Here is a 57671-nt window from a genome sequence, read left to right on the forward strand (position 1 = left end):
CCGCAGTCATCAGGCCCTCACCGAACTGCTCGAGCAGCTCCTTGGGGATTTTTGGTAGGTCACGCAGGGGTTTCTTCTTGGTTGGCATACATGCACCTCTTGCTCATGTTATGCCCGAACACAAAATTTCTGACATACCCGCACAAGGTGAAAAATCGTCCCGCTTGATAGTTGCTATCACTGATTCGAACTGTTCTGTGAGGCGGCCTGGGATTGATTTATGGGCTGCCTGCACGGCAGCGTTAAAATCGATACATCAACCAAACAAGCCGCCCGCCCGAACCCGGTAACCCACCGTGAAACAGGCTGGCCGCATCCTTGCCTCACAGCTCCGGCACCGTCGCCCCCTGCCCAAACACCCCTGCCACCGCCTCAACCACCACCTTCACCCGCGCCGTATGCGCCAGATCCTGATGCAACACCAGCCACGCTTCATAAGGCGTGGCACGCCGGCGCTGCGGCCATAGCCGCGTCAACTGAGGATCGCGCGCCGCCAGATAGTCAGGTAGTTCACCCAAGGCCAACCCTGCCCGCACGAACGTGGCCAACATCAAGCTGGAGTCCAGCTCGGCCACCACCCGCCCCTGCTTGATGGGCACGCCCACCAGCGTCCCGTCCTGGCGCTCGGTCACCCCGGCCTGGTACAGGGCAATGTCGTGTCCGGCGAACTGGTCCTGTGGCTCTGGCGTGCCATAGCGTTCGAGATAGCCACGAGTGGCATATAGCCCCACGTCCCAACTGGCCATCCGCCGCACGATCAGATCCGGCTGCTCAGGACGCACGGTGCGCACGGCGATGTCGGCCTCCCTGCGCGCCAGGTCCAGCAGTCGGGTGGTGGTGGTCAGGATCACGCGAATGTCGGGATGGCTCGCGCGCAAGCGCTCGATCGCCGGGACCAGGAAATCGACGGCCAGCGCATCGGTGGTGGTGACCCTCACCTCGCCCTCGGCGCGTGCATCGGCGCCCTCGCCTCGGCGCTCGAACGACACGGCCATGCGCTCCATGTCCTGCGCCTTGAGCAACACATCGCGGCCGGTCGCGGTCAGCGTCAGGCCGCTGTTGCTGCGCAGGAACAAGCGACTGCCGAGTGTGCGCTCCAGCCCGGCCAGACGCCGGCTCACGGTGGTCTGGTCGATACCTAGCTGGTGCGCCGCGCCGGTCAGGGTGCCAGCACGGTGGACGGCAAGAAAAATACGTATGTCATCCCAGTTCATGATCACCTTCTACGCACCTGCAAAAATGCAGCCTATGGCTGCATGGGCGTGCATTTTCACATGAACCCAGCCTGCCTAGCATGTGCCGCTTCCCTTCAACTCACTACGACAGCCGACCTGTCATCCGGGAGCCTCATGCCTCGTTCCTCATTCATCCTCGTCGTCGCGATGCTCAGCGCCTTCGGCCTGATCGCCTCGGACGTCTATTTGCCCGCCATGCCCAGCATGACCCACGCCTTCGGCATCGCCGACTGGCAGATGCCGCAGACCGTGTCGTTCTATCTGCTGGCGCTGGCGGTATCGCAATTGGTGTACGGCCCACTCTCGGACCGCTATGGCCGCAAACCGGTATTGATGGGCGCCGGCTTGCTGTACCTGGTCGGCTCGCTGGGCTGTGCGGCGGCGGGCAGCTACCCGGCATTTCTGGCATGGCGCATGATCGAGGCGATGGGCGCCGCTGCCGGGCTGGTCATCGGTCGCGCGCTGATCGCCGATACCTGTGACAAGCGAACCTCGGCCAAGGTCTATGCGATCGTCTACCCGCTGGTGTCACTCTCCCCCGCGCTGGCGCCGGTGATTGGCGGACACCTGGCCGCCCAGTTCGGCTGGCGCGCAGATTTTCTTTTCGTCGCGGGATTCGGGGCTGTTGCACTGCTCTTGGCCTTGATACGACTCCCTGAAACGCTGCCGGCAGCGGCGCGTGTACGGACCAACCCCTTCAACGGTTTCAGCCAAGTACTACGTGACCGTGGCTTTCGCCGCTACACCCTGGTGGTCTGCGCGATCTACTGCGCGTGGTTCGTCTACCTCACGCAGTCACCCTTCCTGCTGACACGCGCTGGGCTGAGCGAAGAACAGATCGGCTGGATGTACCTGCCGCTGACAGCGGGCATCATCGGCGCGAATTGGCTGACGAAACGCGGGTTGGAATACTGGCCCTATGACCGGCTGGTGGCCGCCGGGGTGATCTGCTTCGTGGTGGGCGGTGTGGTCTTTCTGGGGGTTGCAGCGATGGACTGGCGAAGTGCGGCCGGGGTGGTGCTGCCGATGTGCCTGGTGAGCCTGGCCAATGGCTCATCATTGTCACTGTCCGTGTCGGGAGCCATCGCCGCAGAGCACGGCCATGCCGCCACCGCCTCCGGGCTGGTGGGTTTCTGTCAGATTGGCAGTGCCGCGCTGATGGCCATGGCGATCAGCGCAGTGTTCGGGACCAGCCTGGCTGTGCTAGCGGGGGCCATTGCGGTGTTCAGCCTGATCGCGCTTGGCGCGTGCCTAGGTAGCTGCTTGCATCATGGGCGCGACTGAGTGGTTCGCCACTCCTTACTCAACACCGCATACTGATAAGTATTCTCGTACACCGGCACCCCGTTATCGTCCTTCATGAACGACACGAACTCCATGAACAGTCCCTCCCGGCGCATGCCGAGCTTTTCGCAGAGTCGCTGGGACGGCAGGTTGGTGTCCTCAACGTAGGCATATAACCGTCGCAGGCCCCGTTCGTTGAACAAATAGTCCACCAGCGCTACCGCCGCCTCGTGCGCATAGCCCTGCCCGGCGAAGCGGGGATTGAAATTCCAGCCGATGGAAAACGTGTCCGGCTGGTCCTTTTCCGGGTGAGCGAAGACATCGCCGACCAACGCGCCGTCGTGCTTGAGACACACGGCAAAGTATTCGTTGTCGATACCGCGCTGCTTCGCTTCTTGCGCGGCAGCGGCCGTGTCGGACAGCGCCAGTGAGAAAAAGCAACTGGCGGTCGGTCGATGCAGGTAGTCGAACAGCGCGGCGGCATCACCCTCGCAGAAGCTACGCACGATCAGTCGGTCGGTTTCATACAAGGTTGCGGGGGTATTCACAGAAAACTCCTCAACGGCGGCTCAACGCCAGCCGGGCAGCGAACAGGATGAACAGCACGCCGGTGGTGCGATCCATCCATGAGACCACCGAGCCCTTGCGCAGCACACCGGACAACGAGCGGGTGGCGCCGATCAATGCCGCGGCCCAGAGCAGGCCGAGCACCACGTGAATGGCTACCAGGCCAAAGGTCCAGGTGATCAGTGGTGCCCCCTGGGGGATGAACTGGGGCAAGAACGACACATAGAAGATGCCGATCTTCGGATTGAGCAGATTGCCGAGCATGCCCCTGAGGAACCAGTTCCGCGTGGGACGTGCGTCTTGCTCGGCCGGGGCCAACGACTGCCGGGGTCGCAGCAGCATGTTCAGGCCCAACCATGCCAGATAGGCCGCGCCGCAGTACTTGAGTATGTCGTAGGCCAGTTCCGACACGGCGATCAAGGCGCCGAGACCGAAGGCCACCGCCGCGCCCCAGATGAAGCAGCCGGCGTTGATACCCAGCGCGGCGCGCAGCCCCTGCGCGCGGCCTTCGACGGCCGATGTTCTGAGGATCAGGGCCGTGTCCAGGCCTGGGGTGATGGTCAACACTGTGGCGGCGAGGGTAAAGGCAAGCAGGTTATCGGCGAGGGTCATGGCGAGTCGGCCTTGTGGACAGTTGGCCTAGCGTAGCCTTTGGGAAGGGTTTTCCGTAGTCCGGGCGCGGGTAAATTTCAGTATTTTCTTCATCGCCTGTGGGCCATCTTTTGTCTGACGGGAAGTCGCGCTCGTCGGCGATCACAGGCCGCTGCCAGGCAGCGTCTGAAATGGCTGGCTCAAGCCGCCGCCGGCGCGTCGGCTACCTCATTGCTCTGGCTACGCAGCAACAGCAACAAGCTCCAGACCTTCACCACCTCGGCGACGAGGCTGAGGAAGAACACCAGCCATCCCGCCGTCTCGATCAGCGGATCGGGCCAGAACAGCGCAACCGGGATCGAGGGCACCAGAATCACCCGAAACGGCGCCTGCGCCAGCCCGAGATAAGCCGCCATGCGCGCGCCTTTCAGAAAGAGACAGCCGCTGATGAACACCGTCAGATAGACCGCCAAGCTGGCGAAGCCAATGGCGTAGGCGAGTTCCGCATGTTCTGACGCCAAGGCCAGAATGCTGTGCAGGTCGGTCCAGAACGGGATGTCACCGCGACGCAGGCTGTCGACCACATAGACCAGGACGATGAGCATATCCATCGCCCCCCAGCCCAGCTGAGTGAACCGCTGAAATCGCTTGTCGGTCAGGCTCAAAGGTGCATCTCCTTTCGTGTCCATGAAGGCTATCCGCGAAAGCGCGAACCGCCGTGCCGCTGCATTTAACGGCGACTCAACGGTCAACGCATGAGGATGCGGGAGAGATAACCTGTGGGATGTATCTGTGTGTGTTGTCGGTCTGCCCATGGTCACAAAAAGAAAGAGGATCCATCGTCCAAGTCCTATCAAGCGGCCGACGGTTGGCTGCGCGCCACCACGACCCGGTTGCGCCCGGCGCTCTTGGCTTGGTACAGCGCCATGTCCGCTTCATGCAGCCAGCCATCGGCACTGAGCTGGTGCGCGCCGTAGGCGGCGATGCCGATGCTCAGGCTCAGCCGCTGCTCCGGCAGGTCAGGATGCCGATAGCACTCCACTGCCTGGCGCAATCGTTCGAGGATTTCCTCGGCCTGGGCCAGGCCAGCGCCGGGCAACATCACGCAGAACTCGTCTCCGCCATAACGGGCCACCAGGTCGGTCTTGCGCAGGTGCGTGGGTAGCAGCGCGCTCAGGGTACGCAGGATGTCGTCGCCCATCAGGTGGCCATGGACGTCGTTGATCTGCTTGAAGTGATCGATGTCGATCAACGCCAGCACACTGGCCTGGTCGGCGCGGCGGCAGCGCTGGAACTCGCGCGTCAGCAGGTCTTTCCAGGCGCCGTGGTTGATCAGTCCGGTCAGGCTGTCGGTCTGGCTCAGGCGCGCCAGGGCGCGCTTGTGCTGGCCCAGTTGAACCGTGACCTGGTAACAGATCAGGCCGATGGCCATGGGGTAGATCAGCAGGATCGGCAGGCAGGCCAGCATCTGCGCCTGAGTGGTGGGCGGAAACAGCGGCGGCGCGTACAGCCACAGACCCAGCGCGATACCCAGCACCTGGGCAATGACGGTCTTGACCAGCATGTGCCAGCCACCGGCGGCGATCTTGTCCATGGCAATCATCGACAGGATGATCACGCTAGGCAGCGGGTTGAGCCCCATCGCCCCGGCCCAGCAGCCGCCGGCGAAGCCGTCGAACACCAGGTTGCGCTGCTCGGCGACGAAAGGCTGCCGGGAGCGTCGAGCGATCTGGTAGGCCAGATGTGGCCAAACGAAGCCATGCAGCCCGAGCAGCGTCCAGACCCACCACGCCGGTTGCAGGGGCCACAGGCCAATGAGCACGCAGAAGAAACCCAAACCGGTGCCGATCGCACGTGGCGGGTACATGCGCTTGGCAAAAGAAAGGCCCTTGCCCGTTCGCTGGTTCATCGGGAATCACCGAAAAAAACTGTCCTGGGTTGCACCGGACTGGCAACCAGGCTGGCGACAGGCCCTGGGGTTCGGCGTTTTGGCATTGTGCCACTACTGAAAAGGGGAGTTCAAACGGGTGGGGTCGAATCCTACGCATTTCATCAGCCTTCGGAAAACTGAACCGTTTAACGTTCCCATCCCTCTGCGCGAACCTTACCTCGCCCCCGGCGTCCGATCCTTCATCCGCTCCATGAAGAGATCCCTGCGTGAAAAACTACCTCGTGCGCAAATACCGCCTGGTGTTCAAGACCTTCAACTACATTGGCTGGTCGCTGCTGTGGCTGCTGCTCTGGGACATCCTGGTGACCCTGGACTTCATGCTGTTCCTCGACAGCAAGTTCAGCCTGCCGCTGATCCCGCTGACCCTGCTCGGCTCGGCACTGGTGGTGCTGGTGAGTTTTCGCAACAGCAGCGCCTACAACCGCTGGTGGGAAGCGCGAACGCTGTGGGGGGCGATGGTCAACAGTTCGCGCAGCTTCGCGCGGCAGGTGCTGACGCTGGTGGACGACACCGACGACGGGCTCAATCCGGTGAAAGCCACGCTGCTGCGCCGTCACGTGGCCTATGTGAACTGCCTGGCCGCGCACCTCAAGGGCGAGCCGTGCCCGGCCGAACTGATGGCGTTCATCCCGCAGCACGAATTCGAGCGACGCAATGGCTCGAACAATTTCGCCAACGACATCCTCGCAGGCTCCGCCGCCTTGCTCTCTCGTGAGTACAAGGCTGGGCGGCTGGACAGCATTCGCCTGGCACGGCTGGAGTCGACCCTGGTGGACCTGTCCAATGCCCAAGGTGGCATGGAGCGGATCGCCAATACCCCGCTGCCCTACCCCTACGTGTACTTCCCACGGCTGTTCATCACGCTGTTCTGCGTGATCGTGCCGATCGGTCTGGTGGAATCGCTGGAATGGTTCACGCCGCTGGCATCGACCGTGGTCGGCTTCATGCTGCTGGCGATCGAACGCATCGGCACCGACCTGCAGAGCCCGTTCCGCCGCAGCGAGCACCAGATCACCATGGACACCATCTGCGAGACCATCGAGCGCAACCTGGAGTCGATGCAGCGCGAAGCGCAGTGCGGCGAGTGGGCGCCGTGACGAGCGGCGCCAGTTCGCGGCTGAAGACCCGCAGGATCAGGCGCGTACGTAGCGCTGGCGCAGTACGTCGCTCAAGGCATCCACCAGCAACACCAGCACCAGCATGCCGATGATCACGGTGCTGGCCTGCGCCTCCTGGAACAGGCTGAGGGTGGTGTAGAGCATCTGCCCCAGCCCACCCGCGCCGACGAAACCGAGCACGCTGGCCATGCGGATGTTGTTTTCCCAGCGGTACAGGCTGTAGGCGAGCCACTGCGGCCACAGGTTGGGCAAGGTGCCGAAGCAGAATGCCGCCACCTGCCCACCGCCCTGCAGGCGGACGGCCTGCGCAGGCTCGGGCGGTGCGTTTTCCAGCGCCTCGGCGAACAACCGGCCCAGCACCCCGGCCGTGTGCAACGCCAGGGCCAGGGTGCCGGCGTTAGGACCAAGCCCGGCCGCCAGCACCGTCAAGGCCGCCCAGACCAGTTCCGGAATTGCCCGCAGCGCATTGAGCAGCAGCCGCGCTGCGCCTTGCAGCGGCCAGCCGAAACGCCCCGCCGCCGGCAACGCGAGCAGCAACCCCAAGAGCATCGCCAGCAACGTACCCAGGCCGGACATGGCCAGGGTTTCCAGTGCGCCATGGCCCACCGCGCGCAAGTGCTCGGTCGAGAGGTCAGGGCTGAGGAAGCGCGCCGCATAGTCAGCCATCTGCGCCGAGCCGCCGTTGCCCAGCACCGAGGCCAGGTCCAGTTGCAGGTAGGCGAACGACGCCACCACGGCGGCCAGCAGTGCCAGCAGCACCAGCCAATTGATCACCCGCTTCACGCCAGCCTCCCGCGCAACAGGCGGCTCAGGCCATCAGCCAGGGTCACCAACAGCAGGAACGCCAGCAGCATGCTCGCCACCTCGGCGCCGGCGAACATGCGCATCGACAGGTCGATCTGCTGACCGAGCCCACCAGCGCCGACGAAGCCCATCACCACCGACGCGCGCACCGCACACTCCCAACGGTAGACGCTGTAGGACACCACCTCGGCCGCCGCCAGCGGCAGGATGCCGTAGGCGAAGGCCGCCAATCGCCCGCTGCCACCCTGCATCAGGGCATGCGCCGGACGCTGGTCGACCGACTCGAAGATCTCGGCATAGACCTTGCCGAGCATGCCGCTGTAGGTGATGGCGATGGCCAGCACCCCCGCCGTCGGCCCCAACCCGACCGCCCTGACGAACAGCAGCGCCCAGACGATTTCCGGCACGCTGCGCAGGAACACCAACAGCCCGCGCACCGGTAAGCGCACCAGTTGCGACCATGGCCCCGGCCGGCCACCGCGCGATGCGGCACGCAACGACAGCGCGCGACTGGCGAGCAGGCTGGCGGGCACGGCCAACAGCAACGCCAGGGCCATCCCGGCCGTGGCCACGGCCAGCGTCTGCACCGTCGCCTCCAGCAGCAAGGCGAGGAAATCGCGATCATGGGCCGGTGGCCAGAACGCGCCGAGAAAGCTGGCCATCTGCTGCCGGTTCTCGGCCTGCAGCAGCACCCCGGGGTTCAGCTCGCTCAGTTGCACGCCCGGCCACAGCACGGCCAGGCACACCACGGCCAGCAGCAGACGCGGCCAGGCCGCCGGATCGCGGGCATCGGCCTTCAGCATCGTGGCATCTGCACCGTCAGGGTCGGCGCTACGGTCACTGGCGCCGTCAGGTGCTCGTTGGCATAGAGCTCGTCGAGCATGCTCTGCGCGACCGCCGCTGCCGCACAATCGAACGCCACCTGGCCGTCACGAATGCCGATGATGCGCGGGAAATGCGCCAGCGCCAGGTCCACCGCGTGCAGGCTGGCGACCAGGGTCACGCCCCGCTCGCGTGCATGGCGGTTGAGCAGGCCCAAACTATGGTCGGCCAGTACCGGGTCCATCGCCGAGACCGGCTCGTCGGCCAGCAGCACCTCAGCCTGTTGGTACAAGGCGCGGGCGATGCCGACGCGCTGCAACTGACCACCGGACAATTGCCCGCACTGGACGAACACCTTGTCGGCCAGACCCAGCTCGGCCAGCACTTGGCGTGCGCCGGGTACATCGGTGGGGTGCAGCAGGTTGAGCAACCCGCGCAGGGTGCCCCACTGCCCCAAACGTCCGGCCAGCACGGCGGTGACCACCCGTTGGCGCGGCGGCAAGGGCGGCGCCTGGTGCACCAGCGCAACCCGCGTGCGCAAACGCTGGCGAGCGCGGGCCGACAGTGCCCAGGGCTGTTCGCCGAGCAGGTGCAGGCACCCGCTGCTCGGCTGCACGGCGGTGGCCAACAGGTGCAGCAAGCTGGACTTGCCCGCGCCGGACGGGCCGATCACCGCCACCCGCTCGCCGGCGTCGATACGCAGTTTGACGTCGTCCAAGGCGCGAACCTGGCCATGGCGCAGCCCCGCGCCCTGCAGTTCGATACTCACTTGAGCAAGCCGGCCTCACGGGCAGCCTGCTCGGTGCCGACGTAGTTCTCCGGCTGGGTTTCGATGAAGCGGCTGGCCGCCTGCAGATCGAGGATCGCTTTCTGCTCGGGCTTGGCGGGATCCAGGGCGAGGAAGGCTTGCTTGATCTTCTCCTTGAGCGCCGGGTCCATGTTGCCGCGCACCGTCCAGTTGTAGTCGTAGTAGGTCGGGGTGGTCGCGAACACGCGCACCTTGGTGGTATCGACCTTGCCGGCATCGACCAGCTTCTGCCAGACGCTGGCGTTGAGCACGCCGGCATCGACCTTGCCGGCCTGCACCCAGGCGACGGTGGCGTCGTGGGCACCGGAATAGGCGACCCGGCTGAAGTAGCTTTCCGGCTTGATATTGTCCTGCTTGAGCATGAAGTAGCGCGGCATCAAGCTGCCGGACGTCGAAGAGATCGAGCCGAAGGCGAAGGTCTTGCCCTTCAGATCGGCCAGGCTCTTGACCTCGGGGTTGGCGGTGATGAACTTGCTGGTGAACTGGGCATCCTGCTCGCGCTGTACCAGCGGCGTAGCGGTGGGATCTTTCAGGTGCACCTGAACGAAGGTGAAGCCGCCCAGCCAGGCCAGGTCGAGGCGGTTGCTGGCCAGCGACTCGACCACCGCCGGATAATCGGCCACCGGCACGAACTGCACCTTCATGCCCAGTTGCTGCTCAAGGTACTCGCCCAGCGGCTTGAACTTGCGCAGCAACTCGGTCGGCGCTTCATCGGGAATGGCGCTGACGCGCAAGGTTTCAGCAGCCTGAACCACCACAGCACAGCAAGACAGGACGAAGCCGGCGGCCAGCGCCAGGGGACGTTTCAGCACGGGAGGGGTCTCCTTTGGAGACAGCTGCGAGCGGTGAGCTGCAAGCTGCAAATGAACGCGGATCGCGGTTGGGTGTAGCTGGGCATTCTAGCCGCAAGCACGCACGACTGCTTCATCTTGCCGCTCGAAGCTTGAAGCTCGAAGCTGCTCTATTGCTACACTCGCGCATTCATTCGATTGCGAGGTGCCCATGAGCGAGCCGATTCGCCTGACCCAGTACAGCCACGGCGCAGGTTGTGGCTGCAAGATCTCTCCCAAGGTGCTCGACGTCATTCTGGCCGACAGCGGCAGCCAGGCGCTGGACCCCAAGCTGTGGGTCGGCAACGCTTCGCGTGACGACGCCGCCGTGTATGCGCTGGACGAAGAGCGGGGCGTGGTCTCGACCACCGACTTCTTCATGCCCATCGTCGACGACCCCTACGATTTCGGCCGCATCGCGGCCACCAACGCCATCAGCGACATCTACGCCATGGGCGGCGATCCGCTGATGGCGATCGCCATTCTCGGCTGGCCGATCAACGTGCTGCCGCCTGAGGTCGCCCGCGAAGTGATCCGGGGTGGTCGCGCGGTGTGCGCCGAGGCCGGTATTCCGCTGGCCGGCGGGCACTCGATCGACGCGCCCGAGCCGATCTTCGGCCTGGCGGTGACCGGTGTGGTCGGCAAGCGCCAGCTCAAGCGCAACGACACCGCCACCGCAGGCTGCACGCTGTACCTCACCAAGCCGCTGGGCATCGGCATCCTCACCACCGCCGAGAAAAAGGCCAAGCTGCGTGTCCAGGACCAGGGCCTGGCGCGCGACTGGATGTGCACGTTGAACACCCCCGGCAGCCGCTTCGGCAAGCTCGACGGGGTCAAAGCCATGACCGACGTCACCGGCTTCGGCCTGCTTGGCCACCTAGTCGAAGTGGCCGAAGGCAGCGGCCTCACGGCGCGCCTGCAATTCGACGCCGTGCCGCGCCTGCCGGGTGTCGAGCACTACCTGGCCGAGGGCTGCATCCCCGGCGGCACGCTGCGCAACCACGAGAGCTACGGTCACAAGATCGCCGCCTTGACCGATGAACAGAAACACCTGCTGTGCGACCCGCAGACCAGCGGCGGCCTGCTGGTAGCCGTCAGCCCCGAGGGCCAGGCGCAGTTCCTCGCGGTGGCCGCCGAACTGGGCCTGGACCTGGCGCCGATCGGCACCCTGGTCGAGCGACAGACCTACGCAGTCGAGGTGATCTGATGCGCCCCGACTGCACCGACTTCCACTCGCTGTTCCTCGATGACGTGCCGATGATGGACATGCGTGCGCCCATCGAGTTCGCCAAAGGCGCCTTCCCCGGCGTGGTCAACCTGCCGCTGATGAACGACGCGGAGCGGCACAAGGTCGGCACCTGCTTCAAGCAGCAGGGCCAGGGCGCGGCCATCGCCCTGGGCCATCAACTGGTCAATGGCGCAGTCAAGCAGGCGCGCCTGGAGGCCTGGGCGGCCTTTGCCAGCGCCAACCCGCAGGGCTACCTGTACTGCTTTCGCGGCGGCCTGCGCTCGCAGATCGTCCAAGGCTGGCTGAGAGAGGCCGGTATCGACTACCCGCGCATCCGCGGCGGCTACAAGGCCCTGCGCAACTATCTGCTGGATACCACGGCACAGGCGGTGGCGCAGTGCGACTTCGTGCTCATGGGCGGGCTCACCGGCACAGGCAAGACCGACGTCCTGCTGCAACTGGATAACGCGCTGGACCTGGAAGGCCACGCCAACCATCGCGGCTCCAGCTTCGGCAAACGCGCCACCGCGCAGCCGGCGCAGATCGACTTCGAAAACCAGTTGGCGATCGACGTGCTGAAGAAACGGGCGCGTGGCGTGCAGCAATTCGTGCTCGAAGACGAGGGGCGCATCGTCGGCAGTTGCGCGGTGCCGCTGCCGCTCTACCAGGGCATGCAGCGCTATCCGCTGGTGTGGCTGGAGGATAGCTTCGCCCAGCGTGTCGAGCGGATCCTGCGCGATTACGTGATCAACCTGTGCGCCGAGTTCGTCGCCCTGCACGGCGAGGATGAGGGTCGCCAGTTGTTCGCTGAACGTCTGCGCCACAGCCTGGGCAACATTCGCAAGCGCCTGGGCGGCGAACGTCTCCAGCGCCTGCAGGCGCTGCTGGACCAGGCCTTGGACGAACAGTTGCGCAGCGGCGACGTGGACCTGCACCGGGGCTGGATCGAAGGCTTGCTGAACGAGTATTACGACCCGATGTACGCCTATCAGCGCGAGGCCAAGGCGCACCGCATCGAGTTCGCGGGCGATGGCGTGGAGGTGCGCGAATATCTCAAGGCACGGGCGCAGCGCGAGCGGCCACCGGCACGCTGACAGCGCCTCGGCGCCGTGACCGTAGACGTCCCGGCGCCACGCCTCGAAGCACTACTGCTCCGGCTTGAGCAGCCGCTCCATCTCCGCCGCACGCTCCTGGGTCATGTCCATCACGCAGATACCTTGCTCGACGCTGGCCATGCTGCCGCCGCTCAGTTGCGCGTGGAAGCCGCAGTTCTTGTCGCGAAAGGCGATCCAGTCGCGCTGCACCTCACGCAGGCGCTTGACCTGAGCGATCTCCAGCTTGCGGATCAACTGCTTGTAGGCGGTGTTCAGGCGTTGATCTTGCACGCGGGTTTCGTCGGCGACGCAGACATTCATCGCCAAGGTGCTGGCGGCCTTGTCCATGCACTGGACATAGCTCGGGGAATTGTCGTCGGCCTGGGCCGATGTGGCGAAGGCCAGCGCGGCGTACAGCGTGGCAAAAGCGTAGCGAGTCATCGAAGCGGATCCGTTGGGTGAACAGGATGCTGAGCCTAGCAGTGTCAGAGACTTTGCGCAGGCTCCGGCGGCATCAGCACCTGATCCACCTCGAAGCGCAGCGACGGCAGTTGTGTGGCGACATACAGCGTGAGCGCCAGGGCCGCAATCACCACCACGTCCACCCAGTTCCAGCCCGGCACCTCATCGGCGCGGCGGGCCTTGAAGCACCACCAGAACTGGCCGGCGCAGAACACCAGCATCGACCCCAGCCACAGGTAGAACCCGAGGCCGAAACCGGTGATGTCGTGGAAAGCGTAGCTGCGGTTGTCCGGCAGACGCTCGATGCTCAAGCTGCCGATGGCCAGGTACAGCGCCGCAGCGCCGACCAGCAACGCCAAACGCCGAAAGCGCCGATGGGCGAGCACCGCCAGCGCCAGCAACGGGTTGGCGAACCAGGCGTACACACCGAAGGCCACGCCCCAGGGGCCGTAGAGCAGCATCTGCAAGGCCGGCATCTGGCGCCCGACATCCATCAGCGCGCCGTCGAAGAACAGACTGGAGAGGTACAACAGCAGGCTGAGACTGAGGTAATAAGCGGGCAACCGGACACTCCACGGGCTTGAAAGCGAACGCCGACCTTACCGCACCCACGCCTCAGGCGACAGGCGGTTCCAGCAGCAGGCCGTAGAGGCCCGAGTCGGACAGCTCTCCGGCCACGCACCAGCGCGCACGCAGGGTGCCCTCCAGCACGAAGCCCTGGCGCTCCAGGGTGCGCGCCGAACCCTGGTTGCGCGGGTCGATCTCCGCTTCCAGACGGCGCATGTGCAGGATGTGGGCCAGGTAGTCGATGAAGCAGGTCAGCGCCTCGTCCATGTAGCCCCGGCCCTGCACGGCGCGGGCCAGGCAGTAGCCGATCTCGCCCCGGCGCGAGTCGTGATCGATGTTGAACATTTGCACCATGCCGATCAGCTCGCCGTTATCGCGCCGGTACATGCCCAGCTTGAGCAGCGTGCCCGCCGCATAGGCTTCGCGGTCAGCGGCCAGGGCGCTTTCGGCCTCGGCCAGTTCGGTCCAGGGCGCGTGATACCAGTAACGCATCACCTCGGGGTCGGCCATGATCGTCAACCAGCGCGCCGCATCGGCGTGGCGCATGGGCCGCAACTGCAAGCGCGGGCTGTCCAGGCACAGGTCACTGGGGAAACTGCGGAGGTGGATCACGCCGAACTCCTGTCCAAAGCTGGGAAGATGACAGTCTAGCGTCAGTGGCGTGATGAAAGTAAGTCGATGTAACCGTGGGCGCGGCCTCCTCGTTGACCGGGTCCCGGAGTCTTGCACGACCGCTTCCACACACCACCACTGCCCTAGCGCTGCCAGGCGCAACGACACCCCGTTCAGAAGCCCATGCTGAAACTCACCACCACACCGTGGTCGCGGCCCTGATTGGACAATTGCCCCGAATACCCCACGCCCAACTTGCCGCTCTCGCCCACAGCCACGTCAAGGCCAGCCTCCACCACCGCCGCGTTGCGCGCGATCGCCACGCCTTCACTGCCGAAGCTCGTACCCCCGCCGATGAAGCGCGACTTGGCCTCGGGCTGGGTATCGCCGAAGGCATGTCGCCAGCCGACCGAAAGCCGTGGGGTGATCTCACTGCCGTTGTCCAACGTGATGCGCTTGCCGACGCGCACACCCACCGTGGAGAAGGTCACGTCCTGATCCACCTTGGCTTTCAAACGCCCCGCCCCGCCCTTCTCCCGCGCACTGTCGCTGTCGTGGTTGACATAGGCCAGTCCGGCGAATGGCTCTACCGCGACACCGCCCGCGTCCAGGGCGTAGCCCACCTCGCCGAACACCTGCGCGGTGCGCGCCTTGTACTTCGCCTTCAGGCGATCGTCGTAAGCGCCCGCCTGCACATCGCGCTTGGTGTCGATGTCATGCCAGGTGTAGCTGGCCCCCAGGCGCGCAGCGAAGGCGTCCATCTGGTAACCCAGGTAGGTCGCCAGGTGGTAGCTGTCGACGCTGGCGTCCGAACGGCGGCGCTGTGCATCGATGCTGCTGCGGGTGTAGCCCGCCGCGATGCCCACCTTCCACTGATCGTCCAGGGCGCGATCGACACCGAGCATGAAACCGGACAGGTCGCGGTCGACGCTGGCATGGTTGGCGCTGCCGTCGTAGTCGCCCCAGGCGCCAATGGCGCGAATCCAGCCGACCGGCTGACCCTGGCAACCTTCGCTGGTCAATTGCTGATTGGCGGTCGGGGCCAGGGTGCGACGTGGATCGTCGGCACGGCTGCAATCGGCCTGGCGCAGGCGGTCGTTGAGCGCCTCGCGCACGTGGCGGGTGTCCTCGATCAACACCGTGGCGGTGCTGGCGTGGATCTCGCCGGACAGGCTGTCGAACGCCGCCTGTGCCGAAGGCCGGTCCAGCGGCAGGATTTCATCGCGCAGCACGTTCGGCACCCCCGCGCTCTCCAGCGCAGTGGCCACGCCGCGCTGGTTGCCGGATACCGCAACCTCGGCGAGCGAGGTGTCGTTGCGGCTCACCGACAGGGTCACCTGGTTGGCGCCGTAGTCCAGCGCACTGGTGAGGAACGCCGAGTTCATCAGGTTGTTGCTGGCGAACACGCCATTGATACCGCCGTCGGCAGACAGCAGCGTGTAACGACCATTGCCACCGGACAAATTGGCCACGGTGAGGCTGCCGCCCAAGTTGGCGGTGCCGCCCACGTTGAGGTAGTTCACCGGTGCAGTCCCCAGGTCGATGACCAGGTTGCCGTCGCTGGCATTGGTGAAGTCGCCGCTGACATTCAGATTGCCCGCCGGCCCCGGCAGCACCGTGCCGTGGTTGACCAGGCTGCCTAGCGTGCCATTGCCGGTCAGGCCGGCACCGTTGGCCACGTTCACACGCGCGGCCAGTAGACTGCGCGGGTTGGCGGCATCGCCCACTTGCAGCGTGCCCTGATCGACGTTGAACAGCCCGCTGAAGGGATGATTGCCCAGCAGCAACAGACGACCGAAGCCACGCTTGATGGTGGTGCCGGTGCCGCGCAACACGCCGTTGAAGGTGCCGTCGTTGGCTTGCGCGAACACCAGGTTGGCGGTGTTGGTCAGCGTGCCCTGCAGGCTGCTGGTGTTGCCTACCAGCGTGCCGCCACTGACCAGGGTGCCGCCGGTGTAGCGGTTGGCGCCACTGAGCACCAAGGTGCCGGCATCGAGCTTCTCGATACCGCCGCTGCCCACCAGCGGCACACTGATCTCGGCGCTGGTACCGGCATCGACACGCACTGGCGCCAGGCTGCCGTCGGCGCCATTGACCGGCGTCAGGCTGCCCTCGGCACCCGGCACCAGTTGGTAGCCATCGCTGAGGAATTGCAGGCCGCTGAACGACGGGTTGCCGACCACGGTGACGGTGCCGGGCTGACCACCGAACACGGCGTAGGCATCGCTCCAGGTTTCACCTGTGGTGCCGTTGGCATTGGTCCAGTTGCTGTTCGGCCCCCAGGTGCCACTGCCGCCGCCGATGCTGCCGTCGGGGTTGGTCTGGTTACCGTTCCAGAACTGCACCGGATCGCCGGCACGCTGCACCACCAGGTTGATCTGCCGGGTGATGGCGGTCTGCAACGCCAGATCGCCCAAGGCCACGCTGCCCGGCACGGCGCCGAGGGCCAGGCCGTTGTCGGTCAGCGCCCCGCCGTAGCTGAACAGTCGATAGACGCCGGTTGAGAATCCACCGGCATCGGTGACATTCAGGGTGCCGTCGAGCACCAGGTTGCCCTCGACCTTGACCACCGTGCTGGCCGCATCCGGGGCGCTCAAGGCAAAGTCCAGGGTGCTGCCGGACGCCAGTTCGAGCCCGCCCAGGGTCAGCGGCGTGCTGCTCTGTCCGGCCACCAGGCTGGCGCCGTCGGCGAGCAGCACCTGCCCGGCGTAGACGCCGCTGCCGCCCAGCCGCGCGCCGCGGGCGACCTGCACCCTGGCGCTGTCCAGGCGACCGTCGACACGCAGGCTGCCGGCATTCACCGAAGTAGTGCCGGTCAGGCCATTGTTGCCAGTGAGCAGCAGCTCGCCGCTGCCGTTCTTGCTCAAGGTGCCGCTGCCAGTGAGATTGCCGGTGTAGCGACCGTCGGCTGCCTGCTCGAAGGTCAACGCGGCATTGTTGAGAATCGCGCCTTGCAGGCTGGCGCTGTTGCCGATCAGGCTGCCGCCGTTGATCTGGGTGCCGCCGCTGTACACGTTGTTGCCGGTGAGGGTGAGTGGCGCAGCGCCGCTCTTGATCAGGCCGCCCTCGCCGCTGACGCTACCCGCCAAGGTCAGCGCCGCGCTGCCGCCGAGGGTCAAGGCACCCTCGAGCAGCACGGCATTGGCCAGGCTGACCGCCGTGTTGCTGTCCAGCAGGGTGCCCGCTGCGGCGGTGAGCAGGCCGCTGCCCAGGGCGCCGTCGTTGCCCACCACCAAAGCGCCGCGATTGAGCGCGGTGCCGCCGCTGTAGCCGTTGGCCGTATTGAGCACCAGCGTGCCGCCATCCTGCTTGGCCAGAAGACCGGTGCCGTTGATCGGCACGCCGACCGTGGCGGTGGCGCCGCTGTCGACGCGCACGTTGGTGGTGCCGCTGGTCAGCAGTTCACCCGTGCCCGCGCTCTGCAGCGAATAGCCGTCGGTCATGAACTGCAGGCCGGTGATCGCCTGGCTGCCATCGAGGGTGACGGTGCCCGCCGGGCCTTGGAACACGGCGAAAGTGCTGTTCCAGGCGCTGTTGACCGCGCCGTTGGCATCGGTCCAGTTGCGGCTGGCGGCGTCCCAGGTGCCGTTGCCGCCGTCGATCTGGCCATTGCCGCTGGTGTCGCTGCCATCCCAGAACAGCACGTTGCTGGCCCCACCCACCACCAGGTTGACCTGGTTGGGCACGCTCGCTTGCAGCGCTACTTCGACATCGGGCAGCGGCGTGCTGCCGACGCTGATGCCGTTGTCGGTGAAGGCGCCGCCGTACAGGAACAGGCGGTGCACGCCGGCGCCGAAGCCGCCAATATCGACCACGTTCAGCGTGCCATGCAGGGTGAGGTCGTTGGCCACCTGGACCAGCGGCTGACCGTCAGGGTCCGGTGCCCCGAGCTGCGCCGTCACCACCGCATCAGGCTCCAGGTTCAGGCTGCCCACTTGCAAGGTCGAGCCGGTCACGGTGGCCAGCGTCGCCCCATTGCTCACCGACACCGCGCCACCGAGGTTGCCGACGCCCGACAGGGTCGCGCCACTGGCCACGGTCACGTTGCCGCTGTCCAGCGAGCCGTCCACTTGCAGTTCGCCGGCTTGCACGTTGGTATCGCCCACATGGGTGTTGACGCGGGTGAGTGCCAGGCGACGCACGCTCAGTTTGTTCAGGGTGCCGGTGCCGCTGATCTGGCCATCGAATACACCGCCCTGCACGTTCAGGCTGTTGCCCTGGGCGATCTGGATCGCCCCGGTGCCGCCGATGTCGCCCAAGGTAGTGCTGCCGTCGAGGTTGAGCCGGGCGCCGCTGCTGACATTGAGCGCGCTCTGGGTGCCGAGGGCAGTGGTGCCCAGGGTACTGAGGCTGCCGGAGAGGATGTTGAGGATACCGCTGAAGGTGTTGTTGCCCGACAGGGTCAGGTCGGCGGCGCCGTTCTTGTTCAGCACACCGTTGCCGCTGAGCACGCCGGCCAGTTGCAGATCGTTGCTGCCTTCGACGTCGAGCGTACCGCTGACGTTGACAGGATTGGCCAGTCTGACCGCTTGGCTGCTGTCCAGGCTGGCCGCACCGGTCACGTCCAGTGAACCGGTACCGAGGGCGGCATCGTTACCCACCACCAGGGTGCCGCTGCGCAGTTCGGTGCCGCCGCTGAAGCGGTTGGCGCCCAGCAGGCTGAAACGCGCGAAGCCGGCCTTGAACAGACGCCCCGCGCCGCTGACCGGACCGCCCAGGGCCAGCTCGTTGCCGCCGAGCACCGTGAGGTCGCCGGCCAGGTTGACGGCGTTGGCCAGCGTGACCGCCTGGCTGCTGTCCAGGCTCGTGCCGTCAGCCGCGCTCAGCACGCCGCTGCCCAGCGCAGTGTCGGCGCCCACCACCAAGGTGCCGCCCTGCAGCGAGGTGCCCCCGGCATAGCGGTTGTCGCCGGAGAGCGCCAGCGCCGCATCGCCCGCCTTGACCAGGCTGCCGGCCCCGGCGACGGTGCCGCTCAGGGTCAGGTCATTGCTGCCGGCCACGGTGAGTGGCCCGGTCAGGTTGATTGCGTTGCCGATGTTCACCGCTTGATTGGCATCCAGCGTGGTACCGGCGACGGTATCCAGCGCACCGCTGCCCAACGCCGAGTCGCTGCCCAGCACCAGCGTGCCGCCACCGAGCTGGGTGCCGCCGCTGTAGCGGTTGCTGCCACCGAGCACCAGGGTGCCGCTGTCGAGTTTGGTCAGCCTGCCGCTGCCCACCAACGGCAGGTCGAGCGTCGCCGTCACGCCGCGATCCACCCGCACCGGCGTGTCACCGCGTTCGCCGTCGATCAGCTCCAACTGACCGGCGCTGCCGTCGATCACGCGGTAACCGTCGGCGGCGAACTGCAGGCCGGTGACGCGCTGGTTGCCTTCGACACTGACATCGCCCGGCGTACCCTGGAACACCGCGAAGGTGTCGCCCCAGGTGCTGTTGACGGTGCCGTCGAAGTCGGTCCAGTTGGTCGTGCTCGCGTTCCACACCCCGGCCCCGCCTTCGATCTGGCCGCTGGCTTGGGTCTGGCTGCCGTTCCAGAACAGGATGTTCAAGCCGCTGCCGCTGACCAGCAGGTTGACCTGATTGACCAGCGCGGTCTGTAGCGCCAGGTTACCCAGCGCTACGCCCAGCGGCAGGTTGCCGAAGGCCAGGCCGTTGTCGGTGAGCACACCGCCGTAGTCGAACAGCCGGTACACACCGTTGCCGAAGCCGCCGATGTCGCTGATGTTCAGCGTACCGCCCAAGGTCAGGTCACCGCCCACGGCGAACAGCGCCGCGCGATTGGTGCTCGGCGTGGCCAGCCCGACATCGACGTTGGCCGCGTTGTCCAGCACCAGTGAGCCAAGGCCCAGGATGCTGCCGCTGTTGCCGATCAAGCGCCCGCCCGCACCGATGCCGACCGGCGCCGCAACCGTACCGCTGCCGCTCAAGCTGGCGCCGCTGGCAACGTTAAGCCCGGCGCTGGATAGCGTGCCATCGACCTGCAAGGTGCCGCCATTGACCTGGGTGTTGCCGCCCAAGGCGCTGACGCCGCTCAGGATCAGCCGCACATTACCGACCTTGGCCAGGCTGCCGAGCCCGTTCAGCGCCCCGGCGAACGCCGTGTCGAGATCATTGCTGCCAAGGCTCAGGGTGGCGCCGCTGCCGAGGTTGGCCTGGCCGCTGCCACTCAGCGCGCCGAGGCTGGCGTCGCCATTGAGGTTCAACTGCCCACCGGCAGCGAGGTCCAGAGTGCCGACATTGGCCAACACGCCGTTGCCCTGTGTGGTGAGCGAGCCGGCCTGCACGGCGACGTTGCCGGTGAACGTCTTGTCGCCCACCAGGGTCACGTCGTCGGCGCCGGTCTTGATCAGGTTGCCAGTGCCGCTCAGGTCGCCCGTGAGGACCAACGCGTTGTCGGCATCGAGCGTGAGCGTGGCGCCATTGCTCAGGGCGACAAGACTGCCCAGGGTCAGTGGCGCTGCAGTGCCGAGCGTGGCATCACCGGTCACGGTCAGAGGCCCGCTGCCCAGCGCACCACCATTGCCGAGGGTCAGGCGCCCGGCTTCGAGCTGAGTGCCGCCTTGGTAGCCATTGCTGGCGGAGAGGGTCAGGTTGCCGTCGCCTTGCTTAATCAGGGCGCCGGCGCCGTTTACCACGCCATTCAAGGTCAGGTCGTTGCTGCCCACGACGCTCAGGTCGGCATCGAGTGCCACATCGTTGGCCAGTGTGGTGGCGGCGCTGCCACTGCTCAAGGTCGAAGCGCCGGCGACGGTGAGACCGCCCAGGCCCAAGGCACTGTCGTCGCCGACCACCAACTGGCCGGCGCCCAGCGTGGTGCCCCCCAGATACGTATTGGCGCCGTTGAGGATCAGGGTGCTGGCCCCCGACTTGTTCAGGCCGCCGGGACCGTCGATCACACCGTTCAAGGTGAAGTCGGCAGAGCCTGGCAGAGTGAGTACGCCACCCACTGTCAGGTTGTTGGCCAGACGAGTGTCGGTGTTGGCATCGAGCGCGGTGCCGTCGGCCGCGATCAGCGACCCGCTGCCCAGGGCACTGTCGTTGCCGACGATCAGCGTGCCGCCGTTGAGTTGGGTGGCACCCCCGAAGGTGTTGGCGCCTGCGAGGGTCAGGCTGGCGCCGCCATTCTTGACCAGCGCACCGCCACCTGCGATCACGCCGTCGAGCACCAGATCCTGCGCGCCACCGAGGGTCAGGTTACCGCTGGTCAGGTTGATCGCATTGCTCACCGTCAGCGCCTGGGTGATGTCCAGCAAGGCATCGTCGATCACGCTCAACGCACCGCTGCCCAAGGCATTGGCGGTGCCCAGCAACAGGCTGCCGGCTTGCAGCAGCGTGCCGCCGGTGAAGCGGTTATCGCCCGCGAGCTGCAGTTGCCCGCTGCCCTGCTTGGTGAGGGTGCCGTCACCGCTGATCGCGCCCGACAGGGCCAGTTCCTGGCCGACGTCGAGGGTCAGGTTGGCGCCACCGGCCAGGTCGATGGCATTGGCGATTTGCAGCGCGGTGGTGCCGGACAACGTGCCGTCGCCGATGACCGACAACGCACCGTTGCCCAACGCTGCATCGTCGCCCAACGTCAAGCTGCCCGCGCCGAGGACCACGCCACCGTCGAAGGCGTTGGCGCCCGCGAGGGTGAGGTTGCCCGGTCCGGCCTTGCTCAGGCTGCCGAGACCATTGATCGGCCCGGAGAGACTGAGGTCGTTACTGCCGAGGATCGCCAGCGTGCCCGCAAGATTGACAGCGTTGCCGAGGTTGACTGCCAGGCGGCTGTCGAGCTGAGTGCCGTCGGCGGTGTTCAGTGCACCCAGGCCGAGCGCCGTGTCGCTCTCCAGCAGCAGGGTGCCGCCGGCCAGGATGGTGCCGCCTTGATAGGTGTTGCTGCCGCCCAGGCTCAAGGTGCCGCTTCCAGTCTTGGTCAGGCCGCCTGCGCCGCCGACGCTGCCGTTGAGCGCCAGGTCCTGCGCGCTGGCCAAGGTCAGATCGCCCAGCAGTTCGAGGGTGTTGGCCAGGTTCACTTGAGCAGTCGCCGACAGGGTGGTGCCCGCCGCTGCCGTGAGCGTACCGCTGCCCAGCGCGGCATCACTGCCAACCTGCAGCGTGCCCGCGTCCAGACGCGTGCCGCCCTGATAGCTGTTGCTCCCGGAAAGGACGAGCGAGCCGCTACCATTCTTGATCAGCCCAGCGCTGCCACTGAGCGTGCCATCCAGACGCAGGTCGCCCGTACCGGGCAGGGTGAGGTTGGCGTTGAGGGTCACTGCGTTGGCCAGCGCGATCTGGCCAGGCGCCACGAGGCTGGACGCGCCGCCGACGGTCAGGCTACCGCTGCCCAGCGCCAGATCGCTGCCCACCACGAGGCTACCGGCATTCAAGGTGGTGCCGCCGCTGTAGCGGTTGGCGTTGCCGAGGGTCAGCGTGCCAGCGCCATTCTTGACCAGGCTGCCGGCGCCCTGGATCACGCCGACCAGGCCAAGGTCGGCGCTGCCATCCAAGGTCAGCGCGCCGCCGAGGGCGAAGTCGTTGCCAAGGGTGACCGCCGTGCGGCTGTCCAGCGCCGTGCCGCCTGCGGTCGTGACCGCGCCGACACCGAGTGCGCGGTCGTTGCCGAGCACGATCCGGCCGCCTTGCAGCAGGGTGCCACCGGTGTAGCTGTTGACCCCGCCGAGCACCAGCGTGCCGCGGTCGAGCTTGGCCAGTCGGCCGCTGCCCGAAAGATCCACTTCCAGCGTGGCGTTCACGCCGGGATCGACCCGCACGGCGAACGCGCCGTTGGCGGCGTTGACCAGCTCCAGCCCGCCGCTGCCGATCAGGCGGTAACCATCGGTGACGAACTGCATGCCGCTGGCCGTTTGGGTACCGACCAGCGTGACGTCGCCCGCTGCGCCCTGGAACACCGCGAACTCGCCGCCCCAGGCGCTGTTGAGCGTACCGGCGAGGTTGGTCCAGTTGCCGGTGCTGGCGTCCCAGGTGCCGCTGCCGCCGTCGATGGAACCGTTGGCCAGTGTCTCGAGACCGTCCCAGAACTGCACGCCACCAGCCGCGCCGCCAACCAACAGGTTGACTTGCGCGCCGACCGACGTCTGCACTTGCAGGTCGCTCGGCATCACGCTGCCGGGCAAGGTGCCCAAGGCCAGGCCGTTGTCGAGCAGTGCGCCGGTGTAGTCGAACAGGCGGTAGATACCGGTGCCGAACCCGCCAAGGTCGGTGACGTTGAGGGTGCCGTCGAGGGTGAGGTTGCCGTTGACCCTGACCAGTGCGTTGCTGCCGCTGACCGGCGCACCGAGGCCGAAATCGAGGATCGAACCGCTGTGCAGGGTCAGCGCGCCAGTGCTCAGGGTGCTGCCGCTGTTGGCCAGCAGGTGCGCGCCATCGGCGATGTCCACCGCGCCCGGCAGGTTGCCGCCGCCACCGAGGCTGGCGCCCGCATTGACCTGCACGGAGACGCTGGCCAGCGAGCCGGTGACCTCGAGCAGCCCGGCGTTGACCGTGGTGGCGCCGGTCAGCCCGTTGCTGCCGGTGAGTTGCAGGGTGCCGGGGCCTTGCTTGATCAGCCCGCCGCCGCCGCTCAAAGTGCCGCTGAAGAGGCTGTCCAGGCCATTGCCACCGACGCTCAGGTCGCTGCCCGCACCGAGGTTGACTGCTCCCGCTCCGTTGAGCCCACCCACGGCCGTGCTGGCGCCGAGCGCGAGACTGGCGCCGGCACCGACGTTCACCGCCGAGGCGTTGCCCAGTGCCGTCGCCGTTGCGCTGGTGAGGGTGCCGCCGAGCAGATCGACCACGCCAGTGAAGCTGTTGTTGCCGCTGAGGGTGAGGTTGGCTGGGCCATTCTTGACCAGACCGCCGCTGCCGCTGATGGCGCCTGCCAGGCCGAGGTCGTTGCTGCCGCCCAAGGTCAGGTCGGCACCGAGCACGATAGCGTTGCCCAGGGTGAGCGCCGTGCTGTTGTCCAGGCGCGTGGCACCGGCAACGTTGAGGACTCCGGTGCCCAAGGCGGCGCCGTTGCCCACCACCAGAGCACCGGCATTGAGCGTGGTGCCGCCAGCGTAGCTGTTCGCGCCGTTCAAGGTGAGCGTGGTCGCGCCGTTCTTGATCAACTGCCCTGCCCCGCTGATGACGCCGGAGAGGTCCAGGGCATTGCTGCCAGCGAGGGTGAGATCGGCATTCAGCGCGATGTCGTTGCCCAGGTTGAAGGCCGAACCGGTATCCAGCGCGGCCGTGCCGCCCACGTTCAATGCGCCGCTGCCCATGGCACTGGCGTTATCCAAAAGGAAGGTTCCGGCATTGAGCAGCGTGCCGCCGATAAAGGTGTTCGGTGCGCCGAGCGCGAGGGTGCCGACACCGTTCTTGATCAGGCGACCGGTACCGTCGATCACACCGTCCAGCCGCAGGTCGTTGCTGCCGAGCAGGGTCAGGTCGGCGTCGAGGGTGACCGCGTTGGCGACCGACAGCGCCACCGTGTTATCCAGGCTTCCAGCCCCGGTGACGGTCAAATTGCCGAGCCCCAGCGCATCGCCATTGCCCAGCACCAAGCCACCCGCTGCGAGGGTGGTGCCGCCCAGGTAAACGTTGGGGCCGGACAGGGTCAAGGTCGCGGCGCCCTGCTTGAGCAGGCTGCCGGCGCCACTGACCAGGCCGCCAAAGCCGAGGTCGGCGCTGCCATCGACGGTCAGGGCTCCGCCGAGGTTGACGGCGTTGCCGAGGTTGACCGCCGTGCGGGTATCCAGGCGAGTGCCCGCGGCGGTATTGAGCACACCGCTGCCCAAGGCGGCATCGTTGCCGAGCACGAGGCGCCCGGCATTGAGGTTGGTGGCGCCGATCTGGGTGTTGGCACCGTTGAGGGTCAGGGTGCTGGCGCCATTTTTGGTCAAGCCGCCCGCGCCGCTCAGGAGGCCGTTCAGGACCAGGTCGTTGCGGCCGGTCAGGTTCAGGTTGCCGCCCAGGTTCAGCGAGTTGCTGAGGTTCAGCCCGGCCACCGTGCTGTCCAAGGTGGTGCCGGCGGCGGCGTTGAGGGCGCCGCTGCCCAGGGCGGCGGCACTGCCGAGCACCAGGGTGCCGGTGTTGAGCGTGGTGGCGCCAGTGTGGGCATTGACGCCACTGAGGGTGAGGGCTCCGCCGCCGTTCTTGACCAGACCGCCGGCCCCGCTCAGGGTGCCGGCCAAGGTCAGGTCGTTGCTGCCGGTCAAGGCCAGGTTAGCGCCGAGGTTGACGTTGTTGCTCACGGTCAGCGCGGTGCTGTTGGCCAGGGTGGCGGCGCCGCCGACGGTGAGCGCGCCGCTGCCCAGGGCGGCGGCGCTGGCCAGGGTCAGGGTGCCGGTGTTGAGCGTCAGACCGCCGCTGAAGGTGTTGCTGCCGCCGAGGGTGAGGTTGGCGGCGCCATTCTTGATCAACGCCCCGGTGCCGGCGATCGTCCCGCCCAGGCGCAGGTCGTTGCTGCCCGCCACGCTCAGGGTGTTGCCGCCAAGGTCGATGGCGTTGCCCAGGCTGAGCGCCGTACTTGCCACGAGACCGGCGTTGGCACCGAGGGTCAGCGCCCCCGTGCCCAGCGCATTGTTGTTGCCCAACGTCAGCACACCGGCGTTGAGCGTGGTGCCACCGCTGAAGCTGTTGTTGCCGTTGAGCGTCAGGCCGGCCGCGCCATTGTTGACCAGCGCCCCGCTGCCGCCGATGGCGCCACCGAGGGTCACAGCGTTGCTGCCGACGAGCGCGAGCGTGTTGCTCCCGAGGTTGATCGCATTGCTCAGGTTCAGTGCAGCGCTGGTGTCGAGCTGCGTGCTGGCGCCGAGGTTCAGCGCGCCGCTGCCCAGCGCAGTGCTGTTGCCCAGAATCAACGCGCCGCCATTGACGCTGGTGCCGCCGCTGAAGCTGTTGTTGCCGTTGAGGGTCAGGTTGGCCGCACCGTTTTTCACCAACGCGCCCGTGCCGCTGATCACGCCGCCCAAGGTGGTGGCGCTGGAACCGGCGAGCGCGAGTGTGCTGGCGCCGAGGTTGATGGCGTTGGCCAGGCTCACCGCCGCACCGGCGTCGAGCACCAGGCTCGTCCCCAGGTTCAGGGCGCCGCTGCCCAAGGCACTGCCGTTGCCCAGGGTCAACGCGCCGCCATTGACGGTGGTGCCGCCGCTGAAGCTGTTGCTGCCGTTGAGGGTCAGGTTGGCCGCACCGTTCTTGACCAGCCCACCGGTTCCAGCGATAGCGCCCGTGAGGGTCGTGGCGTTGCTGCCAGGCAAGGTCAGGGTGTTGCTGCCCAAGTTGATCGCGGTGCCGAGGCTGATGGCGGTGCTGGCATCCAACGCCGCGTTACCGGTCAGGCCCAACGCACCACTGCCCAGGGCACCTGCGTTGCCCAACACCAGCGTGCCTGCGCCGAGGGTGGTGCCACCGGTGTAAGTGTTGCTGGCGTTGAGGGTCAGGCTGGCGCTGCCGCTTTTGACCAGCGCTCCCGTTCCGCTTACCGTGCCACCCAAGGTGACGGCGTTGGCGCCGGTCACGTTGAGTGCGGCGCCGTTGAGTTGCACGGCATTGGCCAGCACCAGCGGCGCGCTGCCCTGCAATCGGGACGCGCCGGTCACGTTCAGCGCACCGCCGCCCAGGCTCGCCGCGCTGCCCAGTTCGAGGCCTCCAGCGGCCAGGTTGATGCCGCCGCTGAAGGTGTTGTTGCCGCTCAGCGTCAGCAGGCTGGCACCGCTCTTGATCAGCGCACCGCTACCTGACAGGACGCCGTTGAGACCCAGGGGGTTGCTGCCGGAAACCGTCAGGCCATTGCTGCCCAGGATCAGCGCGTTGCTCAGGTTCACGCCAGCGCCGCCGCTTTGCAGTGCCCCGCCGTTGGCGGTGATCGCGCCGGAACCGAAGGCCGCGGAGTCGTCGACGCTGACCAGCCCGCCGTTGAGCGTGGTCGAACTGCTGCCGGTCAGCAGCGGCCCGCCGAGGGTCCAGGTGCCGCTGTCGACGATCAGGCGGTTGAAGTTGACGTAGGTGCCCGCCGCGATCGTGCCACTGCCGGCCGTGCCGCTGCCGCCGCCCACGGCGTTCTGCAATGCGAGGGTGTTGTTGCCGCCGGCGCCGCCATCGACCGTGCCGGTGGCGGCGAAGGACAGATTCGGATTGCTGACTACCAGCAATTGCAGGCCGGCGCCGCCGCCTTTGTTGACGCTGGAGCCGGTGATGGCGTTGAAACGGTTGGTCGAGCCGGCACCCATCGACAGGCTGCCGTTGAGCGTACCGACGTTGGTGAAGGTGTTGCCGCTGCTGGAAGCCTGGAACGCGGCGCGACCGGTGATGGTGCCGGTGTTGGTCATGTTCACCGTGCTGCCGCCGCTGACGGCGACCACGGGCGTGTCTTCGCTGAGCACGCTGACGCTGAGTGCCGAAGAGCCGATGATCCCCGCGTTGCTGATCACGGTGCTCCCGCCTGCACCGTTGGTGACCTCCAGCGCCGCGCCGTTGAGATTGGCCAGGTTGACGTCGAGAACGCCCCCGGTGCCTCTTAGCACGCCGGTGGCCAGGTTGTTGATCACCAGGGTGCTGGGGTTGGCATTGCCGATGCGCGTGCTGGTGCTCAGCAGGCTGACTGCGCCCAGTAGCGAAGGGTCAATCGTGCCGGCGTTGTTCAGCGTGATGTTGCTGCCGGACAGATTCAACGCCGTGCCGAGCAGGTTCAGCAGCACGCCGAGGCTGGCGCCTTGCTGGACGTTGACCGTGAGATTGTTCGCGCTGCTGGCATAGCCTGGAGCCAGTAGATTGGGCGCGCCGGTGCAGGTGACCACGCCCCCACTCAGGCTACAAGCGGCCAGTGCCGGCTGGCTGCCCAGACCGAACAGCAGTCCGCCGACGGCGAGGCTTACGGCCAATGACAGGTGCGAGAGACGAGCGGGCGAAACGGCGATGAGACTTCTGTCCACGGAGAGCTCCTTCGTGGATCAGCTGATTCAGTCCTTGAATGCGTGCACAGCGCTGTTGCCGGTTTATTTCACACGCGCGACGAAACACCTGACCCTGGCGACAATTTCCTTGTTGGGGAATGTGTAGTCGCAGAACAGGCAGTCAGGCACGGCGCAGGGGCGGTCAAATCGGGTTAATACTTTGTCTAGGCAGCCCGGATTACGCGGGCTGCAGCGATTTCAAAAGTGGATCCAAGCGACGAACGGTGGTGTTCCGAGAGCGGATCAGGCCACCTCGGCCCCCTCGTCCGGCCAGTGCGGCTCGTTGGCGCCGGGCGGCGTCAGCGGTGGCAGGCCGTAGGCGGCACGGGCCGCGTCGCAGCTCGGATTGTGCGTGCCATGCTCCCAGGACGCCTCGAATTCGCGACACGGGCTGGAGCGTTGTTCGTAGAGCGTGCAGCCCACTGTGTTGCCGATTTCCCCCTCCAGACCGATGCAGCGGCAGGGTTTGGCATCGGTGCCGATCATCGCCACGCGGGTGGGGTTGATTTGCACCACCAGATCGTCGGGCACCGACCCGCCCGAGGATTGGCATTCACCCCAGAAGAAGGACACACGAAAGTAGCCGCAGCAGGCGCCGCAGGTCAGGCAAGGATTCTGTTCGGACATGATGGCCAGAAAGGGAGGTTATGGGGAACGAGCGGACGCCCGCGCCGCCATTTGTAATCCAACCCCACGCCCCTGAACAGAGGCCCACGCAAAAAAAAGCAGCCGCTGGTCGCGCCTGGCGCCAGGCGCCAGGCGCCAGCTACAAGCTACAAGCTACAAGCTACAAGCTACAAGCTACAAGCTACAAGCTACAAGCTACAAGCTACAAGCTACAAGCTAGATCGCGGTGGCACTGACAACGCAGTTCTATCTTATAGCTTGCCGCTTGCAGCTTGCGGCTGGCGTGCAGCTTGCCGCTTGCAGCTTGCGGCTGCGGCGTGCCGCTTACTTCCCGGCGCGGAACATGTGGCGGATGCCGCGGATGGCCTGGCGGATGCGGTCCTGGTTTTCGATCAGGGCAAAACGTACATGATCGTCGCCATACTCCCCGAAACCGATACCAGGGGACACGCAGACCTTGGCCTCGGCCAGCAGCTTCTTGGCGAATTCCAGCGAGCCCATGTGAGCGTAGGCTTCCGGGATCTTGGCCCAGACGTACATCGAGGCCTTGGGGTTTTCCACCATCCAGCCCAGCTCATGCAGGCCCTTGACCAGCAGGTTGCGACGCTGGCGGTACTGCTCGGCGATGTCCCGCACGCATTGCTGATCGCCTTCCAGGGCAGCGATCGCCGCCACTTGCAGCGGCGTGAAGGTGCCGTAGTCGTGGTAACTCTTGATGCGCGCCAGGGCATTGACCAGCTCGGGATTACCCACCATGAAGCCGATCCGCCAGCCGGCCATGTTGTAGCTCTTGGACAGGGTGAAGAACTCCACCGCGATGTCCTTGGCCCCGGGGACCTGCATGATCGATGGCGCCTTCCAGCCGTCGTAGACGATGTCGGCATAGGCCAGGTCGTGAACCACCAGCACGTCGTACTGCTTGGCCAGGGCCACCACACGCTCGAAGAAGTCCAGCTCCACGCACTGCGCGGTGGGATTGGACGGGAAGCCCAGGATCATCATCTTCGGCTTGGGGATCGATTCGCGAATCGCCCGCTCCAGCTCATTGAAGAAGTCCACGCCCGGCACCAGCGGCACCGAACGCACCTGGGCGCCGGCAATCACGGCACCGTAGATGTGGATCGGGTAGCTGGGATTGGGTACCAGCACCGTGTCGCCCTGGTCGAGGGTGGCGAGCATCAGGTGCGCCAGGCCTTCTTTCGAGCCGATGGTGACGATGGCTTCGCTGTCCGGATCGATCTCGACCTCGTAGCGTTCGCGGTACCAGTTGGAAATGGCCCGGCGCAGGCGCGGAATGCCGCGCGAGGTGGAGTAACCGTGGGTGTCTTCGCGCTGGGCGACCTGTACCAGCTTCTGCACGATGTGCGGCGGGGTGGCGCCGTCGGGGTTGCCCATGCTCAGGTCGATGATGTCCTCGCCACGGCGACGGGCAGCCATCTTGAGTTCGGCAGTGATGTTGAAGACGTAGGGGGGTAGACGATCGATGCGCGCGAAGCGGCGCGGCGAACCGGAGTTGGCCATGATTTCCTCGAAGACGTAAGCGCCCGGAACCGTCCGAGCGACGTTGGCCACTGCGGTGGCCGAGGCAGACGATAAGCGCAGCGGTAATGTTTTGTAAAGTGAGGGCTGCCGAGGGCAACCCTCCCGCCCGATGATTCAGTGCAGCGACTGGTAGCTGTCGCAGGTCAGCTGCCGCAGGCCCAACCCTTCCTTGGTCTGCATGCCCTCGTTGGCCACCTTGCTGAACTCGGTCGGGTTCAGGCCATGATGAACGAGGCGCTCCTGCTGGCTACCTTCGGTGATTGCCGTGTAGGACTGTTTACGCAGCGCCTGGTACTGGCTGTCGGCAGCGGCCATGGCCTGGTGGCAGGTCTCCAGCGCCTGGTCATCGAGCGCCAGGCATTTGTCCAACGCGGTGCCCCAGCGCGTGAGGCAGGTTTCGGCGAAATGCCGGACGATCATACCCGGCTCCGGCAGCACCTTGCCGGCACTGGCGCCGTCGGCGGAGGCATTGCCCACCAAGGTGGCATGCCGGCCGGGGACCGGGAAGAGGCTCATGCGCGTGCCGAACGCGGTGACCGGCACCACGCAGGCGAAGCCCTTGGAGCGTTCGTCACGGGCGTAGAAACCGACATACTCCTTCACGTTCGCGCCCAACTGCACGCGATCAGCCTGGATGTTCCCCACACCCGGGACAGGATCAATGGCGAAGATGTTGACCGGTACGTCGCGCAGTTGCGGATCTGCAACCATGGCATTGGCCAGCATATGGCAACTGATCCCGCCACGGCTCCAGCCCACCAGATTGACCACGCTGGGAATCAATGGCTTGCGCATCTGCTTGATCAACTGTTCCTGCAACGCCTGCGGGGTCACGGCACGCTCGCCGTAATCGTAGGTGCGCCAGAACCACGAACCTGCGGCAGAGGCGTCGGGAATCGGAATGCCGGCCTGCTTGAGATGCTCGTATTGCTGCTCGGTCAGTTTGGTCCGTGCCCAGTTGCTCTTGCCCTTGATGACCTGCAACGCATGTTGCACATTTTCGTTCCAGCCTGTGCCGAACAGGGTGCCGGTCACCTTGAGGTGGTCGCCGTCATCGACGAACAAGGCATCGTCCTGCAGATTGCCACTGCCCGGACCATCGACCGCGATCCAGTCGACGAACTCTCTGCCGCCGGTATGGCTGGCCAGGGTGGCGATCAGTTCGCCGTTCCAGAAATTGGGATTACGGTCATCGAAGCGATGGGAGCCGGTGCCGCAGAAGTACACGGTGAACGCACTCATCTCGGTGCCTCCAGAAGGTTGGGGCATCGAAACTATGCTGTGCGACCGTAGGCCAGCAGTCGGAAAATCTGCCGGGTTTCGGGCGCACCATGAAAAAACCCGGCGCTAGGCCGGGTTTTCAGTGAAGCGTGAAGCGGTTTCAGCGAGCGTAGGTCATCAGCACATCGGTCGCAGTCTGGCTGTCCACCGACATCATCAGGCTCAAGGCCATGACGGTGAGAATGGAGAAGCCGAACACCTTGCGCGCCCACTTGCTGTCGTCCTCGGCCTTGTAACCACCCCAGGCCATGTACAGCCAGTACAGGCCCATGGCAGCGGCGACGGCCAGGTAAGCCAGGCCAGCATAGCCACCGAGGGTGAGCATGACGGTGGCGAGCACGAAGGCCAGCACGTACAGCACGATCTGCTTCTTCGCCGCCAGGATACCGCGGGCCACCGGCAGGACCGGAATGTTGGCCGCGCTGTAGTCCTTGAAGCGGAAGATGGCGATGGCGAAGCTGTGCGGCATCTGCCACAGGCTGAACATCACCAGCAGCGTGACCGCTGCCAGGTCGAAGCTGCTGCTCACGGCGCAATAGCCGATCACCGGAGGCATGGCACCGGACAGGCTGCCAACCAAGGTGCCGTGCACCGATTTACGCTTGAGCCACAGGCTGTAGAAGCCCACGTAGACCACGAAGCCGATCAGCGCGCAGTACGCCGACAGCGGGTTGGCCTGGACGTACAGCAGGCTGAAACCCGCCACCCCGAGCAGGGTGGCGTAAATCAGCGCGAGGGGCAGCGACATGCCGCCCTGGACCATGACGCGGTTCTTGGTACGTTCCATCTTCTGGTCGATGTCACGGTCGATGCAGTTGTTGAACACGCAACCGGATGCGACCACCAGCGAAGTACCGACCACCACGGCCAGGAACAGGGCGAAGTCCACATGGCCCTTCGCGGCAAGGAAGAAACCGCCCGCCACGGAAAGCACGTTACCGAAAATGATCCCCGGTTTGGTGATTTGGATAAAGTGCTTCACGGACATGCAGTCTTACCTCACTTGGCCAGCATTTCGAAGTGGATGCTGAACATGATCCACAGCGACAAGCCGACCAGCAGTGCGATCACCAGGGTGGTGAACAGGAACGTCGACACGTTGGAGCTCTGCTCTTTCGAGCGATCCATGTGCAGGAAGTACACCAGGTGGACGACCACCTGGATAACGGCCATGGCGACGATGACCAGCACGGTCAGGTTCTTCGGCAGCATCGGCGACATCGCCAGCGCGAACGGAATCGCGGTGAGGATGATCGAGAGGACGAAGCCGATCATGTACGACTTCACGCTGCCGTGGTTGCCTTCGTGATGAGTGTCGTGTGCGTTAGCCATTACAGAACCCCCAGCAGGTAGACGACGGTGAATACGCAGATCCAGACCACGTCCAGGAAGTGCCAGAACAGGCTCAGGCAGCTCATGCGGGTCTTGGCGGTCGGCGTGATGCCCTTGGTCTGGATCTGGTACATCAGGATCGCCATCCAGATCAGGCCCGAGGTCACGTGCAGACCGTGGGTGCCGACCAGGGCGAAGAAGCCCGAGAGGAAACCACTGCGCTGCGGGCCGTAGCCCTCCATGATCAGGTGATGGAACTCATAGATTTCCATCGCGATGAAGCCCGCACCGAACAGGAAGGTCACTGCCAACCAGCCCAGTACACCTGCCTTGTTGCCGGCGAACATCTTCAGCATGGCGAAGCCGAAGGTGATCGAGGACAGCAGCAGGAACGCCGTTTCGACCAGCACGAAGTCGAGCTGGAAGATGTCATGACCCGACGGGCCGCCGGCAAAACTGCCGGACAGCACCGCGTAGGTGGCGAAGAGCGACGCAAACAGGATGCAGTCGGTCATCAGGTACAGCCAGAAACCGAAGACGGTCATCTGGCCCGAGTCGTGGTGGTGATCGTCGTGCCCATGGTCATGGCCATGGGCGTCACCGTGAATTACTTGACTGGACATTGATTACACCCGTTCAAACGTTTTCGACACGTGCGCCACCGGTAGGCACACCGGCAAGCTGCAGGGCCCGTTGGCGTTCACCTTCGATGCGCGCCACTTCTTCGGCAGGCACCATGTAGCCCTGGTCGTCACGCGCAGCGTGGCGAACGAAGACCGCGATGGTCGCTACCAGGCTCAGGCCTACCAGCCACCAGATGTGCCAGATGAAGGCGAAGCCGAACACGGTCAGGAACATACCCATGAACAGACCGGTAGAGGTGTTGCTCGGCATGTGGATCGCTTCGTACTTGGCTGGCGCCTTGTAGGCGACACCGGCGTCCTTGGCTTCTTGCCAGGCATCCAGACCGACTTTCTCGGGCATGTGGGCGAAGTTGTAGAACGGTGGTGGCGACGAAGTCGACCATTCCAGGGTACGGCCGCCCCATGGGTCGCCGGTCACGTCCATGTTCTGCTTGCGATCGCGGATCGACACGTAGAGCTGGATCAGCTGGCAGGCGATACCGAACAGGATCAGCACGGCACCGACCACGGCGACGTACAGGTAGGGTTCCCACAGCGGGTTGTCGGAATGGTTCAGACGACGGGTCATGCCCATGAAGCCCAGGGCGTACAGCGGCATGAAGGCGACGTAGAAGCCCGAGATCCAGAACCAGAAGGCTGCCTTGCCCCACTTCTCGTTGAGGGTGAAGCCGAAGGCTTTCGGGAACCAGAAGGCGAAGCCGGCGATGTAGCCGAACACCGCACCACCGATGATCACGTTGTGGAAGTGGGCGATCACGAACAGGCTGTTGTGCAGCACGAAGTCAGCACCCGGAACGGCCAGCAGAACGCCGGTCATGCCACCGATGGAGAAGGTGACCATGAAGCCCAGGGTCCAGAGAATCGGCGGGGTGAAGCGCAGACGGCCCTGGTAGATGGTGAACAGCCAGTTGAACAGCTTCACACCGGTCGGGATGGAGATCAGCATCGTCGCCAGGCCGAAGAAGGTGTTGACGCTGGCGCCGGCACCCATGGTGAAGAAGTGGTGCAGCCAGACCGCGAAGCCCAGGATGGCGATCGCACCCGATGCGTAGATCATCGCGTGGTGGCCGAACAGGCGCTTGCTGGCGAAGGTCGAGGTCACTTCCGAGAACACGCCGAAGGCCGGCAGGATCAGGATGTACACCTCGGGGTGACCCCAGGCCCAGAACAGGTTGACGTACATCATCGGGTTCCCACCAAGCTCGTTGGTGAAGATGTGGAAGTCCAGATAACGGTCAACGGTCAGCAGGGCCAGTGCAGCGGTCAGGATCGGGAAAGAAGCGACGATCAGCACGTTGGCCCAGGTGCAGGTCCAAGTGAAGATCGGCATGTCCATCAGCTTCATGCCAGGTGCGCGCATCTTCAGGACGGTGACCAGGAAGTTCACGCCCGTCAATGTCGTGCCTAGACCTGATAGCTGTAGCGCCCAGATATAGTAATCGACCCCCACGCCAGGGCTGTACTGGATACCCGCAAGCGGCGGATAGGCCACCCAGCCGGTCTTGGCGAATTCGCCGACGCCCAGCGAGATGTTCACCAGCAGCACGCCTGCCAGCAGCAGGTAGAAGCTCAGGGAGTTCAGGAATGGGAAGGCAACGTCACGTGCACCGATCTGCAGAGGCAGGGCCAGGTTCATCAGGCCGGTGAAGAACGGCATCGCCATGAAGATGATCATGATCACACCGTGGGCGGTGAAGATCTGGTCATAGTGTTCAGGCGGCAGGTAGCCTTCGGAGCCGCCGGTGGCGACGGCCAGCTGGGTACGCATCATGATGGCGTCGGCAAAGCCGCGCAGCAGCATGACCATCGCGACGATGATGTACATCACCCCGATCTTCTTGTGGTCGACCGTGGTCAGCCACTCGGTCCACAGGTAGGACCACTTGCGGAAATAGGTGATGGCACCAACGACGGCGATACCACCGAGCGCGATCATGGCAAGCGTCACCATGACTATCGGCTCGTGATAGGGTATCGCCTCCAGGCTTAATTTACCGAACATCTCTTACTCCTCTGCACCGGCAGCTGGTTGCATACTCGATTCCACACCCTTGGTAGTGGCCAGGTCTTTGCTGCCTGCTTCTTCATGGCTCGGACGACCGCGGTTCATGCCTTCGTACTTGTCGACGATGAGCTGGAACGTGTCAGGCGAAGCCTCGCTGTACAGCGCGACTGGGTTGTTTTCGCTTGGTTTGGCCAAGGCGTCGTATTCGGCCTTGTCCAGCTTCTTCGGCGACGCCTTCACTTGCGCGACCCAGGCATCGAAGTCGGCTTGCGAGGTGGCGGTTGCCTTGAATTTCATACCGGTGAAGCCCGCACCGCTGTAGTTCGCCGAGATACCGTCGAACTCGCCATTTTCGTTGGCGATCAGGTGCAGCTTGGTGGTCATGCCGGCCATCGCGTAGATCTGGCCGCCCAGGCCAGGGATGAAGAACGAGTTCATCACGGCGTCGGAGGTCACGCGGAAGTTGACCGGGGTGTTGGCCGGGAAGACGATCTTGTTGACCGTGGCGATGCCTTGCTCCGGATAGATGAACAGCCACTTCCAGTCCAGGGCCACCACGTCGATCTGCACCGGTTTCACATCGGAATCCAGTGGACGGTAGGGGTCCAGTTTATGGGTGGACTTGTAGGTGACGTAGCCCAGCACGATGATGATCAGGATCGGGATGATCCACACCGCCGCCTCGATCTTGGTCGAGTGCGACCAGTCAGGCGTGTAGGTGGCCGCCGTGTTGGAAGCACGGTACTTCCAGGCGAAGACCAGGGTCATGATGATGACCGGGATCACCACCAGCAGCATCAGGCCGATCGCGATCAGGATCAGGTTCTTTTGCTCAATGCCGACCTGGCCCTTGGGGTCGAGCAGGGTCCAGTTGCACCCACTGAGTAAAAGCATGCCTAAAAAGGGCAATATGCCAAACAGTCTGGGGTAACGCTTTTTACTCATCTCACGACCTCTAGATCAGCTTGCTTCAATGCAATGTGTTTTGTTCGCCAACACTTCGTCCTGCCCAGCGTTAGCATTTTTAAGCCCGAACTCCCTCCGGCCTGTGATCCGACTGCAGGATCTGGGCGTTGGAAGTATGGTCGAGCTTGGGGTTTTTCGTAGGCTAAAGGCCTGTACTTCAGACCAAGTCCATTTGGTGCGGAAAACGCGGAGGGGTGTCCGCCCGGATCGCCGTTGGGCGAAACTTGTCGAAGTCAGCAAAAGGAGCGCTGGGGCTTCCTTCAATCCTGCGACTTGCAAGCAGTGCCGAACGGAAATTGGGGGCGATTGTAGATAGGTAGCCCCCCCTTTACTATGACTTATTGAGCAACAGTCCTTTACCGAATCGGTAACAATCAGCGCTCAAAAATCAACTTCGCGACAGTTTGTCGCACCCTCGGCTGTAGACCCGAAACCCGCATGCCGCAAGGGCTGGAACTTGATCTACATCAGCCGAGGACAGGTTTTCGATACCGATTAAGCTGCGCAATGGGCCTGCGTCATACAAGGACTTTTGTCTAAGCCCGACGGCGATTTCGGTAGATCCCCAGTGGCACCAGGAGGGCAGTGAGGACGAAGGCCACCAGCGCCCATTGCGCCAGCGACAGCCCCAGGATCGGCGGGTAGGGCGTGGTGCAGAAACCATCGACCTGGAACGCCAGCGGCCAGACCTGCGCCAGTGGCAGGTCGTCGACGATCGGTTGCAGCACATCGATGCCACAGCTGACGGCGGGGTTGGCGAGTATATACACATGGTTGCCGGCCGCAACGATTCCGCCAATGGCGCTGAGCACCACCAACGCTTCGAAGAAGGTCAGGCTGCGCCGCCCCGGCATGGCGGCTGCGATGAACGCGAACACTGCGATCAACAGCAAGGCGTAGCGCTGCAGGATGCACAGCGGGCACGGTGCTTCGCCCAGCACCACCTGCATATAAAGAGCGCCGCCGATCAACGACAGGCAGATCAGCCCCAGCAGTACCAGAAAGCGCCGTTCCCGATTCAGGCGCAGGTTGTGTTCGTTCATGACCGGTTCCTTCGTTGGAGAGTTGCAGGCCTGCTGCCCTATGGCCCATGCCCAAAGCCCGCCAGTCTACACGGCGCGGGCACCCGGCGATGAATGAAAAGGTGACAGTGCGGTGCGGCCCAGGCTTTCCATGGGAAGCTCAGACCGACAGTCTGCAGGTCGGTTCACCCATCCAATGACAAAGACGTGGGTGAGCGAAAGTGAAGGATACGGCGATTAACGGTGGGTTAAAAACACTGCACTACTGATAGAGAAGCCGGGCCGAGCGTGGCCCGCCCCGGTCTCTGACCCGCTACTCCAAGGCCGCAGCCGGTCCGAAGAACTCGAAGTGACTCTGCGTTGGCGGCACGCCCAAATGGTTCAAGGACCGCCGGATCGCCGCCATGAAGCCCTTGGGTCCGAGGAAGTAGACGTCCATGTCGCGCTCACGGGGCAACCACTCGGCCAGCAAGTCCTCACTCAGCAGACCCACGGCATCGACGGACCGACTGCCGTCGTGCTCGTCGTAGCAGTAGAAGCGCTGCAGTTGCGGGTGCCGCTCGGCCAACTCATCGACCCATTCGCGAAATGCATGCACCGCGCCATTGCGCGCGCAGTGGATGAAGCGTATCGGACGCTGGGTCTGCAGCGCTGCCTCGAGCATGGCCAGAGTCGGGGTGATCCCTACCCCACCGCTGATCAGCACCAAGGGCTTGTCGCTGGCCTGCAAAGTGAAATCGCCCGCAGGCGGAAACAGTGTGACGGTAGTGTCGACTTGCAGATGATCGTGCAGGTAATTGGAGACCACACCCCCGTCCTCGCGTTTGACGCTGATGCGGTACTGCCGGCCATCGCTGAGCGACGACAGCGAATAGTTGCGGCGCTGCTCGCGGCCCTCGATGAACAACTGCAGACCGATGTACTGCCCAGGCTCAGCCTTGAGCACCGCCGCGCCATCGACCGGCTCGAAGTAGAACGAGACGATTTCCGCGCTCTCTTGCTCGCGGCGCACCAGACGGAACGCCCGCCCGCCCCGCCAGCCGCCCTCGGCCTGCTCCTTGGCCTGGTACAACTGTTCTTCGGCGCCGATGAGAATCTCGGCCAATTGCCCATAAGCCGCCGCCCAGGCTTCGATCACCGCCGGCGTGGCGATCTCGCTGCCCAGCACCTCTTCGATGGCACGCAGCAGGCAACGGCCGACAATGGGATAGTGCTCGGGCAGAATCTGCAGGGCCACGTGCTTGTTGATGATCTGTCCTACTAGAGCGCCCAAGGCGTCGAGCCGGTCGATGTGCTTGGCGTACATCAGCACGCCGTTGGCCAGCGCGCGCGGTTGGTCGCCGCTGGCCTGGTGCGCCTGGTTGAACAGCGGACGCACTTCGGGGTACTCGCTGAGCATCATCTTGTAGAAGTGGGTGGTCAGTGCCTCGCCCCCGCTTTCGAGCAGGGGGACGGTGGCCTTGATGATTGCACGGTGTTCGGCATTGAGCATTGCTGCGACTCCTGAGCCTTGGGCTTCGACTGATTACACCGGTCGTTTCACCAATCGTGCCAACTGGCAGGCCCAGCAAAATCAAGCCCTGGAGCGGATTCATGTCATATTGACTAGTGCCCGCGTATAGTCAGGATGACCAACAGGAGTCCAAATGACTGCAAAACCCCTGCTCACCGCCCTCCTCCCTTTGGTCAGCGATCTGTCGCGCGACCTGCCCGATCAAGAGCGCTATCGGCGCCTGCTGCAAGCCCTGCGCACGCTGCTGCCCTGCGATGCCGCCGCGCTGCTGCGTCTGGAGGGCGACTGGCTGGTGCCACTGGCGATCGACGGGCTGGCCACCGATACCCTCGGCCGGCGCTTCAAGGTCAGTGACCATCCGCGTTTCCAGGTGCTGCTCAGCCGCCCGCAACCAACCCGCTTCGCCAGCGACTCACCATTACCCGATCCGTACGACGGCCTGGTCGAAGCCACCGACGTCGATCTGCATGTGCACGACTGCATGGGCTGTCCTTTGATGGTCGCAGAGCGCCCGTGGGGACTGCTGACCCTCGATGCGTTGACCCCCGGGCAGTTCCAGAGCCTGGAACTCGACGCGCTGGAAGCCTTCGCCAGCCTTGCCGCAGCCACCGTCACCGTGGCCGAACGCATCGACCAGTTGGCGCTGCGCGTGCAGGACGAGCAACGTCGGGCCGACCTTTTCCGCCAGGCCACTGACCGCAGCCAGGAGTTGATCGGCCAGAGTCCGGCGCACAAGCGCCTGCTCGAGGAGTTGCGTCTGGTCGCCGGCAGCGATCTCACCGTCTTGATCACGGGCGAAACCGGGGTGGGCAAGGAGTTGGTCGCCCAAGCCCTGCACCAGGCCAGCCACCGCGCCGACAAGCCGATGATCAGCCTCAACTGTGCCGCCCTGCCCGACACCCTGGTGGAAAGCGAGCTGTTCGGGCATGTGCGTGGTGCGTTCACCGGTGCCCACGGCGAACGGCGCGGCAAGTTCGAGCTGGCCGATGGCGGCACGCTGTTTCTCGATGAAGTGGGTGAATTGCCGTTGGCCGTACAGGCCAAACTGCTGCGCGTGTTGCAGAGTGGGCAACTGCAGCGCTTGGGTTCGGACCGGGAACACCGGGTGGATGTGCGGCTGATCGCCGCCACTAACCGCGACCTGGCCGCCAGCGTGCGCGCTGGTCAATTCCGTGCCGATCTTTATCACCGCTTGAGCGTCTATCCGCTGCCGGTGCCTGCGCTGCGCGAGCGGGGTCGCGACGTGCTGTTGCTCGCCGGTTTTTTTCTCGAACAGAATCGATCGCGCCTGGGGCTCGACAGCCTGCGCTTGACCAAGGCGGCCGAAGCGGCGTTGCTGGCCTACGACTGGCCGGGGAACGTGCGTGAGCTCGAGCACCTCATCGGTCGTTGCGCACTCAAAGCGCTGGGGCGTGGCAGGCCCGCCTCGCGACTGCTGGCGCTGGACGCCATCGATCTGGAACTGACCCCCATCACCCGGCACGAACCCGAAACGGATAGGCCGTCGATGCACTACACGGCAATACACCAGGGCGGTTTGCGGGAGGCACTGGATGGGTATCAACGCCACGTGATCGAGCAATGCCTGCAACGTCACGGGCACAACTGGGCAGCCGCAGCGCGGGAGCTGGGAATCGACCGCGCCAACCTCGGGCGGTTGGCGCGTCGATTGGGGATTCATGGGCAGCAACGAGCGCCAGGCGCTCGGCCTTGAGCAAGGCCCGACCTGAAGATCAGGTCGGGCAATCGCCAACGCGTGGTGTCAGCCGGCACTCTCGCTCAAACTGACGGGAATACCGACCACTGTCGACAACTCCCCGCCGTTGACGCGATAACCGAAGTACGCACGTTTGTTGTTGACTTTCAACAAATCGATCCGCCTGAACGACACGACGAGTACATTCGATGGATCTTCGATCGTATAGGTCGGACTTACAAAGTCTCCTGAACTTCGACTTTCGCCTACCCACAACTCGACAACATCGCCCTGTTCGCTGCCGAAGAACGGATCAACTTCCGCTGACAGCTCATCATTCTCCAGCGTTTGATCATTGATTTCATGACGCTGATCGTCCGTAAAAGCAATCGGCGGCAGGGATAATTTCTTTGCGTCTGCTTTCATGTTCAAATCCTCAAGATAAGTTTCTGCTGCATTGATAGGTGCATGCGCGATCAAGTCGATGGCACGTCACAAACACCGCCGCCCCGGTTCAATGCAAAATACACATAGCCTCGATCTTGAGGAGAACTCGCGCCGGCATCATTAGACAGCGAATATTCAGCGAACCCCCCATTACGGCATATGTAATAGGTTTTGCTATAAGGCAGCAGCACATCTACATAGCCCCGATCAATATCCGCTTGGACCAAGGCCTGCTCACCCGTGATTCGAGAATCCTCGATGGGATCGACTTGGCCCGTTGGTGGAGTATATTGACCCAGCGGCACCCGCACGCCATAGAAGTCGTAGCTCACGCGTGGGTTTCTGGACAGTTCGATGTTCTTCACACCACTCAGAGGGATACGGAAACGGGTACCCGCCATGCCAACCGCTCTGATGATGATGTTGCGTGCGTTCGCATCCGGGAAAGTAGCGGGTGCAAGGGGGTCTTCACCACCTGGAACTTGCGATCCAGCCGACACCTTCACCAACTGGGTCGGTGACGAAACGTGGACAGGGATGGGAGCAGGATTGGCACCCAGCAGACGGGTAACCGTGAAGTACACATCGTATTCACCTGTGCCCGTCGCCTTGATCACCGGATCGAAGGGGATGGGGTAGCGGATGTCCGCAGAGCCGTTGGCCGCGTTGACGTGAATCGGCTGCAAGCCCGGATCACCCTGGCCATGCCAATACAGTTGGATGATATCGCCCTCCACCCAGATTGGGTTGCCATCCTTGCCCAGCCTGGGGATCAACGCCTCGGCATCCTTGCCGAAATCGCGCGCTTCAATGGTGTTGTCCGGGCTGGTACCGCATTTGACGACCGGCGGTTGAATGTTGCCGTGCACTGGATTTTCGGGGTCTGGATCAGGATCAGGACCGCCGGGGGTTCTGAGGTTGACCTGGACTTGGGTGATAGGGGCATTGACAGGGGCACGGTTACCGCGTCGCAGCGTGTAGGTGACGTCCACTGGCCCGTTGCCCTGGGCCTGCGCACTGGCGAAGGGAACGGGAATTGTCACCAGTATCGGGGCGTTGCCGACGTCTTGCGCGGTCAGCCGGTAGGGAGGCATCGTCTGACCACCCCAGGTCACCACGATCTCGTCACCCACGGATGCCCCAGGATAGGCGGGAATTTCGATGCCGACGTCCGGATAGGCATCGTTATACGTGATCAGGCCATCATCGGCTTCAGGGATCAGTGGAGCCTGCAGCGCTGGCAATTGGATGAACACGTCAATGGCCACCGGCGACGAAGGCGCGCTGACATTGCCTGCCCAGTCGGTCACACGGTAAGCGAAGAAGCGACGCCCATCACCCATCGACTCCAATTCAGCGCGCGTGATGGAGCCGGTGGTAGAAAGCGCCGGGTTGGTCACTTCGAAAGGCTGAGGTAACCAGATGCCCGAGCCGATATCCTCGCGCGAGCCGATCCACAACTCGATCTTGTCTTCGGCCTCACCCTGATAATACGGATTGATCAGCACTGGCAGCGCGTCATTGATCAGATCGGCATCGGTAATGCCGTCCAACTGTTCGTCCGTGAAAGCGATCGGTGGCGGTCTGACACCGGCAGGCGCAAGTTGGTCGAAACGCGTGCGCAACGGGTACCCCGCGGCTTCACCGTCTTCGGAGTCAGGATCGTAAATACCATAATCGAGGGCGATGACTACATCGGTGCCCTTGGCGGGAAACTCATCCATGCGAAACAACATTGTGAATTCTGTAAGAGCCGGGTCGTCCAGTTCGGCCTGGGTGATGACCTTCTCATCGCCGAAAAACACGCCGTCCCGGATGAGTTTAATCGTGTCGAAGGGGCGCAAGTCGGGGCTCTTGGGAACTTTAATTTCGAGATCACGCTGCAGTTCAGCGACCGGCACGATGGTGCGTGTGGGATCTCGAGCAGGAATACGCATCTGCGGCAACTGAAGAATGGAATTTTGCACCAGGCCTGCACTGTTTCTTTGTTGACTAGCGTTCATTGAACAGTCCTCGGGATCGTGGAAGTGGAAGACGAACCTGACCAGAAACTTTCAAGCTCCTTTTATTCACGCTTACCCTCGGCAGCCACGGCTCGACGAGAGCGTCGTTGTCTTGATGCCCATCCGCAGCATCAAGTTAGAGCAGCCCCGTCGCGCCTGTAACCTAGCATTTTTATCAGGTGCGCTATTTCAATGCCGCTCTATAGTCAGGCGTGCAACAAAATCCGTGTTGGAAGAACTCTATGAAATCAACAGGAGTCGCGCTGATGTCCGGATGCCGTTTTACATTCATTCTAATGAAGCGTTCACCCACACTCGTGGCGCTGTGCGCGTTTACCCCTTTCGCATTGGCGGCTAATCTGGGTCCCGGAGACAGCGCTACCGTCAACCCAGGCACCGCTCCTGAGACCTGGACGCTCGAGTCGGCCAGCCTCAGCGTGCTCTCAGGCGCAGAAACGTTGGGGATCAACGCCAGAGCCGGGTCCACAGTGTCGTTGGACGGTGCGTCGGTCAACTCAGGCGCCCAGCCAGGCGTATCCATGATCGGCTCGAACGCCACGATCCGTAACTCGACCATATCCTCGACTTCCGCGACCGGTCTGCAGGCTGTTCGCGCCTTGCAGGCAGGCGCAGCAGGCTCCCTCGTCGAGGTGTCGAACAGCACGATTTCAGGGATCGGACGCGGCGTCACCGTGTCCTCGGGCAGCACGGTGACGCTCACCGACTCGACCATCACCGGCCTGGGTGCACAAGGCACGTCGATTGCCGGTAGTGGCCTGGGGGTATCGATCACTGGCGGCGAAGCGATCCTGCGCGGCAGTAATGCCACGGGCAGCCGCTGGGGGGCGGGTCTGTTCGCGCTCAACAGCGATGAAGCCGCACCACGTCTGGTCCTGGACAACGCCGGCCTGACCTCCCAGGAGGGCAGCGCTATCGTGGTCGGCAACTTGCGCGGCGAGGCCATGCAGGCCGACATCGTCATCGCCAACGGATCACAACTCAACGCTGCGAATCAGACCTTGATCGAAGTCGGCTTGCCGTCCGATCCGGCCGGAGCCATCGCCCAGGCACGGGTCCTGATCGATGCCAGCAGCCTCACCGGCAACATCAGCGCAGCGACTGGTGCCGTGGCCGACGTGACCCTGGCAAACGCGGCAGCCCTGACGGGAGACCTCAACAACCTCAACAGCCTGGCCCTGGACGCCAGTACGGTTGTGGGCAATCTCAATCAACCTCTGGGGTCCAGCGCAACGGCCTCACTGGCCAACGGTTCGCGATTCACCGGCAACTTCAACAATGTCGGCACGCTCACGGCAGACGCCAGCGCCATTGAGGGCAATGTACTGTCCGCCGCTGGCAGCAGCACCCGCGTGGCGCTGGGCAATGCCTCGTCCCTGGACGGCAATGTAACCAACGCCGCCAGCCTGTCCCTGGACAACAGCCGCATGACCGGCGACATGACCCAGGACGTGCCGGGCAGCGGCGCGCTGAACCTGGCCAACGGTGCCGAATTCAACGGCACTGCACGCAATGTCGGCAGCACCACCCTGACCACGGGCTCACGCCTGACCGGCGATGTGGTCGATGGCGGCACGCTGTCGCTCGATGCCAGCAGCCTGCAAGGCAATGTGCTCTCGGGCACCGGCAGCACCACAGCGATCCGCCTGAACAACGCCTCGACCCTGGACGGTAACGTGAACAACGTCGCCAGCCTGTCCCTGGACAACAGCCGCATGACCGGCGACATGACCCAGGACGCACCAGGTAGCGGCGCGCTGAGCCTGAGCAACGGTTCACTGTTCACTGGAACCGTGCGCAACGTCGGCGCCACCGCCATCGCCAGCAACGCTCGCCTGAACATGATCAACGACTCGAGCGTCGGCGCCCTCAGCCTCGACGGCGGTACGGTCGACCTGCGGGCCGGTCAGGCCGGGTTCCGCACCTTGACCGCGACCAGCCTCCAAGGTGCGGGCACGTTCGTGCTGGGCACCGATCTGGCCGCCCATCAAAGCGATCTGGTGAACATCGAAGGCCAGGCGCAGGGCCAGCATGGCCTTCTCATCCAGAACACCGGCGCAGAACCGCTGTCGGGAGATCAGCCACAGCGGGTCGTGCACACCGAAGGCGGCCCCGCGCAGTTCAGCCTGATCAGCGAAACCGGCACGGTGGATGTCGGCGCTTACTCCTACTTGCTGCAACAACGCGATACGGACTGGTACCTGGCCCAGGCCGAGACCCCGATCATCTCGCCCAGCGCGACCACCGCCATCGCCGTGTTCAGCGCCGCGCCCAGCGTGTGGTACGGCGAGTTGACCACGCTGCGCAGCCGCATGGGCGAACTGCGTGACGGCGGCGCCGGCCAGGGCGGGGTCTGGGCGCGCACCTACGCCAATCGCTATCGGGTTTCGACCGCTGACCAAGTCGACTACCAACAGACCCAACAAGGTATCTCCTTCGGTATCGACACCGCATTACCCGCCGAAAGCGGACAGTGGCTGGTCGGGGTCATGGGCGGCTACAGCGACTCGGAGCTGAACATGCGCCTGGGCAGCAATGGCCGCGTCGACAGCTACTACCTGGGCCTGTACAGCACCTGGCTGACCGACAGCGGCTATTACCTCGATGCCGTGATCAAGGCCAACCGCTTCGACAACAAAGCCGATGTGCGCATGAGCGACGGGAACAAGGCCAAAGGTGATTATTCCAACTACGGCGTGGGCGGCCAGGTCGAGGCCGGCCGACACATCAAGCTCGATGACGGCTGGTTCATAGAGCCTTATGCCCAGGTCGCTGCTTTGTGGGTGGAGGGCGAGAACTATCGACTCGACAACGATCTGCGAGCCAGCAGCAACAAGGCAGACTCCCTGCTCGGCAAGGTCGGCACACACATTGGCCGGACCATCCCCCTGCAATCCGGCGGTTTCGTGCAGCCCTACGTGAAAGTCGCTGCCGCCCGCGAATTTGCGCGCAACAATGAAGTCAAGGTGAACGACAACACTTTCCATGACGACCTCTCCGGTGCCCGCGCCGAATTCGGCGGGGGCGTGGTCGCCAAGATCAGCGGCACGTTGCAGGCCCATGTCGATGTCGACTACAGCACTGGCAAGCATATCGAACAGCCCTGGGGCGTGAACGTCGGGGTACGTTTTAGCTGGTAATTTGAAAGCCAATGCAGCAGCAGGTGTAGGTTTTTTCCTGCTGCTCTTGCGAATCCTCCTACATCACCAGGAAGGCTTTCAGGATTGAATCTCGCCGTCATTTTTTTACGGTCGAATCCAATCATGAAACCTACCTTACTCGCCCAGCACCTGGTGGCGCTGGGCTTTATCGCTGTGCCGATAGCGGTCGACGCCGCGACGATCGTCGTGCCCGAGGGACGCACGCTCGCCGTGGAACCGTCATCGCCGCTCAACGACTACAACCTCAAAGCCGGCGCAACGCTCAATGTCAGGCCCGGAGCGGCCACCCAGCACATACTGGCCAACGGCGCCAAGGTGAACATCAACAACGCCGAGGTCAGCGCCCAGGGCAAGAACGGCATCGCGCTCTACAACAGTCACGCGGTCATCGATAGCAGCCGGATCGTAGCCACGCTCGACCCGGCCCGGCCTGATGAACAGGCTTTCGGCATTCGTCTGTCCGGTTTCCAGGAAGCATCCAGCGCCTTCATCTCCAACAGTTTCGTCTCCGGGATCGCCCGGGGCATCAACGCCGCCAACAGCGCACTGGTGGACCTGACCAACACCGAGGTTCATGGCGTGGCGGGTACGCCGGGCGTCGATCGGCAGCCGGGTGGTGTCGGTGTGGTCGTAGCTGGCGCCAGTGTCCGGATTCGTGAGAACAGCCGGATAATCGGCGACAACAACGGTGTCGTGACCTTCGGCGGCGCGCGAGGCCCCGGGGATCACAACGCTCACCTGCTGATCGACAACTCCACCGTCGAGGGGCGCGAGGGCAGCGCCATCAGGGTTTACACCCCTCCGCTTGTGGACACGCAGGTCAACATTCATGTCGCCAATGGATCGCGCCTGGTGGGCGGCAACGGCATCATTCTGGAAGTCCAGGACGATGCCAAGGTCGACTTCTCGGTGAGCGACAGCCGCCTGACTGGCGACATCGTGGCCAGCGAAGACGCCACGGTCGACTTGACCCTGGCGGACAACGCCAGCCTGACCGGCACCATCAGCAACGCCAGCTCGCTGAACATCGACGGCTCTTCGCTGTGGACCCTCACCGGCGACTCGAATCTGGACCGCCTGAATCTCGATCAGGGCACGGTGAGCCTGCGCGGTGAACCGGCCAACGCAGGCTTCACCCGCTTGCAACTGGGCGAACTGTCCGGCAGTGGCACCTTCATGCTCGGCGCCGACCTGACCACCGGACAGGGCGACTTCGTCGACGTCAGCGGCAAGGCCAGCGGCGATCACCGCCTGTTGGTGGAGAACACCGGTACCGATCCCAATGCGGCGGTATCCGCTCATCACGTAGTGCACACCGGCGAAGGCAGCAGTTCACGCTTCGACCTGGTCGGCGGGCAGGTCGACTTCGGCACCTATGCCTACGACCTCGAGCAGCGCGGCGACGACTGGTTCCTGGTGCGCAAAAGCAACACCACGACCCCCGGCACCCGCTCGGTGACGGGCCTGTTCAGCGCGGCGCCAACCGTCTGGTACGGCGAGTCCTCCACCCTGCGTACCCGCATGGGCGAGTTGCGCAACGGTCAGGACCAGGGCGGCGGCTGGCTGCGCAGCTACGGCAACAAGCACAAAGTCAGCGCCGGCGCCGGTGCCGCCTACGATCAAACCCAGCAAGGCATCGCCTTCGGTGCCGACATGCCGATCGCCAGCAGCGATGGCCAGTGGCTGATCGGCCTGATGGGCGGCTACAGCCGCTCGAACCTGGACCTGTCCGGCGGGACCTCGGGCAAGGTCGACAGCTTCCATGTGGGTGCCTACAGCACCTGGCTGGCCGATGACGGCCTGTACATCGATGCACTGATCAAGGCCAACCGCTTCCAGAACCGCTCTGACGTGCGCATGAGCGATGGCCGCAAAGCCAAGGGCGACTACAGCAACACTGGTGTCGGCGCCACGGTCGAGGTGGGCAAGCACTTCAAGCTCAAGGACGGCTGGTTCGTCGAACCGTACACCCAACTCTCGACGCTGTGGATCGATGGCGCCGACTACACCCTGGACAACGGCATGCGCGCCAATGCCGACAGCGCCAGTTCAGTACTGGGTAAGGTCGGCAGTCATGTCGGGCGCAACTTCCCGCTGAAAGATGGTGGCTTCGTACAGCCTTACGTGAAGGTCGCCGCTGCCCATGAATTCGCCCGCGACAACCAGGTGCGGGTCAACGGCAACAAGTTTGCCAATGACCTCTCCGGTAGCCGCATCGAACTGGGCACCGGGATCTCGGCACAAGTGTCCGACACGCTGCAGGTTCAGGCCGGCTTCGACTACATGAAAGGCAAGCACATCGAGCAGCCCTGGGGCGTGAGTGTCGGCGTGCGCTACAACTGGTGACGCGCCAGTCCGAGGAGTGCGGGTTCACCCGCGCTCCCGATCCTGGGGCGCGGGTAACATCACTTCGATACTGATTCATCGCGGGCGACCGTCTTGTCTTCAAGGCCGTGGCCCGCATTTCTTTTCCGCCCCCTCAAGCCAGGCCGCGCCAGGCCGATAACCTGAGTATCCTCCCGTTTCGATACTCCCGAAGGTTGCCCATGGCCACGCCCAATGCCCGCGCGGACGCATTGTCCCTGCTGCTGTTCACCCTGCGAAGCGGCAAGCTGATGGCGATCAATCTGCTCAAAGTGAGCGAAATCATCCCCTGCCCGTCGCTGACCAAGCTTCCCGAATCCCACCCCCACGTCAAAGGCGTGGCCACCCTGCGCGGGCAGTCGCTGTCGGTGATCGACCTGTCCCGGGCGATCGGCGAGCAACCGCTGACCGACCCGGACGGCGGCTGCCTGATCGTCACCGACATCAGCCGCTCGCGCCAGGGGCTGCACGTCCAGGCGGTGAGCCGCATCGTGCATTGCCTGAGCACCGACATCAAACCGCCGCCTTATGGTTCCGGCAACCGTTCCTACATCACCGGCGTCACCCGCGTGGACAATGCGCTGGTGCAGGTGCTGGATATCGAAAAGGTCATCCACGGCATCGCGCCACCGCCGCCCGAAGCCCCTTCCGGCCAGCTCGCCGAGGAAGATGCCAGCCTGCTCGCGGCGGCCAACATCCTGGTGGTGGACGACAGCCAGGTGGCCCTGCAACAGTCCGTGCACACCCTGCGCCACCTGGGGCTGGAATGCCACACCGCACGCAGCGCCAAGGACGCGATCAACGTGCTGCTGGAACTACAGGGCACCGGGCAGGAAATCAACATCGTGGTGTCCGACATCGAGATGTCGGAAATGGATGGCTACGCCTTCACCCGGACGCTACGCGAGACACCTGACTTCCAGCACCTCTACATCCTGCTGCACACCTCGCTGGACAGCGCGATGAGCGCCGAAAAGGCCAAGCTCGCCGGTGCCAACGCAATCCTCACCAAGTTTTCCTCGCCCGAACTGACCGACTGCCTGGTGGTGGCGGCGCGCGCGGTGCATGCGGAAAAACGCTGATACAGTTGGCGGCCTAGTGCCTTCACTTGATGAAGGGTAGGACTCGGGCATACTTCCTACCCTTCCGAGTCTATTTGTCGGTATCGCCATGACACTTCTTCGTACTGCCCTGATCGCGCTGGCCATGACCGCCGGCGCGGCCCATGCCTCCAGTTCCGACGCCTGGAACGCGTATCGCCAGCAGATGGTCAAGAGTTGCCTGGCCGCCAGCCAGTTCAAGGATGCCCATGCCCTGGGCAAGCCTGCTGAGTTCGACGACCGTACCGCCTACAGCGCACTGCTGATCGAAGGCGTCTACAAACCCAAGCACATGAAAAACCGGACCGGCACCGAACTGTGCCTGTACGACCGCGCCCAGCACCAGGCCTACGTCACCGAATGGAAGCCGGCCGCCAAGTGAGCGAGGGCCTGCGCTTCGCCTGCACCGGCTGTGGCAAGTGCTGCAGCGGTCACCATGTGCCGCTGACATTTGCCGAAGCGCACCAGTGGGCCAGTAACGGTGGCCAAGTGGTGGTGCTGATCGAAGGGTTCGTCGCCGATGGCCCCGGCATGCCGCCCGAACAGCGCGACCACGTGCTACGCCGCTCGCTGGCCGTGCCCTGCGGCAATGCCCAACTGCACGTTTCGGTCACCTTTGCAGCCTTCAATCCCGGCCGCTGCCGTCATCTTGATGCCGACAACCTGTGCGGCATTTATGAAACGCGGCCGTTGGTGTGCCGTATCTACCCGGCGGAAATCAATCCGCACCTGCCGCTGCGTCCAGACGCCAAGGACTGCCCGCCCGAAGCCTGGCAGCAAGGCCCGCAACTGATCGTCGGCAATCGCCCTGCCGATCCACACCTCGCTGCCCTGATCGACGCATCGCGCCAGGCCGACCGCGACGACATCGCCGCCAAGGTCGCGGTCTGTCAGATGCTGGGCATGACCACCAGCGCGCTCAAAGGCAATGGTTTCACCGCCTGGCTGCCTGACATACAGGCCTTCCTGACGGCGCTGGAGAGCCGGCAGCAGGCACCCGACGCCGCATGGTCGGTGCACTTGGAAGACTCCGACCTGACGCAAGATCTGCAACAGCACGGGCTGCTGACCACCGCCCAAGCGCCGGTGTACTACGCCTTCATCGGGTTCTGACGCACCCACCCTGAAGGATCTTCAGCGGCTGCGGCGCCAGAACTCGTCGGCCAGCCGCCGCAGTTCCTGGGCCAGCGCGGCCACATCCGCGGCGCTACCGTGGCTGCGTTGACCCACCGTCACGGTCGCTTCGCTGGCTTGGCGGATGCTGACGATGTTGCGGTTGATGGCCTCGCTCACCTGGCTCTGCTGCTGCACCGCGGCCGCGATCTGCAGGCTCATCTCGTTGATCTGGTTGACCCGCACGCTGATGCCGTCCAGCGCATCGCTGGCCAGGCGCGCCTGCTCGACGCTGTGCCCGGCATGCGCGCTGCTCTGGCGCATCACCTGCACTGCCGCGCGAGTACCACCCTGCACGGCACCGATCATGCGCTGAATCTCGTGGGTTGACTGAGCGGTGCGCTGGGCCAGCCCCCGCACCTCATCGGCCACCACTGCGAAACCGCGGCCCTGCTCACCGGCGCGGGCGGCTTCGATGGCGGCATTGAGCGCCAGCAGGTTGGTCTGCTCGGCGATGCCGCGAATCACATCGAGCACACTGGAGATCTCGCCGCTGTCGCTCTCCAGGCGCTGGATCACCTCGCTCGCCTCCACCAGCGAGCCGGCCAGGTCCTGGATCGCGCAGCGATTGCGCTCGACCATGCGATGCCCCGACTGGGTCTCGTCCTCGGCCTGATCGGCCGCCAGCGCCGCCATCTGCGCACTGCTGGCCACCTGGGCGACGCTGGCGCTCATCTGGTGGATGGCGGTCGCGACCTGGTCCGCCTGGCTCTGCTGTTCAAGACTGTTGGCGTGGCTCGCCTCGGTGGCCTCGACCAACGAACCAGAGTGCCCGGCCAGGCGCGTCGACGTATCGCCAATGCGCCCAACCACCGCGCCCAGTTGTGCCTTGAGCATGCACAGGGCGAAGTCGATTTGACCGATGTCGTCGCGCCGACCGGTGTACAACTACTGGCTCAAGGGGTTGTTCGCCAGCGCTCGCGCTTGGCTGCACAGGCGCTCGAAAGGGCGCAGCAGTGCCCAGGTCGCCAGGCTGGCCAACGCGATGGCCGCAGTCCATTGAAACAGCGCCTCGTACCAACGCAGTGACGTCCAGCCCTGGCCAACGCCCATCACCAGCGCCAGCACCATCGCCATGCTCAGCGACAGCCGCGCTTGCAGCCCCGGTACCGGCAAGCGCTCCCACCAGCGCTGCCGCCCGTTGCGCAGACGCGCATAACACTGCTCGGCGGCGGCGATCTGTTCGTCGGTGGGGCGTGTGCGTACCGACTGGTACTCGACCGTGCTTCCTGCGCTGCTGATCGGGGTGACGAAGGCACTGACCCAGTAATGGTCGCCATTACGGCAGCGGTTCTTCACCAAGCCCATCCACGAACGGCCAGACTTCAGCGCTCGCCACATCTGTTCGAACGCGCGCGCCGGCATGTCAGGATGGCGCACCACATGGTGCGGTTGGCCAAGCAGTTCGTCGCGGGAAAAACCACTGATGCGTACGAAGTCGTCATTGGCGTAGGTAATGACGCTGTCCAGGTCGGTGGTCGAAAGAATGTTGGCATCGGCCGGATAATCCACGGCTCGACCGGTTATGGGCACATTGCACTTCATCGCAGGCTCTCAGCATCGTGGGGACAATCGGCAGGGTGCTCGACTCTAGGGGCAACCGCTGCGGGAACATTGATCCACGGCAACCAACTGGCAAGTGGCCACCCACGGCATTGGCGCCTACGCGCAGGGAAATGAAGGCAGGCGCTCAACCCAGACGTTTTCAGCGATGTTGGCGAAGATTTCGCGACTTATAGTTACGTTTAATACAAGAGTGATTCTCTTGTTGAGCGCTGTTTCAGCGGCCTGCACAGGACTAACTTAGCGCTGTCCCAATTCACACTTGCCACGCAAGAAGGTAGTTTCAAATGTCCAACAGTATGGGTATTGCCAGCGTCTTCGTCCTGTCGTCCCTGTTGTTGTCGCCCCTGGCCATGGCTGAAGAATCGCCGGCCTTCGTCGCCCGTAACGCCGAGATCGCAGCGAGCCTGCAGCAGTCACAGGACGCCTACGCCGCGCAGCAGCATGACGCCGGAAAAGATGCGCAACAGACAGCTTCGAAGACGCTCGAAGGGGACCAGGCCGATAGCTGATCGGTCCTTCAATACGCGCTTTTGCGTTGATGGCGGGGTATTTAACAGTGCCCATGCCAGTATGTTAGCCTCCATTAGCCGCTGCGCATCAGCGGCTTTTTTTTTTGCGCTTGAACATGACGTTGGCGCAGTACGTCCGATGTGTGGACGCTTTCAATTCGAACCTTGAAATGGCGCTCCACCGTTCAACCAAAGGAGCATTGACTGGTGTCCTTCGCTGTCCGTCTCACGCCGCTATTCGTTGCGCTTTCTGCAATGATGTCTTCCACAACCCATGCCGAAGAAAAGGCTGAGGGTTTCGTCGAGGGTTCATCGCTGAACCTGCACTTTCGCAATGCCTATTTCTACCGCAACCAACTCGCGCGTGACGTACGCGACAACCGCGAGTGGGGACAGGGAGCGGTCGCGCGCTTCGAGTCCGGCTATACGCCCGGCGCACTCGGTGTGGGCATCGATGCCTACGGCATGCTAGGCCTGAAGCTCGACGGCGGCGGCGGACACGCCGGCACCAGCCTGCTGCCCACTCACCAGAAAAACGAAGATGCCCTGGGCGCAGCGCCCACTAGCTTCTCCAGCGCGGGTGCCGCCGTGAAACTCAAGGGCTTCGACACCGAACTCAAAGCAGGCGACCTGTTTCTCACCAACCCGGTAATCGCCGGCGGCGAGACCCGCATGCTGCCGCAGACCTTCCGGGGCGTAGCCCTGCGCAATACCCATTTCGACGGGTTGCTGCTCGAAGGCGGTCAGGTCAGCTTCACCAAGCCCTACAACCAGAGCGGCCATCGGCGTATCGATACCTACTACAGCCAGCGTACGGACGATCAGCGCAGCAAGCATTTGTCCTGGGCCGGCGCGGCCTGGAGCGGCTTGCCGAACATTACTGCCAACCTCTACGCCGCCGAGCTCAAGGACATCTGGAACCAGTACTACGCCGACTTCGACTACACCTATGTGGTCAACGACAGCCTCAGCCTGAATCCAGGCGTGCACGTCTATCACACTCAGGACACCGGCCAGGCCAAACTGGGCAAGATCGACAACAACACCTACAGCCTGCATTTCACCGTGGCGGCCGGCCACCACAGCGTCACCACCGCCTACCAGCGGGTCAACGGCAACACACCGTTCGACTACATCAACCTGGGCGACAGCGTTTACCTGGACAACTCGCGCATGTACTCGGACTTCAACGGACCGGGCGAGCGGTCGTGGAAGCTGCAATATGGCTATGACTTTTCCGGTCTCGGCATAGCCGGATTGAGCACGTCCCTGTCGTACTCGCGGGGCAAACTTGACCTGACCCGAGCCGATCCAGACAGCGCCGGCTACGGTCAGTGGTACAGCGCCGAGGGCAAGGATGCGCGCCACTGGGAGCGCGACCTGGACGTGAAATACGTCTTCCAGGAAGGGCAGTTCAAGGACCTCTCGCTGCTGCTGCGCTATGCCAGCCACCGGGGCAGCCGAGGCTACTCGGCGGTGGACAACGACAACGACGAGATCCGTCTGATCGTCGACTACCCGCTCGCCGTGTTCTAGCACTGTTTAACGGGCAAACGGGCGGACCTCATCCGGTTCGCCCAGCGCGACTCGCCTGGCGCGCATGAAGCGCGCATTTGCGACAGACTGTCTTGTCCGACAATAGCCACTTGCCTACACTGTCGCCGCCGCTTGATAGCCCGACCCTCACGGCAAGAGGGGCTTATGCAGTCGCGAGCCTGATGTCGCACACTCGAATCCCGCGCCCCACCCTCTCCAGGCCTCACCCCGAACTGATCCTCAATCTGGGCAGTTGCCTCGCCGTGCTCGCGATAGTCGGCATCGTCAGTTACCTGCTGGGCCGTGAACGTGACAACGTCGAGCAATCGTCGATCCGCGCGTCGAGCAACATCGTCCAATTGATCGAGAGCGATATCCTCAATAACGCGGAGCTTTACGACCAGTCGCTCAAGGAGCTCATCTGGGCGGTGGGACGCAAGGATCTGGCGCAAGTGCCGAGTACCATGCGGCATCGGCTGCTGTTCAACCCGGCGCTGGTCGATCAGAGCCGTGGCGATGTGCTGTGGCTGGACGGGCAAGGCAATGTGGTCGGAGATTCCACCAGCCTGGTGCCGCGCAAAGCCAATTTCGCGGATACCGGCGTGTTCAAGGCGCATCGCGACCACCCCAACCTCGGGCTGCTCATCGGGCCGCCGTTCAAGGCCAGGCTGGGCGATCTGGATTGGTGCATCAGTTTCAGCCGACGCATTTCAGGCGCCAATGGCGAATTCGCGGGCCTGGCGACCGGCGCTCTGCGCCTGTCGTACTTCAGCGAGTTGTTCCAGCGCCTGGACATCGGCGAGCACAGCAGCATCAACCTGCTCAACACCAGCGGTCACTTGCTTGCACGAGAGCCCCTGGGGCCTGGACAACCGGCCATCGGCGGCGACTTCAGCCAGCAACCGAATTTCCAGCGTATCCTGCAAGAGCACAGCGGCAGCTTCAGCGCCCATTCGGAATTGTTCGACGAACAGCGCATGTACACCTTCGCCCGTGTAGGCGATCTGCCATTGATCGTACTGGTGGCGCACTCCTCCAGCGAAGTCTTCCAAGCCTGGCGGCGTACGGCGATCATCGTCGGGTTGGCCACCGGCGTGCTGTGCCTGGGCATTCTCTGGCTCACGCTGCTGCTAGGACGCGAATTGCGCCGCCGTCATCATGCCGAGCAAGGCCTTGCCACCCTGGCCGCCACCGATAGCTTGACCGGCCTGGCCAACCGCAGGCGGCTGGATCAGGTGCTGCGTCAGGAATGGGCTCGTGCACAGCGCAACCGCACGCCGTTGGCGGTGCTGATGGTCGATGTGGATCATTTCAAGGCGTTCAACCAGCGTCATGGTCACGCCGGTGGCGACCACGCCCTGCGTGAGGTGGCGCGCACTATCGAGTTGAGCATCCGCCGTCCGGCAGACCTGGCAGCACGGTATGGGGGTGAGGAGTTTCAGGTGGTGTTGCCGGAGACCGAGTTGGCCGGCGCTCGGCTGTTGGCAGAGCGTATCCGCCTGAGCGTCGAAGCATTGCCGCCGTTCGGAGGGGATGAGCGACCGATCACCGTGAGCATCGGCATTGGCCTGCATGAAGCCGGCACCCAGCACGACCTGACCAGGGTGCTGGGTGCCGCCGATGAAGCGCTCTACCGGGCCAAAGCCAACGGCCGTAACCGCGTAGAGGGACCCGCTATTTAAGACTTGGCGCGGGCAGCGTTGCGCAGAGTCTTGACTTGGTCGTGGTTACGCTGCACGCCTTGCAGCTGGCCGTCGACCAAAGTCAACGCATTGTGTGCGTTGGCAGTGTTGAGCTTGACCAGCTTTTCACGGGCTTCTTTGTAAGCCTTGAGCGCATGGTCCTCGCCCTCTTCGACGGTGTTCAGCACAGCTTCTTCGTCTTTGCCGGTGAACATCGATTTCAGGTTCAGCCAGCCACGGTGAAGGTCGCCGCTGAAGCTGGTGGAGGTTTCCGGATCGCCGCCCAGATGGCGCACTTCAGCTTGCAGTTCACGTGCGGCTTGGGCGCAGTCGAGTGCACGTTGCTCGAAGAATGCCTTCAGTTGAGGATTCTTGACATCATCGGCCGATTCCTTGAAACCCTTCTCGCCGTCTTTGCTGTACTCGATCAGGTTGTTCAGTACGTCGATCACGTCTTTGTTCGGGTTGCTCATGGCGTAACTCCTTGGCAGGTGATAGTCCCCCAAGAGGAGAGCAGCCTTCGTGCCAAGTCGAACGATAAAAATAAATCCTTTAATTTCAATAAGTTGAAATTAAAGGATAATTGCATGACTGCAGCGTTCTGCATGATCGCCGCTTAGGGGCTCGTGCAGATTGCAGGGTGGACCGAATGCTGTATGGTCGGCTTTCAACGCAAAGGACCGTAAGAAAGATGAAACACGAGCTCTTGCAACTGCTGGTCACTCGCTCCATGCCATTCGGCAAGTATCAAGGCCGACTCATCGCCGACCTGCCGGGTGACTACCTGGCCTGGTTCGCCCGCAAAGGCTTCCCGCCCGGAGAACTGGGCGGGCTGCTGGCCTTGATGCACGAGATCGACCACAACGGCCTGGGCGATCTGTTGACGCCGTTGCGCGCCAAACGGCGCGGTTGAATGTCGGTCAGTTGACCGACGCAGGCGCCACCACCAACTCCGCTTGTTCACGCTTCTTGAGCAGCGCATAGACCACGGCCGTCACCACACTGCCGGCCACGATCGCCAGCAGGTACAGCAGGGCATGGTTGATCGCGTTGGGAATCAGCAGCACGAACAACCCGCCGTGCGGCGCCATGAGCTTGCAGCCGAAGTACATCGACAGCGCACCGGTCAGCGCGCCGCCGGCGATGCTCGCCGGGATCACCCGCAACGGGTCTTTGGCCGCGAACGGGATCGCCCCTTCGGAAATGAAGCACAACCCCAGAACCAACGCCGCCTTGCCCGCCTCGCGCTCGCTCTGGGCGAACTTGCGACGCGCCAGGAAGGTCGCCAGGCCCAGGCCGATCGGCGGCACCATGCCCGCCGCCATGGTCGCGGCCATTGGCGCGTAGCTGGACGAGGCCAGCAGCCCGACCGAGAAGGCATAGGCCGCTTTGTTGATCGGCCCGCCCAAGTCCACGCACATCATGCCGCCCAGCAGCAGGCCGAGCAGGATGGCGTTGGTGGTGCCCATGCTGTCGAGAAAGCGCGTCAGCCCTTCGAGCATTGCCGCCACCGGATGACCGACCACGTAGATCATCACCAGGCCTGTGAACAGGCTGGCCAGCAACGGAATGATCAGGATCGGTTTGAGCGCTTCCAG

At 64.1% G+C, this 57671-nt stretch carries 41 protein-coding genes and 1 pseudogene (1 of these 42 running past the window's edge); 14 read left to right on the forward strand and 28 right to left on the reverse strand.

From position 1 onward, the window contains the following. Positions 1-323: 323 nt before the first annotated feature. On the reverse strand, positions 324-1214 hold the full coding sequence (locus tag Q7C30_RS03780; protein ID WP_317870708.1) for a LysR family transcriptional regulator: 891 nt from the start codon (positions 1212-1214) through the stop codon (positions 324-326). A gap of 135 nt (positions 1215-1349) precedes the next feature. On the opposite strand from Q7C30_RS03780, the gene Q7C30_RS03785 reads away from it, so the two are divergent. Next, positions 1350-2519, forward strand: coding sequence for a multidrug effflux MFS transporter (locus Q7C30_RS03785; RefSeq protein ID WP_317870709.1), 1170 nt, complete (start codon positions 1350-1352; stop codon positions 2517-2519). Here Q7C30_RS03785 and Q7C30_RS03790 read toward each other — a convergent pair. From Q7C30_RS03790 to Q7C30_RS03805, 4 genes are all read right to left on the reverse strand, one after another. After that, complete coding sequence (locus Q7C30_RS03790) at positions 2504-3067, reverse strand: GNAT family protein (protein WP_317870710.1); 564 nt, start codon at positions 3065-3067, stop codon at positions 2504-2506. The two genes, Q7C30_RS03785 and Q7C30_RS03790, sit on opposite strands and share 16 nt — an antisense overlap. Positions 3068-3077: 10 nt before the next feature. After that, positions 3078-3698, reverse strand: coding sequence for a LysE family translocator (locus Q7C30_RS03795; protein WP_116887601.1), 621 nt, complete (start codon positions 3696-3698; stop codon positions 3078-3080). A 179-nt stretch (positions 3699-3877) separates the two neighbouring features. Continuing rightward, on the reverse strand, positions 3878-4342 hold the full coding sequence (locus tag Q7C30_RS03800) for a hypothetical protein (protein WP_317870711.1): 465 nt from the start codon (positions 4340-4342) through the stop codon (positions 3878-3880). A 188-nt stretch (positions 4343-4530) separates the two neighbouring features. Next, positions 4531-5586, reverse strand: coding sequence for a diguanylate cyclase (locus Q7C30_RS03805; RefSeq protein ID WP_039575415.1), 1056 nt, complete (start codon positions 5584-5586; stop codon positions 4531-4533). A 248-nt stretch (positions 5587-5834) separates the two neighbouring features. On the opposite strand from Q7C30_RS03805, the gene Q7C30_RS03810 reads away from it, so the two are divergent. Continuing rightward, entirely contained in the window at positions 5835-6725 is an 891-nt protein-coding gene (locus tag Q7C30_RS03810; protein WP_039575412.1) for a bestrophin family ion channel, read from the forward strand. Positions 6726-6761: 36 nt separating this feature from the next. Here the strand turns inward: Q7C30_RS03810 and phnE are convergent, their stop codons facing one another. From phnE to Q7C30_RS03830, 4 genes are read right to left on the reverse strand one after another with little or no spacing between them, the layout of a single operon-like run. Then, positions 6762-7529, reverse strand: coding sequence for a phosphonate ABC transporter, permease protein PhnE (phnE, locus tag Q7C30_RS03815; protein ID WP_317870712.1), 768 nt, complete (start codon positions 7527-7529; stop codon positions 6762-6764). Next, a complete protein-coding gene (locus Q7C30_RS03820; RefSeq protein WP_295484587.1) occupies positions 7526-8353 on the reverse strand; it encodes an ABC transporter permease in 828 nt (275 codons plus the stop codon). Before Q7C30_RS03820 ends, phnE begins: the two co-directional genes overlap by 4 nt. Beyond that, positions 8347-9141 (reverse strand): ATP-binding cassette domain-containing protein, encoded by a 795-nt coding sequence (locus Q7C30_RS03825; RefSeq protein WP_317870713.1) that lies wholly within the window; start codon positions 9139-9141, stop codon positions 8347-8349. The genes Q7C30_RS03820 and Q7C30_RS03825 overlap by 7 nt, the downstream gene beginning before the upstream one ends. Further along, positions 9138-9992, reverse strand: a complete 855-nt coding sequence (locus Q7C30_RS03830) for a putative selenate ABC transporter substrate-binding protein (protein ID WP_317870714.1) — start codon at positions 9990-9992, stop codon at positions 9138-9140. The genes Q7C30_RS03825 and Q7C30_RS03830 overlap by 4 nt, the downstream gene beginning before the upstream one ends. A 190-nt stretch (positions 9993-10182) precedes the next feature. Between Q7C30_RS03830 and selD the strand changes: the two genes are divergently transcribed. Continuing rightward, positions 10183-11217 carry a selenide, water dikinase SelD gene (gene selD, locus Q7C30_RS03835; RefSeq protein ID WP_317870715.1) on the forward strand — a complete coding sequence of 345 codons (1035 nt, stop codon included), beginning with the start codon at positions 10183-10185 and terminating at the stop codon, positions 11215-11217. Continuing rightward, positions 11217-12332, forward strand: a complete 1116-nt coding sequence (gene mnmH, locus Q7C30_RS03840; protein WP_317870716.1) for a tRNA 2-selenouridine(34) synthase MnmH — start codon at positions 11217-11219, stop codon at positions 12330-12332. The genes selD and mnmH overlap by 1 nt, the downstream gene beginning before the upstream one ends. Before the next feature lie 51 nt (positions 12333-12383). Here the strand turns inward: mnmH and Q7C30_RS03845 are convergent, their stop codons facing one another. The 14 genes from Q7C30_RS03845 to hmpA form a co-directional block, all read right to left on the reverse strand. After that, positions 12384-12773, reverse strand: a complete 390-nt coding sequence (locus Q7C30_RS03845; RefSeq protein WP_317870717.1) for a lysozyme inhibitor LprI family protein — start codon at positions 12771-12773, stop codon at positions 12384-12386. Positions 12774-12817: 44 nt separating this feature from the next. Next, positions 12818-13357, reverse strand: a complete 540-nt coding sequence (locus tag Q7C30_RS03850; RefSeq protein ID WP_317870718.1) for a hypothetical protein — start codon at positions 13355-13357, stop codon at positions 12818-12820. A gap of 52 nt (positions 13358-13409) precedes the next feature. Continuing rightward, positions 13410-13973: a GNAT family N-acetyltransferase gene (locus tag Q7C30_RS03855; protein ID WP_317870719.1), complete on the reverse strand. Its 564-nt coding sequence runs from the start codon at positions 13971-13973 to the stop codon at positions 13410-13412. A gap of 173 nt (positions 13974-14146) precedes the next feature. Next, positions 14147-27865: an autotransporter-associated beta strand repeat-containing protein gene (locus tag Q7C30_RS03860; RefSeq protein ID WP_317870720.1), complete on the reverse strand. Its 13719-nt coding sequence runs from the start codon at positions 27863-27865 to the stop codon at positions 14147-14149. Between the two features lie 264 nt (positions 27866-28129). Next, positions 28130-28513 (reverse strand): YkgJ family cysteine cluster protein, encoded by a 384-nt coding sequence (locus Q7C30_RS03865; protein ID WP_029613082.1) that lies wholly within the window; start codon positions 28511-28513, stop codon positions 28130-28132. A gap of 324 nt (positions 28514-28837) precedes the next feature. After that, positions 28838-30034 (reverse strand): alanine transaminase, encoded by a 1197-nt coding sequence (gene alaC, locus Q7C30_RS03870; protein ID WP_317870721.1) that lies wholly within the window; start codon positions 30032-30034, stop codon positions 28838-28840. A gap of 135 nt (positions 30035-30169) precedes the next feature. Next, entirely contained in the window at positions 30170-31297 is a 1128-nt protein-coding gene (locus tag Q7C30_RS03875) for a hypothetical protein (RefSeq protein WP_317870722.1), read from the reverse strand. 139 nt (positions 31298-31436) lie between these two features. Next, a complete protein-coding gene (gene cyoE, locus Q7C30_RS03880) occupies positions 31437-32324 on the reverse strand; it encodes a heme o synthase (protein WP_317870723.1) in 888 nt (295 codons plus the stop codon). An 11-nt stretch (positions 32325-32335) separates the two neighbouring features. After that, positions 32336-32668 (reverse strand): cytochrome o ubiquinol oxidase subunit IV, encoded by a 333-nt coding sequence (cyoD, locus tag Q7C30_RS03885; protein ID WP_029613086.1) that lies wholly within the window; start codon positions 32666-32668, stop codon positions 32336-32338. After that, positions 32668-33291, reverse strand: coding sequence for a cytochrome o ubiquinol oxidase subunit III (gene cyoC, locus Q7C30_RS03890; protein WP_029613087.1), 624 nt, complete (start codon positions 33289-33291; stop codon positions 32668-32670). The genes cyoD and cyoC overlap by 1 nt, the downstream gene beginning before the upstream one ends. A gap of 13 nt (positions 33292-33304) precedes the next feature. Beyond that, positions 33305-35314, reverse strand: coding sequence for a cytochrome o ubiquinol oxidase subunit I (gene cyoB, locus Q7C30_RS03895; protein ID WP_029613088.1), 2010 nt, complete (start codon positions 35312-35314; stop codon positions 33305-33307). Between the two features lie 3 nt (positions 35315-35317). After that, a complete protein-coding gene (cyoA, locus tag Q7C30_RS03900; protein ID WP_039575374.1) occupies positions 35318-36262 on the reverse strand; it encodes a ubiquinol oxidase subunit II in 945 nt (314 codons plus the stop codon). 557 nt (positions 36263-36819) lie between these two features. Further along, positions 36820-37326, reverse strand: a complete 507-nt coding sequence (locus Q7C30_RS03905; RefSeq protein WP_317870724.1) for a disulfide bond formation protein B — start codon at positions 37324-37326, stop codon at positions 36820-36822. Between the two features lie 292 nt (positions 37327-37618). Beyond that, positions 37619-38797 carry an NO-inducible flavohemoprotein gene (gene hmpA / locus Q7C30_RS03910; protein ID WP_317870725.1) on the reverse strand — a complete coding sequence of 393 codons (1179 nt, stop codon included), beginning with the start codon at positions 38795-38797 and terminating at the stop codon, positions 37619-37621. Between the two features lie 154 nt (positions 38798-38951). Between hmpA and norR the strand changes: the two genes are divergently transcribed. After that, the gene (gene norR, locus Q7C30_RS03915; protein ID WP_317870726.1) at positions 38952-40532 is read left to right on the forward strand and encodes a nitric oxide reductase transcriptional regulator NorR; all 1581 of its coding nucleotides are present in this window, start codon (positions 38952-38954) and stop codon (positions 40530-40532) included. A 48-nt stretch (positions 40533-40580) separates the two neighbouring features. On the opposite strand, the gene Q7C30_RS03920 is transcribed toward norR, so the two are convergent. Then, entirely contained in the window at positions 40581-40940 is a 360-nt protein-coding gene (locus tag Q7C30_RS03920) for a hypothetical protein (protein ID WP_317870727.1), read from the reverse strand. Between the two features lie 50 nt (positions 40941-40990). Then, on the reverse strand, positions 40991-42964 hold the full coding sequence (locus Q7C30_RS03925; RefSeq protein ID WP_317870728.1) for a hypothetical protein: 1974 nt from the start codon (positions 42962-42964) through the stop codon (positions 40991-40993). Between the two features lie 296 nt (positions 42965-43260). Between Q7C30_RS03925 and Q7C30_RS03930 the strand changes: the two genes are divergently transcribed. The 5 genes from Q7C30_RS03930 (at position 43261) to Q7C30_RS03950 (ending at position 50720) form a co-directional block, all read left to right on the forward strand. Next, positions 43261-46122: an autotransporter outer membrane beta-barrel domain-containing protein gene (locus tag Q7C30_RS03930; RefSeq protein ID WP_317870729.1), complete on the forward strand. Its 2862-nt coding sequence runs from the start codon at positions 43261-43263 to the stop codon at positions 46120-46122. 123 nt (positions 46123-46245) lie between these two features. Beyond that, entirely contained in the window at positions 46246-48489 is a 2244-nt protein-coding gene (locus tag Q7C30_RS03935) for an autotransporter outer membrane beta-barrel domain-containing protein (RefSeq protein WP_317870730.1), read from the forward strand. A 200-nt stretch (positions 48490-48689) separates the two neighbouring features. After that, the gene (locus Q7C30_RS03940) at positions 48690-49589 is read left to right on the forward strand and encodes a chemotaxis protein (protein WP_317870731.1); all 900 of its coding nucleotides are present in this window, start codon (positions 48690-48692) and stop codon (positions 49587-49589) included. 88 nt (positions 49590-49677) lie between these two features. After that, complete coding sequence (locus Q7C30_RS03945; RefSeq protein ID WP_317870732.1) at positions 49678-49989, forward strand: hypothetical protein; 312 nt, start codon at positions 49678-49680, stop codon at positions 49987-49989. Continuing rightward, positions 49986-50720, forward strand: coding sequence for a YkgJ family cysteine cluster protein (locus Q7C30_RS03950; RefSeq protein WP_317870733.1), 735 nt, complete (start codon positions 49986-49988; stop codon positions 50718-50720). The genes Q7C30_RS03945 and Q7C30_RS03950 overlap by 4 nt, the downstream gene beginning before the upstream one ends. Positions 50721-50741: 21 nt before the next feature. Here Q7C30_RS03950 and Q7C30_RS03955 read toward each other — a convergent pair. Beyond that, positions 50742-52325: pseudogene (locus Q7C30_RS03955) on the reverse strand (PAS domain-containing methyl-accepting chemotaxis protein). A gap of 305 nt (positions 52326-52630) precedes the next feature. Here Q7C30_RS03955 and Q7C30_RS03960 point away from each other — a divergent pair. From Q7C30_RS03960 to Q7C30_RS03970, 3 genes are all read left to right on the forward strand, one after another. Continuing rightward, positions 52631-52855: a hypothetical protein gene (locus tag Q7C30_RS03960; RefSeq protein WP_029614603.1), complete on the forward strand. Its 225-nt coding sequence runs from the start codon at positions 52631-52633 to the stop codon at positions 52853-52855. A 207-nt stretch (positions 52856-53062) separates the two neighbouring features. Beyond that, complete coding sequence (locus Q7C30_RS03965; RefSeq protein ID WP_317870734.1) at positions 53063-54391, forward strand: OprD family porin; 1329 nt, start codon at positions 53063-53065, stop codon at positions 54389-54391. A 182-nt stretch (positions 54392-54573) separates the two neighbouring features. Next, a complete protein-coding gene (locus tag Q7C30_RS03970; RefSeq protein WP_039575355.1) occupies positions 54574-56073 on the forward strand; it encodes a sensor domain-containing diguanylate cyclase in 1500 nt (499 codons plus the stop codon). Here the strand turns inward: Q7C30_RS03970 and Q7C30_RS03975 are convergent. Further along, positions 56070-56546, reverse strand: a complete 477-nt coding sequence (locus Q7C30_RS03975; RefSeq protein WP_317870735.1) for a PA2169 family four-helix-bundle protein — start codon at positions 56544-56546, stop codon at positions 56070-56072. The genes Q7C30_RS03970 and Q7C30_RS03975 overlap by 4 nt on opposite strands. A gap of 218 nt (positions 56547-56764) precedes the next feature. Between Q7C30_RS03975 and Q7C30_RS03980 the strand changes: the two genes are divergently transcribed. Continuing rightward, entirely contained in the window at positions 56765-56986 is a 222-nt protein-coding gene (locus tag Q7C30_RS03980; RefSeq protein WP_317870736.1) for a DUF3820 family protein, read from the forward strand. A 7-nt stretch (positions 56987-56993) separates the two neighbouring features. Here Q7C30_RS03980 and Q7C30_RS03985 read toward each other — a convergent pair whose 3' ends face one another. After that, positions 56994-57671, reverse strand: partial view of a PTS fructose-like transporter subunit IIB gene (locus tag Q7C30_RS03985; protein WP_317870737.1) — the final stretch only. It continues 1062 nt past the right edge of the window; the window shows 678 of its 1740 coding nt (coding positions 1063-1740); the start codon falls outside the window, past its right edge; it ends in the stop codon at positions 56994-56996.

The organism is Pseudomonas sp. RAC1, from assembly GCF_030658255.1.
In the GTDB taxonomy this organism is placed as follows: domain Bacteria; phylum Pseudomonadota; class Gammaproteobacteria; order Pseudomonadales; family Pseudomonadaceae; genus Aquipseudomonas; species Aquipseudomonas boreofloridensis.

Bases quoted from the DNA above. Each gene is read 5' to 3' on its own strand.
- Q7C30_RS03780 (WP_317870708.1), bottom strand. From the start codon at position 1,214: ATGAACTGGGATGACATACGTATTTTTCTTGCCGTCCACCGTGCTGGC.
- Q7C30_RS03785 (WP_317870709.1), top strand. From the start codon at position 1,350: ATGCCTCGTTCCTCATTCATCCTCGTCGTCGCGATGCTCAGCGCCTTC.
- Q7C30_RS03795 (WP_116887601.1), bottom strand. From the start codon at position 3,698: ATGACCCTCGCCGATAACCTGCTTGCCTTTACCCTCGCCGCCACAGTG.
- Q7C30_RS03805 (WP_039575415.1), bottom strand. From the start codon at position 5,586: ATGAACCAGCGAACGGGCAAGGGCCTTTCTTTTGCCAAGCGCATGTAC.
- Q7C30_RS03820 (WP_295484587.1), bottom strand. From the start codon at position 8,353: ATGCTGAAGGCCGATGCCCGCGATCCGGCGGCCTGGCCGCGTCTGCTG.
- selD (WP_317870715.1), top strand. From the start codon at position 10,183: ATGAGCGAGCCGATTCGCCTGACCCAGTACAGCCACGGCGCAGGTTGT.
- mnmH (WP_317870716.1), top strand. From the start codon at position 11,217: ATGCGCCCCGACTGCACCGACTTCCACTCGCTGTTCCTCGATGACGTG.
- Q7C30_RS03845 (WP_317870717.1), bottom strand. From the start codon at position 12,773: ATGACTCGCTACGCTTTTGCCACGCTGTACGCCGCGCTGGCCTTCGCC.
- Q7C30_RS03865 (WP_029613082.1), bottom strand. From the start codon at position 28,513: ATGTCCGAACAGAATCCTTGCCTGACCTGCGGCGCCTGCTGCGGCTAC.
- alaC (WP_317870721.1), bottom strand. From the start codon at position 30,034: ATGGCCAACTCCGGTTCGCCGCGCCGCTTCGCGCGCATCGATCGTCTA.
- Q7C30_RS03875 (WP_317870722.1), bottom strand. From the start codon at position 31,297: ATGAGTGCGTTCACCGTGTACTTCTGCGGCACCGGCTCCCATCGCTTC.
- cyoE (WP_317870723.1), bottom strand. From the start codon at position 32,324: ATGTCCGTGAAGCACTTTATCCAAATCACCAAACCGGGGATCATTTTC.
- cyoD (WP_029613086.1), bottom strand. From the start codon at position 32,668: ATGGCTAACGCACACGACACTCATCACGAAGGCAACCACGGCAGCGTG.
- cyoC (WP_029613087.1), bottom strand. From the start codon at position 33,291: ATGTCCAGTCAAGTAATTCACGGTGACGCCCATGGCCATGACCATGGG.
- cyoB (WP_029613088.1), bottom strand. From the start codon at position 35,314: ATGTTCGGTAAATTAAGCCTGGAGGCGATACCCTATCACGAGCCGATA.
- cyoA (WP_039575374.1), bottom strand. From the start codon at position 36,262: ATGAGTAAAAAGCGTTACCCCAGACTGTTTGGCATATTGCCCTTTTTA.
- Q7C30_RS03905 (WP_317870724.1), bottom strand. From the start codon at position 37,326: ATGAACGAACACAACCTGCGCCTGAATCGGGAACGGCGCTTTCTGGTA.
- hmpA (WP_317870725.1), bottom strand. From the start codon at position 38,797: ATGCTCAATGCCGAACACCGTGCAATCATCAAGGCCACCGTCCCCCTG.
- norR (WP_317870726.1), top strand. From the start codon at position 38,952: ATGACTGCAAAACCCCTGCTCACCGCCCTCCTCCCTTTGGTCAGCGAT.
- Q7C30_RS03920 (WP_317870727.1), bottom strand. From the start codon at position 40,940: ATGAAAGCAGACGCAAAGAAATTATCCCTGCCGCCGATTGCTTTTACG.
- Q7C30_RS03925 (WP_317870728.1), bottom strand. From the start codon at position 42,964: ATGAACGCTAGTCAACAAAGAAACAGTGCAGGCCTGGTGCAAAATTCC.
- Q7C30_RS03930 (WP_317870729.1), top strand. From the start codon at position 43,261: ATGAAGCGTTCACCCACACTCGTGGCGCTGTGCGCGTTTACCCCTTTC.
- Q7C30_RS03935 (WP_317870730.1), top strand. From the start codon at position 46,246: ATGAAACCTACCTTACTCGCCCAGCACCTGGTGGCGCTGGGCTTTATC.
- Q7C30_RS03940 (WP_317870731.1), top strand. From the start codon at position 48,690: ATGGCCACGCCCAATGCCCGCGCGGACGCATTGTCCCTGCTGCTGTTC.
- Q7C30_RS03945 (WP_317870732.1), top strand. From the start codon at position 49,678: ATGACACTTCTTCGTACTGCCCTGATCGCGCTGGCCATGACCGCCGGC.
- Q7C30_RS03960 (WP_029614603.1), top strand. From the start codon at position 52,631: ATGTCCAACAGTATGGGTATTGCCAGCGTCTTCGTCCTGTCGTCCCTG.
- Q7C30_RS03970 (WP_039575355.1), top strand. From the start codon at position 54,574: ATGTCGCACACTCGAATCCCGCGCCCCACCCTCTCCAGGCCTCACCCC.
- Q7C30_RS03975 (WP_317870735.1), bottom strand. From the start codon at position 56,546: ATGAGCAACCCGAACAAAGACGTGATCGACGTACTGAACAACCTGATC.
- Q7C30_RS03980 (WP_317870736.1), top strand. From the start codon at position 56,765: ATGAAACACGAGCTCTTGCAACTGCTGGTCACTCGCTCCATGCCATTC.